The sequence below is a fragment of the Pseudoalteromonas sp. 10-33 genome, from assembly GCF_001469195.1.
Classification (GTDB): domain Bacteria; phylum Pseudomonadota; class Gammaproteobacteria; order Enterobacterales; family Alteromonadaceae; genus Pseudoalteromonas.
On record NZ_LOFI01000001.1, the window covers coordinates 115,344 to 173,014 of the forward strand.

The 57,671-nt window shown below is 37.9% G+C and carries 52 protein-coding genes and 1 tRNA gene (2 of these 53 cut by a window edge); 46 read left to right on the forward strand and 7 right to left on the reverse strand.

Annotation, left to right across the window (positions count from 1 at the left end; all coding sequences use genetic code 11):
- The 15 genes from ATS76_RS00470 to ATS76_RS19345 all read left to right on the forward strand — a co-directional run.
- Positions 1 to 771, forward strand: partial view of a response regulator gene (locus ATS76_RS00470; RefSeq protein WP_058550614.1) — the 3' portion only. It extends 408 nt beyond the left edge of the window; only the last 771 of its 1,179 coding nucleotides appear in the window; its start codon lies off the left edge, out of view; the stop codon is at positions 769 to 771.
- A gap of 57 nt (positions 772 to 828) precedes the next feature.
- The gene (locus ATS76_RS00475) at positions 829 to 1,584 is read left to right on the forward strand and encodes a class I SAM-dependent methyltransferase (protein ID WP_058551033.1); all 756 of its coding nucleotides are present in this window, start codon (positions 829 to 831) and stop codon (positions 1,582 to 1,584) included.
- Between the two features lie 102 nt (positions 1,585 to 1,686).
- Positions 1,687 to 2,412, forward strand: coding sequence for a tRNA (cytosine(32)/uridine(32)-2'-O)-methyltransferase TrmJ (trmJ, locus tag ATS76_RS00480; protein ID WP_058404652.1), 726 nt, complete (start codon positions 1,687 to 1,689; stop codon positions 2,410 to 2,412).
- Between the two features lie 232 nt (positions 2,413 to 2,644).
- Positions 2,645 to 3,136: a Fe-S cluster assembly transcriptional regulator IscR gene (gene iscR / locus ATS76_RS00485; protein WP_058550615.1), complete on the forward strand. Its 492-nt coding sequence runs from the start codon at positions 2,645 to 2,647 to the stop codon at positions 3,134 to 3,136.
- Positions 3,137 to 3,160: 24 nt separating this feature from the next.
- The gene (locus ATS76_RS00490; protein WP_006791974.1) at positions 3,161 to 4,378 is read left to right on the forward strand and encodes an IscS subfamily cysteine desulfurase; all 1,218 of its coding nucleotides are present in this window, start codon (positions 3,161 to 3,163) and stop codon (positions 4,376 to 4,378) included.
- Positions 4,379 to 4,426: 48 nt separating this feature from the next.
- On the forward strand, positions 4,427 to 4,810 hold the full coding sequence (gene iscU, locus ATS76_RS00495; RefSeq protein ID WP_008131649.1) for a Fe-S cluster assembly scaffold IscU: 384 nt from the start codon (positions 4,427 to 4,429) through the stop codon (positions 4,808 to 4,810).
- A gap of 12 nt (positions 4,811 to 4,822) precedes the next feature.
- Positions 4,823 to 5,146 carry an iron-sulfur cluster assembly protein IscA gene (gene iscA / locus ATS76_RS00500; protein WP_006791976.1) on the forward strand — a complete coding sequence of 108 codons (324 nt, stop codon included), beginning with the start codon at positions 4,823 to 4,825 and terminating at the stop codon, positions 5,144 to 5,146.
- 75 nt (positions 5,147 to 5,221) lie between these two features.
- Positions 5,222 to 5,749 carry a co-chaperone HscB gene (gene hscB, locus ATS76_RS00505; protein ID WP_058550616.1) on the forward strand — a complete coding sequence of 176 codons (528 nt, stop codon included), beginning with the start codon at positions 5,222 to 5,224 and terminating at the stop codon, positions 5,747 to 5,749.
- Between the two features lie 41 nt (positions 5,750 to 5,790).
- On the forward strand, positions 5,791 to 7,653 hold the full coding sequence (gene hscA / locus ATS76_RS00510; protein WP_058550617.1) for a Fe-S protein assembly chaperone HscA: 1,863 nt from the start codon (positions 5,791 to 5,793) through the stop codon (positions 7,651 to 7,653).
- An 11-nt stretch (positions 7,654 to 7,664) separates the two neighbouring features.
- A complete protein-coding gene (gene fdx, locus ATS76_RS00515; RefSeq protein ID WP_006791979.1) occupies positions 7,665 to 8,003 on the forward strand; it encodes an ISC system 2Fe-2S type ferredoxin in 339 nt (112 codons plus the stop codon).
- 179 nt (positions 8,004 to 8,182) lie between these two features.
- The gene (locus ATS76_RS00520; RefSeq protein ID WP_058550618.1) at positions 8,183 to 9,610 is read left to right on the forward strand and encodes an NAD-dependent succinate-semialdehyde dehydrogenase; all 1,428 of its coding nucleotides are present in this window, start codon (positions 8,183 to 8,185) and stop codon (positions 9,608 to 9,610) included.
- 471 nt (positions 9,611 to 10,081) lie between these two features.
- Positions 10,082 to 11,623: a methyl-accepting chemotaxis protein gene (locus ATS76_RS00525; protein WP_058550619.1), complete on the forward strand. Its 1,542-nt coding sequence runs from the start codon at positions 10,082 to 10,084 to the stop codon at positions 11,621 to 11,623.
- 4 nt (positions 11,624 to 11,627) lie between these two features.
- Positions 11,628 to 12,380 carry a hypothetical protein gene (locus ATS76_RS19335; RefSeq protein ID WP_058550620.1) on the forward strand — a complete coding sequence of 251 codons (753 nt, stop codon included), beginning with the start codon at positions 11,628 to 11,630 and terminating at the stop codon, positions 12,378 to 12,380.
- Positions 12,381 to 12,403: 23 nt separating this feature from the next.
- Positions 12,404 to 12,901 carry a PAS domain-containing protein gene (locus tag ATS76_RS19340; protein WP_058550621.1) on the forward strand — a complete coding sequence of 166 codons (498 nt, stop codon included), beginning with the start codon at positions 12,404 to 12,406 and terminating at the stop codon, positions 12,899 to 12,901.
- Positions 12,902 to 12,915: 14 nt separating this feature from the next.
- Entirely contained in the window at positions 12,916 to 14,190 is a 1,275-nt protein-coding gene (locus tag ATS76_RS19345; RefSeq protein ID WP_235590903.1) for a putative bifunctional diguanylate cyclase/phosphodiesterase, read from the forward strand.
- A 36-nt stretch (positions 14,191 to 14,226) separates the two neighbouring features.
- Here ATS76_RS19345 and ATS76_RS00545 read toward each other — a convergent pair whose 3' ends face one another.
- The 4 genes from ATS76_RS00545 to ATS76_RS00560 are packed head-to-tail and all read right to left on the reverse strand — an operon-like array spanning position 14,227 to position 17,370.
- Positions 14,227 to 15,399: an ATP-binding protein gene (locus tag ATS76_RS00545; protein ID WP_058550623.1), complete on the reverse strand. Its 1,173-nt coding sequence runs from the start codon at positions 15,397 to 15,399 to the stop codon at positions 14,227 to 14,229.
- Complete coding sequence (locus tag ATS76_RS00550) at positions 15,400 to 16,092, reverse strand: response regulator transcription factor (protein ID WP_058550624.1); 693 nt, start codon at positions 16,090 to 16,092, stop codon at positions 15,400 to 15,402.
- Positions 16,089 to 16,505 (reverse strand): DUF3019 domain-containing protein, encoded by a 417-nt coding sequence (locus ATS76_RS00555; protein WP_058550625.1) that lies wholly within the window; start codon positions 16,503 to 16,505, stop codon positions 16,089 to 16,091. Before ATS76_RS00555 ends, ATS76_RS00550 begins: the two co-directional genes overlap by 4 nt.
- Entirely contained in the window at positions 16,495 to 17,370 is an 876-nt protein-coding gene (locus tag ATS76_RS00560) for a MipA/OmpV family protein (protein ID WP_058550626.1), read from the reverse strand. Before ATS76_RS00560 ends, ATS76_RS00555 begins: the two co-directional genes overlap by 11 nt.
- Before the next feature lie 163 nt (positions 17,371 to 17,533).
- Here ATS76_RS00560 and ATS76_RS00565 point away from each other — a divergent pair, with 163 nt between their 5' ends.
- Positions 17,534 to 22,711, forward strand: a complete 5,178-nt coding sequence (locus tag ATS76_RS00565; protein WP_152995616.1) for a S8 family serine peptidase — start codon at positions 17,534 to 17,536, stop codon at positions 22,709 to 22,711.
- A gap of 188 nt (positions 22,712 to 22,899) precedes the next feature.
- On the opposite strand, the gene ATS76_RS00570 is transcribed toward ATS76_RS00565, so the two are convergent.
- Both ATS76_RS00570 and ATS76_RS00575 read right to left on the reverse strand, forming a co-directional pair.
- Positions 22,900 to 23,346, reverse strand: coding sequence for an REP-associated tyrosine transposase (locus tag ATS76_RS00570; protein WP_082664304.1), 447 nt, complete (start codon positions 23,344 to 23,346; stop codon positions 22,900 to 22,902).
- Positions 23,347 to 23,937: 591 nt separating this feature from the next.
- Positions 23,938 to 24,013: transfer RNA gene (locus tag ATS76_RS00575), tRNA-His, on the reverse strand.
- 274 nt (positions 24,014 to 24,287) lie between these two features.
- Here ATS76_RS00575 and ATS76_RS00580 point away from each other — a divergent pair.
- The 17 genes from ATS76_RS00580 to ATS76_RS00660 all read left to right on the forward strand — a co-directional run bounded on the left by ATS76_RS00580 (position 24,288) and on the right by ATS76_RS00660 (position 42,898).
- Entirely contained in the window at positions 24,288 to 25,106 is an 819-nt protein-coding gene (locus tag ATS76_RS00580) for a mechanosensitive ion channel family protein (protein WP_058550627.1), read from the forward strand.
- Between the two features lie 27 nt (positions 25,107 to 25,133).
- Positions 25,134 to 25,916, forward strand: a complete 783-nt coding sequence (locus ATS76_RS00585) for a DUF481 domain-containing protein (protein WP_058550628.1) — start codon at positions 25,134 to 25,136, stop codon at positions 25,914 to 25,916.
- A gap of 122 nt (positions 25,917 to 26,038) precedes the next feature.
- The gene (locus ATS76_RS00590) at positions 26,039 to 28,708 is read left to right on the forward strand and encodes an SLBB domain-containing protein (protein ID WP_058550629.1); all 2,670 of its coding nucleotides are present in this window, start codon (positions 26,039 to 26,041) and stop codon (positions 28,706 to 28,708) included.
- A 58-nt stretch (positions 28,709 to 28,766) separates the two neighbouring features.
- Positions 28,767 to 29,729, forward strand: a complete 963-nt coding sequence (locus ATS76_RS00595; protein ID WP_058550630.1) for a Wzz/FepE/Etk N-terminal domain-containing protein — start codon at positions 28,767 to 28,769, stop codon at positions 29,727 to 29,729.
- Positions 29,730 to 29,815: 86 nt separating this feature from the next.
- Positions 29,816 to 30,697 carry a glucose-1-phosphate thymidylyltransferase RfbA gene (gene rfbA, locus ATS76_RS00600; protein WP_058550631.1) on the forward strand — a complete coding sequence of 294 codons (882 nt, stop codon included), beginning with the start codon at positions 29,816 to 29,818 and terminating at the stop codon, positions 30,695 to 30,697.
- Positions 30,694 to 31,239 carry a dTDP-4-dehydrorhamnose 3,5-epimerase gene (gene rfbC / locus ATS76_RS00605; protein WP_058550632.1) on the forward strand — a complete coding sequence of 182 codons (546 nt, stop codon included), beginning with the start codon at positions 30,694 to 30,696 and terminating at the stop codon, positions 31,237 to 31,239. Before rfbA (ATS76_RS00600) ends, rfbC (ATS76_RS00605) begins: the two co-directional genes overlap by 4 nt.
- Before the next feature lie 11 nt (positions 31,240 to 31,250).
- A complete protein-coding gene (rfbB, locus tag ATS76_RS00610) occupies positions 31,251 to 32,315 on the forward strand; it encodes a dTDP-glucose 4,6-dehydratase (protein WP_058550633.1) in 1,065 nt (354 codons plus the stop codon).
- A complete protein-coding gene (locus ATS76_RS00615; RefSeq protein WP_058550634.1) occupies positions 32,312 to 33,145 on the forward strand; it encodes an NAD-dependent epimerase/dehydratase family protein in 834 nt (277 codons plus the stop codon). Before rfbB (ATS76_RS00610) ends, ATS76_RS00615 begins: the two co-directional genes overlap by 4 nt.
- Positions 33,126 to 34,103, forward strand: coding sequence for a hypothetical protein (locus ATS76_RS00620; RefSeq protein WP_058550635.1), 978 nt, complete (start codon positions 33,126 to 33,128; stop codon positions 34,101 to 34,103). The genes ATS76_RS00615 and ATS76_RS00620 overlap by 20 nt, the downstream gene beginning before the upstream one ends.
- A complete protein-coding gene (locus ATS76_RS00625) occupies positions 34,097 to 35,335 on the forward strand; it encodes a hypothetical protein (RefSeq protein WP_058550636.1) in 1,239 nt (412 codons plus the stop codon). Before ATS76_RS00620 ends, ATS76_RS00625 begins: the two co-directional genes overlap by 7 nt.
- Positions 35,332 to 35,919, forward strand: coding sequence for an acyltransferase (locus tag ATS76_RS00630; protein ID WP_058550637.1), 588 nt, complete (start codon positions 35,332 to 35,334; stop codon positions 35,917 to 35,919). The genes ATS76_RS00625 and ATS76_RS00630 overlap by 4 nt, the downstream gene beginning before the upstream one ends.
- Complete coding sequence (locus ATS76_RS00635; RefSeq protein ID WP_058550638.1) at positions 35,912 to 37,252, forward strand: hypothetical protein; 1,341 nt, start codon at positions 35,912 to 35,914, stop codon at positions 37,250 to 37,252. Before ATS76_RS00630 ends, ATS76_RS00635 begins: the two co-directional genes overlap by 8 nt.
- Positions 37,239 to 38,345 carry a glycosyltransferase gene (locus ATS76_RS00640; protein ID WP_058550639.1) on the forward strand — a complete coding sequence of 369 codons (1,107 nt, stop codon included), beginning with the start codon at positions 37,239 to 37,241 and terminating at the stop codon, positions 38,343 to 38,345. The genes ATS76_RS00635 and ATS76_RS00640 overlap by 14 nt, the downstream gene beginning before the upstream one ends.
- A gap of 7 nt (positions 38,346 to 38,352) precedes the next feature.
- Positions 38,353 to 39,357, forward strand: a complete 1,005-nt coding sequence (locus ATS76_RS00645) for an acyltransferase family protein (RefSeq protein WP_058550640.1) — start codon at positions 38,353 to 38,355, stop codon at positions 39,355 to 39,357.
- 8 nt (positions 39,358 to 39,365) lie between these two features.
- On the forward strand, positions 39,366 to 40,253 hold the full coding sequence (locus ATS76_RS00650; protein ID WP_058550641.1) for an NAD-dependent epimerase/dehydratase family protein: 888 nt from the start codon (positions 39,366 to 39,368) through the stop codon (positions 40,251 to 40,253).
- Positions 40,253 to 40,801: a sugar transferase gene (locus tag ATS76_RS00655; protein WP_058550642.1), complete on the forward strand. Its 549-nt coding sequence runs from the start codon at positions 40,253 to 40,255 to the stop codon at positions 40,799 to 40,801. Before ATS76_RS00650 ends, ATS76_RS00655 begins: the two co-directional genes overlap by 1 nt.
- A 162-nt stretch (positions 40,802 to 40,963) precedes the next feature.
- Positions 40,964 to 42,898 carry a polysaccharide biosynthesis protein gene (locus ATS76_RS00660; protein ID WP_058550643.1) on the forward strand — a complete coding sequence of 645 codons (1,935 nt, stop codon included), beginning with the start codon at positions 40,964 to 40,966 and terminating at the stop codon, positions 42,896 to 42,898.
- 259 nt (positions 42,899 to 43,157) lie between these two features.
- Here the strand turns inward: ATS76_RS00660 and ATS76_RS00665 are convergent, their stop codons facing one another.
- On the reverse strand, positions 43,158 to 44,543 hold the full coding sequence (locus ATS76_RS00665; RefSeq protein WP_058550644.1) for an MBL fold metallo-hydrolase RNA specificity domain-containing protein: 1,386 nt from the start codon (positions 44,541 to 44,543) through the stop codon (positions 43,158 to 43,160).
- Between the two features lie 294 nt (positions 44,544 to 44,837).
- On the opposite strand from ATS76_RS00665, the gene rfaH reads away from it, so the two are divergent.
- The 13 genes from rfaH to ATS76_RS00730 form a co-directional block, all read left to right on the forward strand.
- Positions 44,838 to 45,323: a transcription/translation regulatory transformer protein RfaH gene (gene rfaH, locus ATS76_RS00670; RefSeq protein ID WP_058550645.1), complete on the forward strand. Its 486-nt coding sequence runs from the start codon at positions 44,838 to 44,840 to the stop codon at positions 45,321 to 45,323.
- A 1,093-nt stretch (positions 45,324 to 46,416) separates the two neighbouring features.
- On the forward strand, positions 46,417 to 46,785 hold the full coding sequence (locus ATS76_RS00675) for a GxxExxY protein (RefSeq protein WP_058550646.1): 369 nt from the start codon (positions 46,417 to 46,419) through the stop codon (positions 46,783 to 46,785).
- 237 nt (positions 46,786 to 47,022) lie between these two features.
- On the forward strand, positions 47,023 to 48,135 hold the full coding sequence (locus tag ATS76_RS00680) for a polysaccharide export protein (RefSeq protein WP_058550647.1): 1,113 nt from the start codon (positions 47,023 to 47,025) through the stop codon (positions 48,133 to 48,135).
- An 11-nt stretch (positions 48,136 to 48,146) separates the two neighbouring features.
- Positions 48,147 to 48,581, forward strand: coding sequence for a low molecular weight protein-tyrosine-phosphatase (locus tag ATS76_RS00685; RefSeq protein ID WP_010555600.1), 435 nt, complete (start codon positions 48,147 to 48,149; stop codon positions 48,579 to 48,581).
- Between the two features lie 15 nt (positions 48,582 to 48,596).
- Positions 48,597 to 50,819, forward strand: a complete 2,223-nt coding sequence (locus tag ATS76_RS00690; RefSeq protein ID WP_058551036.1) for a polysaccharide biosynthesis tyrosine autokinase — start codon at positions 48,597 to 48,599, stop codon at positions 50,817 to 50,819.
- Positions 50,820 to 50,858: 39 nt separating this feature from the next.
- Positions 50,859 to 51,842, forward strand: a complete 984-nt coding sequence (locus ATS76_RS00695) for a sugar transferase (protein WP_442960102.1) — start codon at positions 50,859 to 50,861, stop codon at positions 51,840 to 51,842.
- Positions 51,843 to 52,595 (forward strand): glycosyltransferase family 2 protein, encoded by a 753-nt coding sequence (locus ATS76_RS00700; protein WP_058550649.1) that lies wholly within the window; start codon positions 51,843 to 51,845, stop codon positions 52,593 to 52,595.
- Positions 52,592 to 53,665: a dTDP-glucose 4,6-dehydratase gene (gene rfbB / locus ATS76_RS00705; protein WP_058550650.1), complete on the forward strand. Its 1,074-nt coding sequence runs from the start codon at positions 52,592 to 52,594 to the stop codon at positions 53,663 to 53,665. The genes ATS76_RS00700 and rfbB (ATS76_RS00705) overlap by 4 nt, the downstream gene beginning before the upstream one ends.
- Positions 53,666 to 53,676: 11 nt before the next feature.
- Entirely contained in the window at positions 53,677 to 54,540 is an 864-nt protein-coding gene (gene rfbA / locus ATS76_RS00710) for a glucose-1-phosphate thymidylyltransferase RfbA (protein WP_058550651.1), read from the forward strand.
- A 10-nt stretch (positions 54,541 to 54,550) separates the two neighbouring features.
- Positions 54,551 to 55,108 carry a dTDP-4-dehydrorhamnose 3,5-epimerase gene (gene rfbC / locus ATS76_RS00715; protein ID WP_058550652.1) on the forward strand — a complete coding sequence of 186 codons (558 nt, stop codon included), beginning with the start codon at positions 54,551 to 54,553 and terminating at the stop codon, positions 55,106 to 55,108.
- Positions 55,108 to 55,932 (forward strand): NAD-dependent epimerase/dehydratase family protein, encoded by an 825-nt coding sequence (locus tag ATS76_RS00720; protein WP_058550653.1) that lies wholly within the window; start codon positions 55,108 to 55,110, stop codon positions 55,930 to 55,932. The genes rfbC (ATS76_RS00715) and ATS76_RS00720 overlap by 1 nt, the downstream gene beginning before the upstream one ends.
- A 46-nt stretch (positions 55,933 to 55,978) precedes the next feature.
- Entirely contained in the window at positions 55,979 to 57,121 is a 1,143-nt protein-coding gene (locus ATS76_RS00725; protein ID WP_058550654.1) for an O-antigen polymerase, read from the forward strand.
- A protein-coding gene (locus ATS76_RS00730; protein WP_058550655.1) for a hypothetical protein crosses the window boundary here: on the forward strand, positions 57,111 to 57,671 show its beginning. Its footprint extends 564 nt past the window's final position; the window shows 561 of its 1,125 coding nt (coding positions 1-561); the start codon lies at positions 57,111 to 57,113; its stop codon lies off the right edge, out of view. Before ATS76_RS00725 ends, ATS76_RS00730 begins: the two co-directional genes overlap by 11 nt.

The following is a 57,671-nucleotide window of genomic DNA, read 5'->3' on the forward strand; positions in this document are numbered from 1 at the left end:
AAAACTGCCGCAATGGCGATGACCGAGTCGGGCGATATGGGGCGAATTATGCGCTATGTTGGCCAAAGTTATCATGCCAACAGTTTAGACATTTTGAGCGAGTACTTTTTGGGTTTTTTTACCCCCTTCAATTTGGATGTAGTGGTTGTATTTTGGTATCAGCATAAAAGTGAATTTTACAGCTTGAAAGGCGGCGTATGCCCACTAGAGCAGGAGTTATTGGCGCAACACAAAGACGCACAGCGGTTTGTTGATATAGGTAATAGCACTATTATCAACTACCCAAAGCTATCGCTACTGGTTAAGAATATGCCGGTCGATGACACTGAAAAGTATGGGCGTTATAAAGATTTATTCCCTCATATTTTAGAGGTCACCAATGAAAAGGTCGTTACTATGGAAAGAAACGAAAAAAACTACGAGCAAGCTGAACAAATTAGCACGGCACTGGAAGATATAATAAGCCAGTTTAACGCTCAAAATATCACGCAAAGTAATGTAGCCGATCAGTTTTTTGCACAACTAGAGGCACTAAATACAGCTATCGAGCTTCAAAGAAATAATTTAAATCCCGCCGATATTGATTTATGTATATCGCAGCTTGAACACACGATGCAGTTGTTGGTGTCTGCTAATAGCGATTTAGCATTTATAAAATATCAGTTTGAGCAGGTAACACAAAGCCGCAGTGAGTTTTTACAGAGTTTACGCCATAAAGTAGATGACATTGAGACGACAAATAACCAAGAGCCTGACATAGAGCTATTTTAGTGCGCTTAAGCCCGCTGGTTGATATACTCTGGCGGTATTTTATCGTCGGAGTGTATTGTGGTTATTCAGTGTGCCTTTAAAGAGTGTCGCCCGTATTTAAATGAATTAGAAACGCGTTTTGGTTTAGTAAATTGGCAACAAAATAGCCAAGGTTTTAGCCTGCACTATGACGATACAGGGCTGAGTTTACTTAAAACAGATGAACCTAAATTAGGCGCCATTAACGTTGATTTTGTTACCGGGGCTGCTGCTCATAGGCGAAAATTTGGTGGCGGTAAAGGCCAAGCTATTGCCAAAGCGGTTGGCCTTAATAAAGGGGCAACGCCTGTGGTACTTGATGCAACTGCAGGTTTGGGGCGTGATGGCTTTGTATTGGCATCATTAGGTTGCAAGGTTATTTTACATGAGCGTCATCCGGTTGTTGCTGCATTGCTGGCCGACGGTTTAAACAGAGCTTACAGCGACAGTGAAATAGGCCCTTGGATGAAAGACAATATGAGCCTAGTGTTTGGCTCAAGCCACACGTTACTTGCCCAATGTGAAAGCATGCCCGATGTGGTGTATTTAGATCCCATGTTTCCACACCGCGAAAAGTCAGCCTTAGTAAAAAAAGAAATGCGAGTGTTTCAAGAGTTAGTAGGCGCAGATACCGACGCCGATGATTTACTTGAATTTGCCTACCCACTTGCCAGCAAGCGAGTGGTGGTTAAGCGCCCCGATTACGCCCCGTTTTTAAATGACAAAACCCCCAGTATGCAAATTAAAACTAAAAAGAACCGTTTTGATGTGTATGTAAAAGCGGCCATGGTTTAAAGGCTCTTATTACGTATGCGATCGGCTTTAAGGATCTAGGATCTTTTTAAGCTTTTATGTTAGAATTCGCGCAATTTTTTGGCATTAGTAAGAAGCACAGCAATGATCTTAGACGATATTCGCGTTGTTTTAGTTAACACATCACACTCTGGCAATATAGGTTCGGCGGCTCGCGCCATGAAAACAATGGGTTTATCAAAACTTTATTTAGTTGACCCGGCTTGTGAAATTGACAGCCATGCCAGTGCATTATCTGCAGGTGCTAGCGATGTGTTAGGTAATGCAGTGATTGTTGAAAAGCTTGAAGATGCCATTGCTGATTGTGCATTAACTATTGGTACAAGCGCACGTTCACGCACGCTATCATGGCCGATGGTTGAGCCTCGCGAGTGTGGTGAAAAGCTGGTGGCTGAAGCCGAGAATGGCCCCGTAGCATTAGTGTTTGGTCGCGAAAACAGTGGCTTAACCAACGAAGAGCTACAGCTGTGTAATTACCATGTATGTATTCCAGCTAACCCAGAATATAGTTCATTAAACCTCGCAATGGCTGTGCAAACATTGTCTTACGAAACACGTATGGCATTTTTGAATAAGCAACCTAAGCAAGAAGCGCAAGACGACACGGTTTACCCAAACTCTAAACAAACAGAGCTGTTTTACGATCACCTTGAAGAGACCTTGTATAACACAGGCTTCATCATCAAACAGCATCCAGGCATTGTAATGACAAAGCTTCGTCGTCTATTTAACCGTGCACGCCCAGAAGAGGCAGAGATGAATATTTTGCGCGGTATTCTTACCTCTATAAATAAATCGATTCCTAAGTAAGGTATAGCAATTAGTTATATAAACGGGTGTTTAAATAACTGCCTAATACTTGACTAAATTACTCAGGTAATTACAATGGTGTCAATACTTGACCAAATAGGTCAAGTATTAAAAATTTGTTAACTACATTCACTTTAAGCGATATGTTTTTAAATCAAATTTTTATCAAGTGATAATACTTGACTAATTTACTCTGGTAATTAAAATTTGCACTCTTTGTGCAGGGGGCGTTATGAAATTAACATCAAAAGGCCGTTATGCCGTTACAGCGATGCTTGATGTTGCGCTGCACACAGGTGTTGGTCCTGTCGCCCTTGCTGATATTTCACAGCGACAAGAAATTTCTTTGTCATACCTTGAACAATTATTTGCTCGCCTGCGTAAAAATGGCTTGGTAAGTTCGGTTCGAGGTCCAGGTGGCGGCTATTTACTAGGGCGAGAAGCCGATGTTATTTCTGTTGGTGATATTATTATCGCAGTTGACGAATCGGTTGATGCAACACGTTGCCAAGGTGCCAATACTGGCTGCCAAAGCGGTATGCGCTGTTTAACCCATAATTTGTGGTCAGATTTAAGCGCACGCATAGAAGAATTTTTGAATAATATTACCCTTGCTGAATTGGTGGAAAAATCAGATGTGAAAGAAATCGCATCACGCCAAGATAACAGTATCAATAATGCAATTAAGCAGTTGGAAAACATTCAAGTAAGCTGTCAACTTTAAGGTTGACCTGCAGCGGAGAGAGAAATGAAGTTACCGATTTATTTAGATTACGCAGCAACCACGCCTGTTGATGAGCGTGTTGCTAAAGAAATGATGCAATGCCTTACAATGGACGGTAAATTTGGTAACCCTGCATCACGTTCACACCGTTTTGGTTGGCAAGCAGAAGAAGCTGTTGACCAAGCACGTACTGATATTGCTGATTTAGTAAATGCAGACCCACGTGAAATTGTTTTCACTTCGGGTGCAACTGAATCAAACAACCTTGCTATTAAAGGTGCAGCACAGTTTTACAAAAAGAAAGGTAAGCATGTAATTACTGCTAAAACTGAGCACAAAGCAGTAATAGATACGTGTCGTGAATTAGAACGTCAAGGTTTTGAAGTAACCTACATGGACGTTGAAGAAAACGGCCTTCTTGATCTGCAAAAGCTAGCAGACACAATGCGTGATGACACAGTACTTGTCAGCATCATGCACGTGAATAACGAGCTAGGTGTAATTCAAGACATCGCGACTATTGGCGAAATGTGTCGTGAACGTAAAATTATGTTCCATGTAGATGCAGCGCAAAGCGCGGGTAAAGTGCTAATTGACGTACAACAGCTTAAAGTTGATTTTATGTCGTTCTCTGCGCATAAAGCGTATGGTCCTAAAGGTGTTGGTGCGCTTTACGTTCGTCGTAAACCACGCGCTCGTTTAGAAGCGCAAATGCACGGTGGCGGTCATGAGCGTGGTATGCGTTCTGGCACACTTGCAACGCACCAGTTGGTGGGCATGGGGACTGCATTCAGAATCGCAAAAGAAGATTTTGAAAAAGATTTTGCACACATCAGCGCATTACGTAAACGCCTAATTGACGGCATTATGGCTGATATGGACGAAGTATACTTTAACGGCACACAAGACCAGTCAGTACCGGGCATTGTAAACATCAGCTTTAACTTTGTTGAAGGTGAATCGTTACTTATGGCAGTAAAAGACATTGCGGTATCGTCAGGTTCAGCCTGTACATCTGCAAGCTTAGAGCCTTCTTATGTTTTACGTGCACTTGGCCGTAACGACGAATTAGCACACAGCTCAATTCGTTTCAGTATTGGTCGTTTTACTACCGAGGAAGAGATTGATTACACCGTTGAATTAATGAAAAACTCTATCGGTCGCCTACGTGAAATGTCTCCACTTTGGGAGATGCATCAAGAAGGTATTGATTTAGATTCAGTTGAATGGGCTCACCACTAATAATTAGTGATGTAAGCACATACCCTAGCAGGTAATGAGGATAGAATTATGGCGTACAGTGATAAAGTAATCGACCACGTAGAAAACCCACGTAACGTAGGTGCTCTAGACAAAAACGATCCGTCAGTGGCAACGGGTATGGTAGGCGCACCAGCATGTGGTGACGTAATGAAATTGCAAATTAAAGTATCGTCTGAAGGCGTTATTGAAGATGCGAAATTCAAAACCTATGGTTGTGGTAGCGCAATTGCTTCTTCTTCACTTGTAACAGAGTGGGTTAAAGGTAAAACACTCGACGAAGCAGCAACAATCAAAAACACGGATATCAGTGCTGAGCTAGAGTTACCACCAGTGAAAATTCACTGTTCAATTTTAGCCGAAGATGCAATCCAAGCAGCAATTGCAGACTACAAAAGCAAACAAGCGAAGTAAGAAGAGAAACTCATGGCAGTGACATTGACAGATGCGGCAGCAAACCGCGTACAATCATTTTTAGCAAACCGCGGCAAAGGGTTAGGTCTGCGCGTTGGCATTAAAACGACGGGCTGTTCAGGTCTTGCTTATGTACTTGAGTTTGTTGACGAGTTAAACGAAGACGATGAAACGTTTGCAGCTAAAGGCGTTACTTTAATAGTTGACGCAAAAAGCTTAGTTTACATTGACGGCACAGAGCTCGACTACACTAAAGAAGGTTTAAATGAAGGGTTTAAATTTAATAACCCTAACCAAGCTGATGAGTGTGGTTGTGGCGAAAGCTTTACCGTTTAATTGCTACGTGTAATTGTATTTTGAAGCCCTGCAACTGTAGGGCTTTGTTATTTCTGAATATTACTGGTTGAAGCTATGCGTTACTTTAAATTATTTGCAGTGCCCGTTGATTATAATATTGATTTAACAACGATTAATAAAAATTACCTAGAATTACAGCGTGCTGTTCACCCCGACCGCCATGCCAATGCAAGCAGCCGTGATAAGTTAATGTCGGTGCAAAGTGCTGCTGAAATTAACGATGCCTTGCAAACACTTAAACATCCAGTTAAACGTGCTGAGTATATGTTAAGTGAGCTAGGGGTTGATATTCGCGCTGAGCAACAAACGCTGCAAGATCCTATGTTCTTAATGCAGCAAATGGAATTGCGCGAAGAGCTCGAAGAGCTTGCATCAGCAAGCGACCCTGATACGGCCATTGCTAATTTTGAAAAACAAATAAAACAACTTAACGAGCAATACAGTGCACAGCTTGCAGAGCAGTTAGCAAGTAACGACGAGCAACAGTACCAATTAGCGGCTGATAATATTCGTAAACTGAAGTTTGTTTATAAATTACGTGACGAACTAGAACGCATTGAAGACAGTTTATTTGACGATTAATTACTTGCTGTAAAGCGAGCAAAACGAGTTTAAAGAGCATTATGGCATTATTGCAAATTGCTGAGCCGGGGCAAAGCGCGGCACCACACGAACATAAACTAGCCATAGGTATTGACCTTGGCACGACTAATTCATTAGTGGCCACCGTACAAAGCGGCGAAGCGCGCACCTTAACGGATGAGTTAGGGGCTGCGATGCTACCGTCGGTTGTTCGTTACCAAGCCGGTGGTATTACTGTGGGTTCAGATGCAGCTCAAGCTGCAACACAAGACCCTGCTAATACGCTTATTTCGGTAAAGCGTTTTTTAGGTAAAACACAAGCTGAAATAGAGCAAAGCTACGGCCAACTACCGTATGAATTTTGTGAGCACGATGGTGCACTAGCAATAGAAACTGCGGCAGGTAAAATTAGTCCAATTAAAGCATCAAGCCATATTTTAGCTGCATTAAAAGCGCGAGCTGAGCAAAGTTTTGGCAACCAAGAAATTTTAGGGGCTGTAATCACAGTACCTGCGTACTTTGATGACGCTCAGCGTCAAAGTACCAAAGATGCAGCAGAACTTGCTGGCATTAACGTATTGCGCTTGTTAAACGAACCAACAGCAGCTGCTGTTGCATATGGCTTAGACTCGGGCCAAGAAGGGATCATTGCTGTTTACGATTTAGGCGGTGGTACATTTGATATTTCTGTTCTTCGTTTACACCAGGGTGTTTTTGAAGTAATGGCAACGGGCGGCGATTCAAGCTTAGGGGGTGATGATTTTGATTCACTACTGGTTGATTACTTTAAGCAGCAAACGGGTGTGTCGGCGTTATCACCTTCGGTTTTACGTTTATTTATTAATAAAGCAAAAGCCTGTAAAGAAGCGTTAAGTCAGTACGCAAAAGTAAATGTAGGGCTTGAGTTTGACGGACAAAACCACACGGTAGAAGTAACGCGCGAAACATTTGACGAAATGGCTATGCCGCTGGTTAAAAAAACGCTGCGTTCGTGTCGTCGTGCTGTAAAAGATGCTGGCATTGAAAACGAAGAAGTTTTACAAGTTATTATGGTCGGCGGTTCAACGCGTATGCCACTGGTACGTAGCCAAGTACATAGCTTTTTTGATAAAGAACCGCTCACTTCAATTGACCCAGATCGGGTTGTTGCATTGGGTGCAGCGCTTCAAGCCGATGTGCTCATTGGCAATAAGCCAGACTCAGACATGTTATTGCTAGATGTCCTGCCACTGTCGCTTGGCCTTGAAACCATGGGCGGTTTGGTTGAAAAAATTATTCCGCGTAACACCACTATTCCGGTAGCGCGCGCTCAAGAATTTACAACGTTTAAAGATGGCCAAACGGCGATGTCTTTGCATGTATTACAAGGTGAGCGTGAGCTGGTTGACGATTGTCGTTCACTTGCTAAATTTAGCTTAAAAGGTATTCCACCAATGGCAGCCGGTGCTGCACATATCAGGGTAACCTTTAAAGTTGATGCTGATGGCTTATTAAGTGTTTCAGCTATGGAAAAATCAACGGGTGTGCAAGCTGAAATTCAGGTTAAACCGTCGTTTGGTTTATCTGATGATCAGGTAGCTAACATGTTAAAAGAGTCGATGAGTAACGCAAAAGACGACATGCAAGCGCGTATGCTTAAAGAGCAACAAGTTGAAGCTCTTCGTGTTATTGAAGCACTAAATGCTTCGTTAGATGCCGATGGCGCATTACTTGACGACACACAACTTACAAATTTAAGAGCTGAAATTGCAGAGCTGGTAAAAGTGCGCGAAAATGCACAGCAACCTAGCGAAATTAAAGCGGCTATCGAAAAAGTAGATAATGCCAGTAGTGAATTTGCATCGCGCAGAATGGATGCATCAATTAAAAAAGCCCTAACGGGTCAGTCAGTAGACAACATTTAAGAGAGATTAGAATGCCACAAATTGTTTTTCTTCCACATCCTGAATTGTGTCCTGACGGCGCTGCAATTGAAGCTCCTGAGGGGCAAACTGTACTCGACGCGGCGCTTAAAAATGGCATAAGCATTCCACATGCATGTGAAAAGTCGTGTGCGTGTACTACGTGTCATTTAGTTATTCGTGAAGGGTTTGATTCACTTGACGAAAGTGACGACCTAGAAGACGACATGCTAGACAAAGCGTGGGGCTTAGAGCCTGAGTCGCGCCTTGGTTGCCAAGCAATTATTAGAGATGAGGACTTAGTGGTTGAAATACCTAAGTACAATCTCAATATCGTTAATGAAGAGCACTAGTTTTTTATTAACGACTATTATATTAAAAGCCGCTGTTTAATACAGCGGCTTTTTTGTTTGTAAATTGTAGGCGTGACGAGCAAAGCTCGTATGTTATTTTGTAGACGTAAAGAGTTAGCCTTGGCTCTATGCCACGCATTAAAAGCTAACACCTTAAAACGTAATTTTGGAGATTTATTTTGAGTAATCTAATTTTTTGTGACTCGTTTATTAATGGTGAATTTTATAAAACTAACCAACGCTTTAGCGTTGACGATCCCGCTACCGAAAAAAGTATTGTTGAAGTAAGTGATATAGACGAGCAAGGTGTAAATAGCGCAATAACAGCCGCACAGGGCGCTTTTGTAAAATTAAAAACGACTAATGCCACTGAGCGCAGTGAAACGCTCATGCGCTGGTACGAATTGGTAATAAAGCACAAGCAAATATTAGCTGAACTAATGACCAAAGAACAAGGTAAGCCGCTTAAAGAGTCGCTGGGCGAAATAGATTACGGTGCAGGGTTTATAAAATGGTTTGCAGAAGAAGCTAAGCGAAGTTATGGCGATGTGATCCCACCTACCGACAATAACCACCGTTTAACCAGTTTTAAGCAACCTATAGGCGTTGTAGCAGGCATTACACCTTGGAACTTCCCTGTTGCAATGGTGACACGTAAAGTAGCGCCTGCTTATGCTGCAGGCTGTAGTTTTATATTAAAGCCTTCTGAGCATACGCCGCTATGCGCGATTGCATTAGCATACCTAGCCGACCAAGCTGGCTTCGTTAAAGGGGCATTTAATGTACTTGTATCGCAAGACGCTAAAACAGTGGGTAAAATACTCACCGACTCACACATTGTCCGCAAGTTTACTTTTACCGGCTCTACAGGTGTTGGTAGCCAATTACTTAAGCAATGTGCCGACACGGTTAAGCGTACCTCAATGGAGTTAGGTGGCAATGCGCCGTTTATCATTTTTGATAATGCGGATCTTGATGATGCGATTGAGGGGCTTATGGCGGCTAAATTTAGAAACAGCGGCCAAGCGTGTGTTGCTGCAAACCGTATTTTTATTCAACGTAGCGTTATTGATAAAGTATTGTCGAAAATTACACCTAAGGTTACGGCACTCAAAGTAGCCAATGGCTTTGAAGAAAATGTGGATATTGGGCCGTTAATTTACCCAAAAGCTAAGCAAAAAGTGCAAGATTTAATTCAGGACGCGCTAAATAAAGGCGCTAGCTTAATTGGCGATAACAGCGATTTAGGGGGGAGTTTTCAAAAACCAGTTATTGTTAACAATGTTACGCCTGAGATGAATATTTATCACCAAGAGGTGTTTGGCCCTGTATTAAGTATTATCCCGTTTGATGATGAGGCAGAAGTACTGGCATTGTCTAATGATGTTCCCTATGGACTAGCTGCTTATTTTTATAGTCAAAATATTAAGCAAATATATCGCGTAAGTGAAGCGCTTGAATTTGGTATGGTCGGTGTTAATGAGGGGGTTATATCAAATCCTGTAGCACCGTTCGGTGGGGTAAAGCAATCAGGTCTCGGAAGAGAGGGCGGTCACCAAGGGTTAGATGAATACTTAGAAGAAAAATATGTATGTATTAAGGTGTAATGGTTAAAACTGTTCCGATGAGTTAACCGTTGAGCGTTTTAAGTTGCTTGAAACGGGTGTAAATGCTACCTTTTCAAAAAATATTTAAGTAAACAAAACGTAAAAAATTTCTATAAGTAGAAATACCCCCGTGTGTAAATGCCACCATCTGGTGGCATTTTTTTTACCTTTATATAAGGAAAGATTTTTTGCAGCTTTCCATTTTAAGGTCTAAACTATTCTTAATTAGATACTATTCTAATCATAACCCTTTTATAAGTGGAACTTTACGTAATAGCAATTCCTTTTGCTATATGTAAATTTTTGTAACTGCATGTTTTTAAATGTTTATTTTTAGTTTTAAAATAAGTGGAATGAAGTTTCAGTAGTTTCAAAACTATTAACATATAGTATAAATGTATAATTGTGTTTTATACATTTATGAATTAACATTCCGCAAATTCATACATTAAACATAATGAATCACCCACTATGAGTAGAAGAAATCAAGCAACGGTAGACCAGGAAGTTTCGTTCGGCATTGACGAAGAATTAGTTTCTACAACAGATTTACGAGGCGTTATCACTTATGCAAATGATAGCTTTTGTAAAGTTTCAGGGTACACAATTAATGAACTGACAGGGAAAAACCATAACATGGTTCGCCACCCAGAAATGCCGCCAGCGGCTTTTGGGGATATGTGGGCTAATTTAAAAAGCGATACCGCTTGGCGAGGAGCGGTAAAAAATAGATGTAAAGATGGGCGTTATTATTGGGTAGATGCATTTGTTACCCCTATTTACGAAAACGGTAAAAAAGTAGGTTATCAATCAGTTCGCCAGCAACTCCTTCCAGAATATAAAAACCGCGCAGAAAAGCTATACCAACGTTTAAATAACGGTCAATCAATTACGCCTTTAAGTGAAAAGTTAGCTGCATTTAAATTGCCATTATTTATTGGCTGTGCAGCCTTAATTGCTTGGTTAACAAGTTACATGTTCTGGTTATGTTTGCTGTTTGTTCCTTTGCCTTTTATTATTTTTTATGAAGAGTTAATTCGCTCGCAAAGTGCGCTTAAAGAAAGCAAAAAAGGCAGTGACAGTGTATCTCGGCATGTTTATTCTGGCAGCGATAGCCTTAGTTATACTGATTTTCAGGTTAAACTGCTTGAGGGTAAAGTCACTACTATTGTTGGCCGGATTATTGATGGTACCTTAAGCTTGAGCAAAGGTGCTGATTCTCTAAAAATTTGTGCTGAAGCTGCGCAGGCCGGTGTTGAAAAAGAAGCATCCGAATTGCATCAGGTATCCTCTGCGGTTGAGGAAATGGTGCATTCAATTGATGAGGTCGCTAAAAATACCTTAGTAACCAATCAGCGTGTTCAACAAGCTCACCAAGATTGTGAGTCAGCAACGCAAGCCATGTCAGGGACAATGCGAGAGGTGTCGTTACTTGCAACTGAAGTTGATAACTCAGCAAGCTCTGCGAGTGAGTTAGCAACAGAGGCTGAAAAAATTGGTGGCATAATGCAAGAGATACAAGGGATTGCCGATCAAACAAATTTACTTGCACTCAATGCCGCTATTGAGGCCGCGCGTGCTGGTGAACATGGCCGAGGCTTCTCGGTTGTTGCTGATGAGGTACGTGCACTCTCAAGCAGAACGCATACCGCTACAGAGCAAATCCAAGTATCTATATCTGAAATGCAATCTACGCTACTCAACTGGTCAAAAACAATGGAAGCGGGTAAACACGCTGCTGAAACATGTGTTAAAGAAACCCGTAATAGCCAAGATATCGTCTCAAAAGTATACGCTGCAATTACTGATATTTCTGATTTAGCAACGCAAATATCAACCGCTGCAGAAGAGCAAAGTATGGTATCGCAAGAAATTAGCCGCAATATTTCCAATATTAGTAGTGCGTCTTCAGAAAACTTAGCGCAAGCGCATTTTGTAGGTGCTGAGTCTGATGCGATTGAAAAGCACTCTAATGCATTAGCATCATTAGGGCTTTCTTTTAAAGTAGGTTAATAACGTGGGCAAGGATAGCAAACATTCCGATATAGGCGCAGCCTATGATGCACCGTATTCTCAATGCGCAAACTTAAGTGCGCAATTGAGTGCGCAATTGAGTGCGTTGCAACAAGAAATAAAAGCTGATTACTTATTTATTGCCTCAGTTGATGAGGATAAATTAGCCACTACGCAGTTAGTTTTATGCAATGCCGAGGTGGTTGAAAACTTTTCTTACAGCCTTGAAGGTTCGCCGTGTGAGCCCCTTTTAACCCAAAATGTATGTTTTGTTACCCATGATTTACAGCAAAGTTACCCTGAAAATAGGCTGTTGCAGGCAATAAATGCCAATGCCTATATTGGGGCTGCTATTTTAAATGATGATGGCTTACTAACAGGTGTATTAGTGGGCCTGTATTTTAATGCGCATCAAAATTTAGAATCTTATAAATCAACCCTGTTAAGTTTTGCTAACTATACTAGTGTTTATTTACAAAAATGTTTCTTTGAAAATAAATCAAGTTCGCAAAAGCTGCTGACTGATGCAGTTGAAAGTATGGCAAAAGTGGGGAGTTGGCAATATACAGTTTTAACTGATGAATTATATTTTTCGCCTGAGGTTTATAAAATATATGCACTTGCTGCTAATACTAAAATAAATACAACTCAAGCCATCGCCCATTATGCGGGTGAAAAAGAACAAGCGCGGATAAACCAGTTGTTTAAGCGACTACAAACACGGGGCTTCCTTATTGTGAGGACTTTGAGTTTGTAGATGCAAAAGGGCGAAAAAAGTGGGTGCGTACTAGCGGACAACCTGTTTTTGATATTAATAATGACTTAACTGCCGTTCAAGGTGCTTTTGAGGATGTTACCTTAGAGTACGAATTAAAAGCTAAAGTTGAAGATAAAAATAACCGCCTTGAAGCCATTTTAGATAATCTCAACGACGCTGTTATTACCATTAATCAAAAAGGCGTTATTGTTCATTGTAATAAAACAGCACTGACTATGTTTGGTTACGATGACAATGAAATGCTGGGTCTATCAATCAATAACTTAATGCCAGAACCCTATGCCTCAAAACATCACTCTTATATGCGAAATTATGAGCAAACAGGGGAAGCTAAAATTATTGGTGTTGGTCGGCAACTACCTGATCGTAAATGCGACGGTACTATTTTTCAAATAGAGTTATCGCTTACTAAAGCCGTAAATGACTCATCCATTGAATATATTGGTGTAGTTAGAGACATTAGTGAAAACTCAAAGCGCAAGATACCATTTATAATTTAGCTTATTCAGATCCCATCACCGGTTTAAAAAATAAACGCTGGTTTGAACGTGAATGTAGAAGTTTACTGCAAAGTGCCAGTTTAAATAGCAGTTATATTTATGCTGCGTTGCTAGATATGGATAAATTATCTCAGTTTAATTTTAAGTATGGGATTGAAGCAGGAAATGAAGCACTTATTTTAACGGCTAAAAAACTATCTAAAGCCGTTGAAGGAGAGTACAAACTGTATAAAAGTGGTGTTGATTCTTTTTTAATAATAAGCACTTACCCCAATCGCAACTTATGTGATTTAGAGCTACAACAACCGATAATTGACTCTAAAATATTAGCCTTGGCTAACTTTTCCCATAAGATCAATGATCTTGAAGTGATATTAAGTGCCTCTTTGGGCAGTACTATTATTGATGCGAGTAAAGACTCATACGACTCACTGTTCAATAAACTTGATTACTCACTAAAACAAGCCAAAAAGCTATCTCCTTTTGGCTATTATTTTGCAGATTTAGATGCATTAAAGCGTTATGAACGTACGAATAAAATCCGTTACTTGCTGATTAATGTGGATAAAAGCAATGAACTAAAACTCGCGCTTCAGCCGCAATATATTAATGAAAATACCTTTCATTCTTCAGAGGCTTTATTACGTTGGCATTCTCAAGAGCTAGGCATTATAAGCCCTGCTGAATTTATCCCTATTGCCGAAGAAAGTGTGGCCATTATTAAAATTGGCGATTGGGTGATTGATAACGTGTGTAAATTATTACATCAAGTGAGTCAGTTAGGCAAAAGCACTTGTATTGCGGTTAATATAAGCGCTAAGCAAATAGTGGCATCAGACTTTAAAGAGAAGTTATTAGCTAGCATGCAAAAATGGCAAGTGTTGCCACAGCATTTAATTATTGAATTGACGGAAACCACCCTAGTGTCAGACATAGAGCTGGTAAAAGAAACCATGGTTGAGCTGAATCAAATGGGTTTTAGGTTTTCAATTGATGATTTTGGAACGGGTTATTCAAGTTTGAGTTATTTAAAAGAGTTACCTATTTCAGAGCTTAAAATAGATAAATACTTTGTTGATGGCATTATGGATAACGAGGACAGTTCCAGTAAAACAATTGTAAACATGATCATCGACATGGCCAATGCACTTGGCGTAAATAGCGTGGCAGAAGGCGTTGAAGAAGCAGCGCAATTCAATTACTTAAAACAACGTGGTTGCGACTTGTTTCAAGGCTACTTATTTTCAAAGCCACTCCCTGTAGAGCAGTGGGTAGAAGTATTAAAGTAGTAATTTGTTGTTTTAAAGTAACCTATTAATTAGTTGTTAACTTTCCCAGTACATTGAAAATTTAGCGCCTCCTAATGACGCTGAGCGTCCAGCATCAAGTTTTGACTCATGCCAAAGAGCAATTTGATTTACAATATACAAGCCCAAACCATAGCCATTACTATTTTTTTGCTCAAATTTATTTAAAGGTTCAAAGTCCTTAGCTAGCCCTGGGCCATCATCTTCAACTATTAACTGATGGCTTTGTTCGTTTGAGTAAAGAGTGAGCCTTATTTCTTTTTTTGCATAGCGAAGTGCATTAGCGATTAAATTTTGAAATACAATTTTTAATGCTTGCTTGTCACCAAAAAGATTTTCACTTTGGCATTGGTAAGAAATAATGCATTGTGTTGTACATAGTGTAAAACCATTAATTATGTCCTTAATAAAAGGCTCTGAGGCAAAGCTAGAAAACTGCTTATCTTGTAAATAGTCAATGCGCGAAAAAGTAAGGTAACTTGTTGCTATTAGTTCTATTTCATTTAGATCGCTTTCGATCAATGTTAGATAGGGCGACTCTCGTTGTTTATTTTCTAAGTTAATAGCAAAACGCATGCGTGCAATAGGTGTTCTAACCTCATGAGATATTGTTTGTGAAAGTGATTGGTGCATGTTTATAAACTGTATAACTTGCTTTGACATCTTATGCATTGTATTTGCTAATGGTGCTATTTTTGAGGTGCTTTTTAGCTTAACAGGTAATACTTGAGGTTTTTTACCAAAGCTTATAGCTTGATATTGTAATAGATGTAAGTCTCTGAACACAGGCCAAATTAATGTGAGTACAACTAAGATTAAGCCCAGATAAAAAGCGACGACCAGTAATGTAAGAGTACCTTGTTGTGATTTTTCAATATTAACAGGACCTATTTCAAATAGTATCCCAGCTGCATTGATTCTATAGTAATATATAGAAGCTTCATTATGACGTAACGCTATGGTTTGCCCTTTTTCTAATTGTTTTTTTAGATGAATAGGTATAGCTAAGTCATTGATATTTATTGCTTTTATAGTGGCACTTCCTTCTTCAGAAGTGAGCAGTTGCTCAACTGTAATTAAATATTTACCGCTGTCAGGATGATGTCGAAGCACTAATTGAGAAAATATTAAATAAACCACAACCGACAAAGTAATCAACGATAATATTAGTTTGCTGAACGGCCAAAGCATCTATTGCTCGCTTAAAGAGAGTCTGTATCCCTCTCCATGAACAGTCACTATATCGACAGATTGTTTTGCATAAGTTTGTAATCGCTTGCGTAAGCGACTAACTTTTAAATCAATACTGCGGTCTACGCCGTTATAAAATCGTCCCAGACATATTTCAAATAAGTACTCTCTAGATAAAGTTTTTCCGCTATTAGTGGCAAATAACCAAAGTAACTCGAATTCTTTTGTTGTTAAGCAATATACTATATCGTCATAAATAATTTCATGGTTTGCTTGTTTTAGAGTCAACTTACCAACAGTGATTTTATCCGTTACTATGGGGTTGAACTTACGAAGGTTCGCTTTTATTTTTGCTAACAACAGCTCAGGTGAGATAGGCTTTGTTATGTAATCGCAAGCCCCTAGCTCAAGACCTCTTAGTTGATCGTTATTATCTATGCGTGCTGTTAAATATAACAAAGGACATGCGTAGCTGCGTGTTAATAGTTGCAATCCATGAAAACCAGACATACCTGGCAGCATTATATCGCAAATAATTAAATCCATAGGTATACCTGAACGTGGCTTTAAAGCTAACTCAATAGAGTTAAACACCTCAATATAAACGCCATTTTGACGTAAATAGGTGGCAATTAGTTCGGCCAATACTTTATCGTCTTCGATAAGTACCAAGTTTATTTGATCATTTCTCATAAAATATTCCAACCAATACCACGGCGAAAACGTTTTGGGGGCTCATGATGAAGAACTTTAAACTCTTTCCTAGCTATGATATTTTGCTCGTTATCACGAAGTTGAAAATAAATATCTTTTTTAGTGTTGGTTTTAAACTTAAATTGAATGTACTGATTTGCAGCAAAGCATTGTAAAAGTGTATTTTTATTTAAATACAAACACGTTTTTGTGGGTAACTCTGCTGGATAGCTTATACTTACCAGCTGCTGGCAGTATGGTGATTGCTTTTCTGGCACACAAATACGTGGTTGTAATTGTAACTCTAGTTTTTGTGCAATACTTTGATTAGAAAGTGTTAACGCCATAAATAATAAAGAGTAATGACATGTACTTAACATATTTAAATTACGTTTATAAAAACTAAAAGTCATAACTAAAACCGAAGAAATAACCTAAATAATCTTTTTCCACTATAAGCTGACTACGCTGAATTGCTTTAGCTAGATAATTGTACTCTGCAATAGCAACGACACTCCAACGTGTATTTAATGGAACTTTTGTAATTAAGCGTATATGCCCACTGATACGCTCATCATCTTTGTAAGTAGATTCAAAATACTGTCTATCTTGTGGGCTCAAAGCGTAATAATAATTAAGTAATTCATTACTTTTATAGGTAATGCCTATTTCATATGCAACAGCAAAATGCTCGAAGTTGAACGAATGGTTTAATTTAGCTTGAACTTCATGTCCATTATGAACATTAGAAATATCTTGGTAAGCACCAATAGAAAAATTTGTAAACCTCATTGGAACAGCAATATAAAGGCCAGCTAAATATGAAATTTTCCGGGTGATATTGTTGTAACGAGGGGTATCCTCAAAACCTATATTATCAATGGGCGCATATCCAAATATATCGCTCATTAACACATGCTTTAGGCCATCAATTTTAAAGTGGAATGCATCTTCATTCAGCTTAGATTGAATATCAATTATTAGCTTTTCTGACTCGTATAAACTATAGCCTAGCGTGGTGTTTTCGAGATAAAACTTATCACTATAATATGCAATGCTTGGAAGTATGTAGGCGTGTGTACCATCTGATTTTATTCGAGGACTCTGTTGGTAGCCATAACCTACTGCAGCAGAGATATACCACTGATCAGTTTTGACTTTTTGTAACTCAGAAAGATCTGCTAATGCTGAAAATGTAGATACAGTAAAAAAAAGCATAAATATTTTTATTATTTGTTTCAATGACAAACCTACACAAGAAAAACCTAATTTACTCACTTTATTCCTTTGCACTATTTATGTCGCGAACTAAAGCCATAATGATACAAAATGCTACATTAACATGTTGGCTATTATTCGTTCACATATGATTTAATCTTTTTACCTTGTCGACATAATAACTCGGTAAAGGTAATTGATAAATAACTATATTTCATACAGGATGTCTAACGTGAAGACTAAAATAATAACAACAGCAGTACTCTCAGCACTTTATAGTGCTGGTACGCTTAACGCAGCGGTGCCCAATATAAGTGCGCTTGATAATCTACAACATACTTTACAAAAACCAACCTTTGATCCTAAAAAAATAATTGAGCAAAGTTTAGGGAAGAGTCGCGAGGGGTACAGCGTTTTACAAAACAATGGATTAAACGTATCTATAAATTCAAAAAATAGTAAGTTCATCAAAGAGGACGGCTTGACTGGGGAGCATGTGTATATTATTCGACTTCGTTCTCCAGCACTGTCTGAGCAAACATTTTCTCAAAATACTCGTATGCGAGGGGCGGGGAGCCAAAAGCTTTTTTCAGCAGGAGAGCCCGTTAACAATGAGGTCTCTTTGGCTAAGTCGGCTATTTTACATAAACAAAGTGAAGTATTTAATGAATTAGCAGCCCATACTGGAGGTGCTAAAATACGTCATCAGTATACGACCGCATTAAATGGATTTTCTTTGAAGCTGACTCAAGAGCAAGCTGAAAGAGTAGCTACAAACCCACAAGTATTGTCAGTTCAGCGTTCAAAAACCTACCAAATGCACAGTGATGTTGGCCCACAACTAATTCAGGCTGATCGTGTTTGGAGTGGCGAAGCATCTCAAGGTATTCAGTATAAAGGTGAAGGGTTAATTATTGGTGTTGTTGACTCTGGAATAAACTCCGATCATGAGTCTTTCAAAGAGGTTGCAGCTGACGGTTATAAACATATAAATCCATTTGGTGATGGCGTTTTTGTTGGCGATTGTGAAATAAAAGAATTTGCGGATCGTTGTAACGATAAACTAATTGGTATTCGTAGTTACAGTGTAATAACTGATGCATTTACCACCGGAGAGTTAGGCGGTTTTGCCCCCGCTATTGGTGAAGATTACCATGGACACGGAAGTCATGTTGCAGCAACTGTTGCGGGTAATGTTCAATATAATGCACCACTTTCAACGCCTGATGTTAGTAATGCAAGCGATGGTAGTATTTTAAAAGAAAACTTTTTTGAACAAATCAGTGGTGTAGCACCGCGTGCTAATATTATTTCTTACCAAGTTTGCCAACCATTATCTTCGGCTGTTGGCGGTTGTCCGGGTGAAGCGTTAATTGCAGGTATTGAAGACGCAATTACAGATGGTGTTGATGTAATAAACTTTTCAATTGGCGGCCAAGATTCACACCCTTGGAGTGATGCAATTGAAATGGCTTTTTTAGGCGCACGTAAAGCCGGAATATCAGTAGCGGCAGCAGCGGGTAATTCAGGTCGTTCAGGACAATATGAAGAAATGTTTGGTGCAATTGACCATGCATCACCTTGGTTATTAAATGTTGCTGCAACCACTCATGGCCGTGAAGTTATTGTTGAAACAACAGCCATAACGCCAAGTTTTATTGACGAAACACAAGCAGGAACACTTCCAGGTTGGACCGAACTAAAAGGTGGGGCAATTAATACAGAGTCTGTTACTGGTGTTATATTACAAGCTAAAGACTATCCTGATGTAAATGGCGAGTACAGCGCGTATTGTGCCAATGAATTTGCTGAAAATACTTTCGATTTTTACCCAGATGGAAGTCCTATTTTAGATACGCAAGGACAAACAGCCAATACCATTGTAGTTTGTGCTCGTGATTCATTAAGTAACGCAAATGGTGTGGCTCGTGCATTAAAAGCATCAAATGTTGAAGCGGGTGGTGCTGATGGTTTTATTTTATATAACTACGGGTGGGACGATCCAATTAGCTACACTAGCAAATACTCCATACCTTCTGTGCATATTTCATATGGTAGTTGGCATGGTGATTACACAAATGGTTATTCAGCGTTAAAACAATGGCTAACTAATAATGGCAAGGGGCACACTTTAACCATAACGCCTACGCTAATAGAAAGTGAAATTGTTGCTGAAAATGTTGACAAATTGGCTGATTTCTCCTCACGTGGTCCAAGCCCTTCAACCCCTGAAGCACTAATTCCTGCGGTTGCAGCACCAGGAGTAAATGTTTATGCAGCTTGGGCTGATGAGCATCCTTTTGCAGAAATTAGTCAATCGGGTGACTATAACTTTTTAAGTGGTACATCAATGGCATCACCGCATGCTGCAGGAGCACTTGCGTTAATAAAGCAAGCTAACCCTGATTGGTCACCATCTGAAATTCAATCAGCTCTAGTATCTACTGCAGATGAAACAGTAAAATATAATTACTTTAATCGACCTGGTGGAGAGCTAATTGATGTATCAACTTACCGAGCTGGTACTGGCCGCATTAACGTAGCAAACGCTGTTGAAGCTGGATTGCTGTTAGATGAAACGGCTGATAACTTTGCCGCTGCCGATCCTAATAATGGTGGTGCGGTTCATAGATTAAATCTACCACAATTAGTGAACTTTAACTGTCAACCAACTTGTTCATGGCTTAGAACAGTTAAAGCAACAAAAGATGGTACATGGAAAGTACAGTCAGATGATGTTAAAAACTGGGCATTTGATGCTAAAAAGCAATATCAACAAAATGGGGTAACAATAACTACGCAACCTTCTGAGTTTTCTTTAAAAGCCGGTGAAACACAGACTATTATCGTCACCGCATCAGTGATGGATACTCAGGATCTATTTAGTAACTCTGAGGTTGAGCTTCATTCTACATTACGCTTTAATGAAGTGAATAATGTAAGCCCAGATATGCATTGGCCAATGGTATTTAAATACGATACTAATGATATGCCATCAAAGCTTGATGTTGTGGCACATCGCAATGATGATAAGCATGAGTTTCATGGTATAAAATTACCAGAAGGCGATAATGTAGGGCGAGTTTATAAACCTACAAAAGCTAAGCAAATCACATTATCTTTACCCAAAGATAAAGATAGTTACCGCCCTTGGACGACCAATGACGAAAAGGGGACATACGAACAGCGAGTAGACGAGTCAACTCACGTAGAGTGGGTTTCTGTTCCAGCAGGAAGCAAACGTCTAGTAGCAGAGGTGACAGAGTTAGTAGAGTCTGAATTAAAAGGTCATCAAGATCTTGGTAATTTAGCGGTCTTTATTGGTAAAGACTACAATGGCGACTCTGTAATTGACTTAGATGATGAAATACTTTGTGTTTCTTCACATACTTTATATGAAAACTTTTGTAATATAAATAATCCTGAAGAGGGCGATTACTGGGTTATATTCCACAATGGAAAGCGTGGCTTTAATGATGTGAATTACGATGACATTATTGAAACCTCAAAAGTGGCTATAGCTGTAGTTGAAGATGCTCCTGCAGATAATATGAGTCTAGAGGTTCCATATTCAGACGGTAAGCAAGGCACTTCTGTTGTTTTAAATTGGTCTGATTCGCAAATGCAAGAGGGTGATATTTATTACTCACTCATTGACTTTGGAACATCACAAGTTAATGCCGGTAACATCGGTAAAACAGCGTTAAAAATCGTCAGAGGCAAAGATGATGTAAGCTTGAGTGCATCACAAACAGCGGCCAAAAAAGGCGACATAGTTAAATATACATTTGATATTTTAGCTAACCAATCTGGGCAAGAGCGCGAATATGAAATTGCGACAACACTGCCTGAAGGTCTAAAAGTAGCTAATATTACCTCTAATAGAGAAAAATATACCTCTGAAATAAGCCAGGATGGTCAAAATGTAGTTATTAAAGGTATACAAGGTGACTCAAGCACTATTGAGCCTAACTATGTTATTACCACAAATGCAACCGATCAAAGTTGTGTAACGCCTAACTTTGGTAGTGAAAGTTCAGGTGGCTATGTCGATTTAGCTGCGTTTGGTATTTTACCTGTACTGGGCGGATTTGCGCCTATTGAGGAAGGTGAAGATGGTTACGTATTACCTTACAAAGATGGAATGATATACCATCAAGAAGGTATTATTTTACCTGTATCAACACTTTTCCAAGGTCAATATGACAACGTTCATTTATACAATAACGCTGAGTACTTAAATGTAGGTAAAAAGAACGCTATTGAAATACGTTCAACAGGTATGATTGCCTTTATGGCAGGCGCCCCTATATTTGGACCGTTCCACTACCCAATGCCTAATAACGGTTTACCGTACGAGCAAATTGCACCGCTTTGGCGTGCAATGGACTTTTCAACAGAATATATGATGAGTGTTCCTCTATATCAAAGTCCATTTGATCCTGAAGGCATCTCAATTGCAACAACAGCATCGGGCTGGGGTATTATTGAATTTGATAATGCACGCTCATATGGTTTTGCTGGAATGCAGCAAAATGGTGCTTACTCGTGGGAAGAGCAAGATGATCGTTTTGATTTTGAATTACTATTTAATGTAAATACACTTCATGGCGATGGTGATTACGAGTTAATTATGGCGTATGACAACATCGATTTTGGTTCGCAAAATGGTCGCGGTTCAATTGGCCTGCAAGGTTATAGAGGTCCATCGCATACTTATGGTCCTATCGAAGGCTTTTTGGGCGAACAATTTGCTTATGACGAGCTAGACACGGTGTTAAGCGATGGCCTTGTTGTTTGTTATGATTACGAAGGCCCTGAGTCATCAGCCTTTAAAATCTCACTTTGGGCTGAAGTAGAGGCTTCAGGTGTAGGTAAAGACTTAACACTATCTGCAACGAGTAAAGTGAGTGGTATTGCTGATATTGAGTTAACACATACCTTAAGTAGTCCATCAAACATTGTTGTCGGTGGTATTAATGCTCAATCAATAGGTGAAAACACTTCACTTAATAATCTTGTCATTTATTACAGTGATGAAGAAAACAGTGTGAATGCAATCACTATTAGCGGTGAGAATATAACTGCAGTTGTCGATAGTCATGAACCTGGTGCTGTAGCAACAATCACTCCTACCAAAGACTTCAATGGTGAAACTGAAATAACAGTCACTGTGAGTGATGTTGAAAATCCTTCTGATTCAAACTCAACTAGTTTTATGCTAACAGTTGTATCAGATGGCGTTGAACCCTCAACAGGTAGTGAAGCAGTTGAACCCTCAACAGGTAGTGAAGCAGTTGAAGAACCAATAGAAAGTGATAATGATTCATCGAGCGGTAGCTTTGGTGGTTTATTAGCTATGTTAGCAGGAATGCTATGGTTTAGACGCCGTATGCGTTAAAAGCCTTTGTTATTAAGTATGTTATAAATAAAACACCGACTACTGCAGTCGGTGTTTTTTTGTGGTTAAAAAATAATGAGCAGTTTTAGCCGTCAGCTGTCAGTAAAAGGTTAAGCCAAGCATGGTGTTAGTATTGAACGTAGATACAAGGCGGGGCTTTATGCCGCTGCTACACGTCGGCTGTAATATTAAACATAAACGCAATCCCAATAAGGGTAATCTGCAACATTGGCTATTAACTTTGCGCTCAAAGGATTGGCAATAATATAACGAGCGCTTGCTATAAGATCTTCTTCATTACGAATTAAATGATCGTAATATCCTTTTTGCCACAATCTATAGACCTCAAACTGATAAAAACTCGCGGCAGTTCTACCTTTAAAAAAACGAACTATATTTGAAAGCGTATTGTTCGAAAGTATTTGAAATTGCCAATGTAAGTGGTCTGGCATAATAACAAATGCGATTGATTTTATTCGTTGTTCTCGTTCTAGCTCTCGCATATGTTTTATTAAACAACGATTCATATTAAGTTTAGTGAAAAGCTTATTACGATTATGGGATACCATAGTGACAATATAGTAATGATTAGTTAAATAGACCCTCCCTTTCCTGAGTCGATAAGCCTTCTTCATAGCGAGTCCTTGCGCATAAAGAGTAAAGTGTAGCAGCGATTTTACATCGCGTCTTTTTAAGGCTCTGTGACGCGGAATAAATCCGCTGCTACAGGTGATGCTTGTAAATCTATGGTAGCAGCGACTTTATGTCGCGTCAGGGTTTTATAAAAGTATAAGTTAAAGTGAGACGCAGGATAATATTTATAGTAGCAGCGACTTTATGTCGCGTCAGGGTTTTATAAAAGTATGAGTTAAAGTGAGACGCGGGATAATATTTATAGTAGCAGCGACTTTATGTCGCGTCAGGGTTTTATAAAAGTATGAGTTAAAGTGAGACGCGGGATAATATTTATAGTAGCAGCGACTTTATGTCGCGTCAGGGGTTTATAAAAGTATGAGTTAAAGTGAGACGCGGGATAATATTTATAGTAGCAGCGACTTTACATCGCGTCAGGGTTTTATAAGTAAACGCAGAGTAAAGACACAAATAAGCTTAAGCAAACGGATAAGTCAGTATTATTTCTTTATTTAAGGTTTTTTTGGCTTAAAGCCGGGTAGATATAACTAAAAGATTAACTTTGGACATTACTGAGGGAACTTAGAAAATAGTGGGGCGATTGACGGGGCTTGAACCCGCGACAACCGGAATCACAATCCGGGGCTCTACCAACTGAGCTACAACCGCCACTACACACCTTGTTTGGTGTGGCGCGCATAATACATAAAATAATAAACTTTGTGAAGCCTTAAATTAAAAAAATTTAAATTAAAAAATAAAATCTAAAAATTCACTCTCGTACAGCGAAAGTTCAGGAACACTTGTTCAAGCTGTTCGCGAATAAAAACTATAAACAATACGCCATACATATAGTATGAATTCATTAATAAATGAGAACAAATTGTAAATTAATGTATAATACTAACCGGAAAAACACTAATCAAAAACATTTGGAGTAAACATGGATTCAGTACTTAATTGGCTTAATGATAACTCAGGCTTAATTTTACACTATAGTATTCAAGCAGTTGTTGCGCTTATTATCTTTTTAGTAGGTAGTAGGGTTTCTAAGTTTTGTTCTAACTTAACAGAAAAAGGGTTTGCAAAAAAACAGGTAGACAAAGCGGTTGGCTCTTTCGTAGCAAGCATAGTTTATACCCTTGTGTTTGCATTAACAGTGCTCATGGCGCTTTCGCAAATTGGTATTGAAACAACCTCATTTATTGCAATTTTAGGTGCGGCTGGTTTAGCTGTTGGTTTAGCGCTGCAAGGTTCATTGTCTAACTTTGCATCTGGCGTGCTTATTATTTTACTTCGCCCGTTTAAATCGGGTGATTTTGTAGAAGCTGGCGGTAAAATGGGCACAGTTAAGAAAATCGAGATTTTTTCAACTGAACTTCGCACACCAGATAATAAAGTAATCATTGTTCCTAACTCTCAAATTATGTCGGGCGCTATTACTAACTTCTCAAGAGAATCAACTCGTCGTATCGATTTAGTTATTGGTGTTGGTTACGATGCTGATTTACGCCAAGCAAAAGAAGTATTAAAATCAGTACTTGATGCAGAGACTCGTTTACTAACAGACCCTGCTTATACAGTAGCTGTTTCTGAACTAGGTGATTCAAGCGTTAACTTTGTTGTGCGTCCTTGGGTTAATGCTGCTGACTACTGGCCTACATATTTTTCATTAATGGAAAATATTAAAATTGCATTAGACGACGCAAATATTTCAATTCCATTTCCGCAAATGGATGTTCATTTACACAAGCAAGACTAATTTTTAGTATTAAATAGGTTATTTTTAATGAAATTAAAGCTTTTATCAGTGTTAGTTGCAGCATCTGCTGCGACTAACGCTTTCGCTGAAGATACAGAGCAAAAAACGTGGGAAGTTACCAGTGAGCTTGGTGCTATTGTTACCAGTGGTAACACTGAAACAACAACGCTTAAAGGTGGTATTAAAGTACAACACAATCTTGAAAGCTGGAACAACGAGTACAAGCTTGACGGTATCTACAAAGAAGATGAAGTTGACGATGCAAACGGTAACAAAGTTACTCAACGCACAAACGAAAAGTACTCAATTTCAGCCCAAGGTAACTATAAACTAAATGAAGAGCATTCTCATTTATTCATTTATGGTTCACACGTTTCAGACTACTTTGGTGCATACCGCAGTGAATCTGTAATCTCAGCGGGTTATGGCTTACGTTTGTTAAATGAAAAAACAATGTGGTTAAGCGCAGAGATTGGTCCGGGTTACAAATACTTTGAATACCCAGATGACAGCACTGAAGTAGATGAAAATGGTAATTCACTTGCCGGTGAGTTTGAAGGTGAAGTGATTGCCCTTGGTAAATTAGACTACAACTGGCAAATCTCAGACAATGCGCGTTTTACTCAGCTAGTTGCCGTTGAATACGGTGACACAAATACTAAAACACGTTCAGAAACTGCATTGCTTGCTAAAATTAATGGCTCTCTACAAATGAAAGTGGCTTTTAATGTAACCAACAACTCAGACGTTGCTGATGACAAAGAAAGCACAGACACAGAGACGTCATTCACACTAGTTTACAGTTTTTAACCAAAACCATTAAATTAGTGACACTAAAATGACAAAAGGGGCGAAAGTCCCTTTTTTATTTGCCTCAGATTAATGTATTATAGCCACCAATTTTGGTTGTAGACCTAGGGATATACCTACTCGTGAAAGTTTTTACACAATTATTAAGTGCTTTTGTTCTTTTATTTAGCATTAACGCAATGGCATTTACGCCGACCGCGTCGCAGCTAGAACAATTTAAAAAACTACCCAAATCACAGCAAGAGGCATTAGCCAAGCAGTATGGCGTAGACCTTTCTACAATCACAGGGTCAAACCAGTCAAGTAATCAAACACAAACCGAGCAGCCAACGATTGGTGAACGTTCGAAGCCACAACAAGAAGAGCTTAGCGACGACGAGCGCTTCAATCCCAAAAAAGATGAATTAAAACCATTCGGGTATTCACTGTTTGCCGGTGAACCAACCACGTTTATGCCAAACGAGAGTGCAGCAGTTCCTGATACTTATTTAGTGGGCCCTGGGGATCAGTTAAACATTAACTTTTATGGTAAAGAAAGTGAGAGCTTTGATGTAACTGTCGATCGTGAAGGCCGAATTAGCATTCCCGATTTAACACCAGTTCAAGTTGCAGGTTTAACGTTTGCAGAAGTTAAAGCGCTTATTAATGCAAAAGTAGAGCAAGAAGTTATAGGCGTAAAAGCGTTTGTATCGCTCGGGCAGTTACGCAGCATGCGTATTTTAGTATTAGGTGAGGCTTACAAACCGGGTAGCTATAGTGTTTCTTCTTTAACCACCGTATCGCATGCATTATTTGTCAGTGGTGGTGTATCTGACATTGCTTCTCTTCGTAATATTCAAGTTAAACGCGCTGGTAAAGTGGTTAGTAATTTCGACCTATACGATTTACTGATCAAAGGTGATAGTAGTAAAGATATAGTATTAAAACCTGGGGACGTTGTATTTGTACCCTCTGTTGGTTCACAAGTAACAGTTGAAGGCCTGGTAAAACGCCCAGCTATTTTTGAACTTAAACAAGGTGAAACGGCTAAACAACTTTTAAACATGGCCGGCGGATTAAAACCAGAAGCTTATGCTAAAAACGTAGTTGTTGAGCGTTTTAATAATCAGCGTAAAGAAATACTCTCTGTTGATTTTAGCAAAAGTAATATTAACTATATTCCAAAAGACGGCGACCGAATTCGTTTTAATTCGGTCAGTTCACAATACGAAAATTCAATCAGCCTAATTGGTGCAGTTGCTCGCCCGGGTAGCTATCAGTGGTATCAAGGTAAACGTATTTCAGACGTACTTAAGTCTGTGCGCGGCGATTTACTCCCTCAGGCAGATTTAAGCTACGGTTTATTAATTCGTGAAACAAATATAAATGGTGACATAGAAGCGCACCAATTTGACGTAGCGCAAGCGATTATTAAAAACGCTGACAATAACCTAGCGCTAAAAGCGAATGACAAAATCATCGTATTTAGTCGCTTTGAGAAAAAAGAAATAGAAAAAACAGCGCTTGAAAATATGGCGCTAAGCCAAGAGCAGCAAGAGCAACAACTTAAAGCTGAGCAATGGCATAAGTTTAAGCAAAAAGAGTTTGAAAAATACATTGGTATAAATCAAGAAGAAAAAACTATTACCGAAAATGGGCAAGCACTAACCATTGCTGATATTTCAAAACGTAAGGCGAATGAACAATCGCAAAACTTAAAAGCTGAAGACTATGCCTTTTTTAGTCGCCATAACTTACTTATTCCTATTATCGAAAAGTTAAAGCAGCAAGCATCAATAGCGCAAGCTATGCAATTAGTTGAAATTAATGGTAACGTCACTTACCCAGGTATTTACCCGTTGACCGTAAGCGGCGAAGTAGCCGACCTAGTAACGGCAGCAGGTGGCTTATTAGAATCTGCTTATACTAAACAAGCTGAAATAACGCGCATTGTTTTAGGTGATGCCTCTCAGGTAGAACATGTACGATTTGATCTTGAAAGTGCCCTAAAAGGTGAGTCACAAAACAATATCACCCTTCGTAGTAAAGACAGCATTAACATTTTCTCTATTCCTAACTGGCAAGAAAATGTAAAAGTAGAGCTAAAAGGCGAACTGAAATTCCCGGGTACATACACCATTCGCCGCGGCGAAACGCTCACTGATTTACTTAAACGTGCGGGCGGTTTTTCTGAGTTTGCAGAACAAAACGCAGCAATTTTTACCCGTGCTTCTATAAAAGAGCAAGAGCAACAACAACTAGCTCGCTTATCAACCGAGTTACGCCGCGATATTGCATCAAAAAGCTTCCAAAACTCAGTAAGCGGTAATTCTCTTTCATACGATGAGATGGACAAACTGCTAAATGATTTAGCCAGTGTTGAAGCGGTAGGTCGGTTAGTTATTGATTTACCCTTAATAGTAAATAACCAACAAAACTTAGTACTTCAAAATGGCGACACGTTATACGTACCAAGTAAGCGTGATTCTATCACCGTTATTGGTGAGGTTAATTACTCAACATCACACTTATATAAAGCAGGCGTAAGTGTTGATGACTATATTGATTTAAGCGGTGGTCTTAAAGAGCGTGCCAATGAAGATAGCATTTATATTATTAAAGCTAATGGCTCAGTCAAAATTCCTAGTCAAGGGGGGTGGTTTGCAGCTAATGACACAGAACAGCTAGAGCCTGGTGATACAATTGTAATACCAATGGATGCAAGCCATATGGATAAGCTAACGCTATGGAGCACTGCAACGCAGATTCTTTATCAGCTGGGTGTAGCGGTTGCTGCGATTGGCAGTCTGTAATTTAATAGTTACCTAGTATTCAATTTCAGTAACTCTAAATAAATGAGATAACTTATTAATGGAAAAAAGTGTGGATTCACAGAATACTCAACAAAGTATGTATGCTGAAGATGAAGGCGTAGATCTTAAAGGTTTTTTCTTAACTATTTGGAAGGGAAAATTAATAATTGCAATGGTAACCGTTATTTTTACGGGGTTATCTGTTGCTTTAGCTCTTAGTCTTCCTAACATTTATAAAGCTGAAGCACTCCTTTTTCCTGCGGAAAATGGAAAAGGTGATGGGGGGTTAGCTGCACTAGCAGGTCAATTTGGTGGTTTAGCCAGTATGGCTGGAATTGATTTAGGTGCAGGTTCTTCTGATAAGTCAGCATTAGCAATTGAAGTATTAAAATCTAGAAAATTTACAAGTGAGTTCATTGAGCGCCATAACATTTTACTAGACTTAATGGCTGCCGAAAGCTGGTCATATGGAGTGAACACTATAGCCTATGATGAGGATATCTATGATACCAAAACAAGCTCTTGGGTCAGAGATGTTGAATTTCCATTTAAGCCAAAGCCATCACTACAGGAGGCTTACAAAGAATTTAAAGAGATTGTTTATATAAACTCTTCAAAAGATACCGGCATGATTACAATTTCTGTTGAACATATCTCGCCTTACATTGCCCAGCAATGGGTTGTGTGGCTTGTTGAAGATATTAATAAAGAAATGAAAGAGCGAGATGTTGCTGAGGCAATTAAAAGTACTGCGTTTTTAAAGCAACAAATCGAAACCACGAAAGTTGCAGATATTAAAACAGTATTATTTCAGCTTATCGAGGAGCAAGCTAAAACAATTATGTTTGCTGAAGTTCGAGATGAGTATGTATTCAAAACAATTGACCCTGCTTTAGTTCCCGAAGAAAGAGTCAGCCCAAAAAGAGCGCTTATATGTATTGTAGGGGCATTGTTTGGCATTTTAATTGGTATTCTAATTATCTTGGGTAAAAATTATTTTAGAGAACAAGAAAGTGTTTGATAACTTAGCTCTTTTTTACAGTTCACTCAATATCATCATTTTTTAAGTTAAGCCTGAAGTTCAGGAATTACTATTATGGAAGCTATATGACTAAAGGTATTATTTTAGCGGGTGGTAGCGGGACTCGCCTTTACCCATTAACGAAAGTCGTAAGTAAACAACTTATGCCCGTCTATGACAAACCGATGGTTTATTATCCGATTGCTACTTTAATGAATGCAGGCATTAAAGATATCCTAGTCATAACAACACCAGCAGAACTAGATCGCTTCAAAGAATTGCTAGGTGATGGCAAGGATTGGGGTATAAACATAGAGTACAAGGCTCAACCATCACCAGATGGTTTAGCTCAGGCATTTTTGCTGGGTGAAGAGTTTATTGGTAGTAGCAATGTCGCATTGATCTTAGGTGATAACCTTTTCTATGGTCATGACCTTGTTAAGTCACTGCAAATAGCTGCTTCTAGAAAGTCTGGAGCAACTGTTTTTGGTTATCATGTAGCAAACCCATGTTCATATGGTGTTGTTGAGTTTGATGATAGTGGTAAAGCGATTTCTATAGAAGAAAAGCCAGAATTGCCAAAGTCAAACTATGCTGTTCCAGGTTTATATTTCTTTGATAACAAAGTTGTTGGGTACGCGAAGAATGTTGAAGCTTCACCCAGAGGTGAGCTAGAAATAACAGATGTTATTGAACAGTATTTGAACACTAACGCTTTAGATGTTGAAATTATGGGACGCGGAACGGCTTGGTTAGACACAGGTACTCATGACAGCCTGTTGCAAGCAGCACAATTTATCGAAACCATAGAAAAAAGACAGGGATTAAAAGTAAATTGTCCAGAAGAAGTCGCTTTTCGAATGGGGTACATCAATGAGCAACAGTTACAGCAATTAGCTGCGCCATTAGTCAAAAGTGGTTACGGTGAGTATTTGTTGAGCCTACTTTCAAGAAGGGTATTCTCATGAATATAATTGACACAGCTATTCCTGATGTAAAAATCTTAGAGCCTAAAGTTTTTGGTGATGAGCGAGGCTTTTTTTTAGAAACGTTTCGTGAAGACTGGTTTCGAGAGCATGTTGCAGATGTAACTTTTGTACAAGATAATCACAGTAAATCAGGACAAGGAATTTTAAGAGGTCTGCATTATCAAACGCAGCAAACACAAGGTAAGTTAGTGCGTGTTATAGCTGGTGAAGTTTATGATGTAGCCGTTGATGTACGTAAAAATAGCCCAACTTTTGGAATGCATGTAGGTGTTTTATTAAACAGTGATAATAAAAGACAGCTTTGGGTGCCAGAAGGTTTTGCACACGGTTTTTATGTGACAACTGAATCTGCTGAATTTGTTTATAAGTGCACAAATTACTACGCACCTGAATTCGAACAAAGCGTCCTTTGGAATGATCCTAGTCTTGCTATTCAATGGCCTCTGGTAAATAGTATGCAGCCATTACTATCACCTAAAGATGAAGCTGGCTTAATATTAGCAGATGCTCCTACCTTCTAATCGAGTAATTTATGAGTAAAACAATTTTTGTAACTGGCGGAGCTGGTTTTATTGGTTCTGCATTAGTTCGCTTTTTAATAAATGAAACCGAACATACGGTAGTTAACTTCGATAAGCTTACGTATGCGGGTAACTTAGAGTCATTAGCATGTGTAGAGCAAAATGAAAGATATCATTTTGTGAAAGGCGATATTTGTGATCGTGAGATAGTCAACGCTACGCTTGCCAAATTTCAACCAGACTTTATCATGCATTTGGCTGCGGAAAGCCATGTGGATCGTTCTATTGATGGACCAGGTGAATTTATTCAGACAAATGTTGTTGGAACCTATGAACTACTAGAAGCTGCTAGAACTTACTACGATTCTCAAAAAGATGAAAAGAAAGCAGTATTTCGCTTTCACCACATTTCAACAGACGAGGTATACGGCGACTTAGGGGAAACAGGTCTTTTCACTGAAGAAACGCCTTATGAGCCTAGTTCACCTTATTCTGCATCTAAGGCGGCATCGGATCATCTTGTTCGAGCATGGAACAGAACTTTTCAACTGCCAGTAGTGCTAACAAATTGCTCAAATAACTACGGCCCATATCACTTTCCTGAAAAATTGGTCCCGTTAATTATTCTTAATGCTTTAGAGGGCAAGAAGCTTCCAGTATATGGCGATGGTAAGCAAGTAAGGGATTGGTTATTTGTTGAAGACCATGCACGAGCACTTTATAAAGTTGTATCTGAAGGCAAGCTTGGCGAAACATACAATATCGGTGGCTTCAATGAAAAACAAAATATCGAAGTAGTTACAACAATTTGTAACCATCTGAATGAGCTAATTACAGAAAAGCCTGATGGTTTAGATAATTTTAAAGAGTTAATTACATTTGTACAGGACAGGCCCGGCCATGATTTAAGGTATGCAATCGACGCCTCAAAAATAAACAAAGAGCTAGGATGGGAACCACTTGAAACTTTTGAGTCAGGCATTCTAAAAACAATTAAATGGTATTTAGAAAACTCACAATGGTGTGAAAATGTTCAGTCAGGTAATTATCAACGTGAGAGGCTTGGCAGCGCATGATGTATACAGTTATTGGCGGTAAAGGGTTCATTGGTAGTGAAATTGTAAAACAGTTTAGCGAGGCTGGTGAGCAAGTATATGTGCCTGAAAAGCTAGATAAAGGTGTTTTCAATAAGCCATTGGGCACAGTGATTTATGCTGCAGGTCATGGCGACTGCGCTAATAATCCAATGAAAGTATTCGATTCAAACGTCAGTTACCTAGTAAAAATGCTAGAAGGTAGCCAATTTGATAGGTTTATTTACATTTCATCTACGCGTGTCTACATGAATCAGCAAGCAAGTTATGAAAGTGCAGATCTGACAGTTTGCGCAAAAGATAACAGAGCGCTATTTAACTTAACAAAGCTTACGGCTGAAAACCTAGTTTTAAACTCAGTAGATAAAGCAATTGTTGTGCGGCCTAGTAACGTATACGGTTTGGCAGTAAATAGCCCTCTATTTTTACCTTCAATTGTTAGAGACTCGATCGCTAATAAAGAAGTTAACATGTATATTCGCGAGGATTATCAAAAAGATTATGTTTCAGTGGTTGATGTGGCTGATGCCATTTACAAGTTAGCTAAAGCTGATATACAAAGCAATGAGATCTTCAATATTGCCTCAGGAAGAAATACTAGAGCGGATACAATTGCAAAAGTAATAACTGATAAAACAGGCTGTAAAGTAAATTGGTTTGAAAGTAACGTTAATGAAGCCTTTTCTGAAGTTGATATTAGCAAACTACAAAGTGTGGTTGATTTTAATCCTGCCAAAATCGAAGACGATCTAGAGTCAATGATTAATTCATTTACGGAATTTTACAACAAATATGAAAGTTTTACTCTTTAGTCCAGATACTTTTGGCTATTACAAAAAAATTATAAATGTGTTGGAGTCAAAAGGTCATTTAGTTGACTGGATTAACCACATTTATGTAAAGAGTAATTTTGATCGAGTAAAATCAAGGTTAATGCCAAGCCTTACAAGCAAGTTAACAGAAAAACATTTCATAAATGAAATTAACTGGCAAGGTGACTATGAATTAATTATTGTCATTAAAGGTGAAGGCCTTTCAGAGTGTTTACTTGATAAAATGAAGCAAGGCTTTAGCAAAGCTAAATTCGTGTATTACTCCTGGGATTCACTGTCTAATGTAAAAGGCGCTCAAGGAAAGTTTAAGTATTTTGATGCTATAAAGTCATTCGATAGGATTGATTGCCAGAATATTGAAAACCTTGAGTACTTACCTCTTTTTTATAGCAGAGAATACAGCAGAAAGGTAAGTAGAGTCGCAGATAATAAATATTCGGCAGCTTTTGTTGGAACATTGCACTCTAATCGCTTTAGTGATGTATCAGGGATGGCTTCTTTAGTTGAAAAGAATCTTAATAAACCTGCTTTCACATTTTTTTATTACCCTAGCAAACCTGTTTTTAAAGTTCTTCAAGTTATTAACAAAATATTTCGAAAGATACCAATCGAAGAGGTTTCTTTTGATAAGCTCAGTGTTCAAGATGTTTCTGATGTAATGTGCGATTCTGAGGTTATTATTGATTATGGTCACCCCGATCAAACAGGCTTAACAATGAGAACCATTGAGACCTTAGGAATAAACAAAAAGCTAATTACTAATAATAAACTAGTTATGGAAGAACCTTTTTATAAAACTGAAAATATTTTTGTAATTGGCCAGCAAAAAGAGCAAGAACTAGCCGAATTTTTAACTTATCCATATGTGCCAGTTAGTAATGAAGTTTATCAAAGTTACGCCATAGAAAACTGGGTTGAGCGTTTAATCCAATGCTGAAAAAACTCTTTTCTAGTGCCTTTCTATTAATGCTTAGTACTTTAATAGCGAAAGGTTTTATATTAATTCTTAATATTTTAATTGCTCGTTACACATCAAAAGATACTTATGGAACTTTTGCGTTTTTGCGAAGCACAATTAACTTATTTGAGACTACATTTAGCTCAGCGGTTAACCCTTTCGCTGTTAAAGAAAGCGCTAAAGAGAACTCTAGTAAAGTCGCAGTGCTTGCATATGGTGTATTCTATGCACTTACTGCATTGACCGTCTCAACCTCATGCTTGTTATTATGGGGAAGCAGTTCATTTATAGGTAGTTTATCTTCCTTTGACTTTTTGACGCTCCAAATAGTTTTGACAGTAGTAATATTGATTTCACTGACTCTGTTAAATGGTTATTTGATCTCTGTGCACATAGGGAAAGGCATTTATAAAGTAATTTTCTTCTCAACAGTAATTAGCATTGTTTTATCAGCCGCTGTTATTTTCTATACATATGAAGATATTACTGTAGAAATAGCCTTATTTTATATGCTTATTTATCAGTTTACTGACTTAACAGTGAAAGCGTTTAATGTATTGAGTAATCACACACATATTTTAAAAAATATTGAATACTATGTGCTTTTTCAGAAAACTAAAGGAGTATTCAATACGGTAAAGCCAGTAATTGTTGGTTCTGCAATTAATGCTTTTATCTTTTGGTTTGTAAGGTATATAACAGCTAATAGTGAGAATGGCTTTGTAGCACTCGCTGAGTTCGATGTTTCATTTCAGATGTTTATGATTTGTTCAATTCTTTTAAATATCATCTGTAATATTGTTTTACGAAATTTGACAAAGCTCCATGAGTCAGGAGGCAATGTAAAGCAACTTATCAGCTATGCTATGCAGTATATGTCGTTATCATGCTTACTATTCGTTGGTGTTGGCTATTTCCTTTATGATTATTTTTTACTTTTATATGGTGATAAATACACCACGGATTTATTTTTAGAAGTAACTTTAATCTGTTTATTTTACTCTGTTGCTTTAGCATTCAATAGAGTAATGGTTGTTATGAATAAAACATATCAACTTTTTTATGTTGCCTTAACTTCTGCGATAGTCATGGGCGCATATATTTTAACAGTAACTGCAAGTGCAGAGAGTTTAGCAATATCATTCAGTGTATATTATCTAACCTCATGTTTTGTTTATTTATATATTTTTAAATATAGGCTTATCAAATGATTGATCGTATTACGAAACTTTATCAAGACAGCGGCTTACTACTTTTCTGTGTACGAATTCCTTTGCGCTTTCTAAAAGTTCTTTTCGATATCTTAAATACTTTATTTTATAAGGCTGTATGTAAAAAAGTAGGTAAAAATGTGCGTATCGAATTTGGTGCTAGAATTGAGTCACCTAAGCTTGTAAGGATAGGTGATGGGGTATTTATTGGAAAAGGAACATTGCTTGTATCAGAGAACAACACAGGTGAATGTATTATAGAAGATAAAGTACATATATGCCGAGATTGCCATCTAGATCATACAGGTGGATTAACTATTGGAAATAATACCTTGTTATCAGAAGGTGTTGTCATTTACAGCCATAGCCATGGCTACGACCCTAAAAGCAAGCCTGTTAGTATAAAAAAGGAAATTGCAGCAAATTGCTGGTTAGGCACACGTGCAATTTTATTAGAAACCGCTGAAAGTATTGCTGAAAAAACAATCATTGCGAGTGCTGCGGTTGTATCTAAGTCTATTATAGAAAAACAATGTATATTTGGTGGTGTACCTGCAAAAAGAATAAAACAGTACAATGATTGATGCATTTATAACCTTTTATTTTATTGTTCTATTACTGTTACTTCTTTATTTAAAAAAGGGGAAGAAAGATTTTTTTCATGTTATTCCTTTTTTTATTTTGTTTTCTATGGCTGAGGTGCCGTATCTATATTTTATCGCTCATAATCCGCAAGAACTTCATCCGAAAGTTATCTATCACTTAGATGACTTTAGCTTTGCTTTTTTTCAGCATGTTCTGTACAAACTAATATTTGCAATAGTTTGCATTTTTACCATGGCTTTCTTTGAGCCTAAAGGTAAACTTTTTGGTGTATCTAGTATTGGCGTAGGTATGAAGGTTGTAAAATTTAAATACGCGAGCTATTTCTTTATTGCCCTCACTATAATAATGTTTGCTTTGTTCCTTCATAAAGTAGGCGGTTTCTTCTTTCTGATAAGTAATATGGATAATAAAACCTTGGTAGTTCAAGGTACTGCAATGTATAGGAATATTTTTTTTATATCTGCGATGCTGTCTATAGGCTACTACATAACGTACTTGTCATTGAAAAGAATTAAGCTTAAAAATTATCTTTTTCTATTTTTTATATCAGTGTTTTTCTTTGCTATGCTGGCATCTTATGGCGAAAGAAAAAACCCACTACTACTTTTAGTTTTCTTAATTCTAATGTGGAATTATAAAATTAAAAACGTAAATGTTTTTTCTGTTAAAAATTTACTCTTATTATTCTTTTTAGTTTTCTTTGCTTCTCTTGCACCTATTTTAAGGGTTGATGGGGCACTAGATTACTATATGTCAGATCCAGGCTCATTAATACCTGACGCCCTGCCGTATATGGGCGAATTATTTAAGCGATTCAGCGATATTGATATTTCACTATTCATCTTTCCATATTTTGACTCTATTAATAAGCTTTGGTTTGGTAGTACATTTATGGACTTCTTTACTGGGTTTATTCCCAGCTCATTTTATGAGACAAAACCACCGCTAGATGAAGGCGTTTATATCTATAATTTCGCTCAAGGAAATAATGTTGCAATTAACTCACCATTTAAGTACATGATCCCTGTAGGCTGGCCTCTAAGTCGTGTAACTGCAGGTTATGTACACTTTGGCCCTGTTGGAGTTATCTTGTATGCAATTTTGACAGGTATGATTTTAAAATATTTCTATCAGGTAATGATCAGCTCAAAGTTTGCACCTCTATGGGTTTCTTTTTATGCCTTCATGATGTTGACAGGGTTTGGTATTTCAAACGCTTTTATTTTTAACACATTAACCATATTCGTCTTATTAATGTTATTCACTTTGTTTATTTACTTATTTGAGGGCAAGAAAAATGTATCTCGTTAACTTTTCAAATCAGATTGCTGCAGGCCCCAAAAATATCGCTAATAATTTTATCCGCAATGCACTGCAAAGTGGTGAGAAGTTCGTATTTATTGTTCCAAACTTGCCTGAGTTTCTAACATATTCAGAGACAGAAAATTGCAAATTTGTAGTTGTTGATGTAGTACCTGGCAGTCTTAAAGCCTTATTGAATGTATTTAAAGTTAACTTTTCACTGATGAATTCATTAGCAAAAAAATATGAGCCTAAAGCAATTCTTGCTTTCGGTAATTTTTTGTTCGGTATTAAAAGTAATCATAAAAAAGTAGTCTTACTTCATCACCCATACATCGTAGATGATCGTTTATATGGTAGTTTGAGTGGAGTTGCAAAAATAGCTGAGAAAATTAAGCGTCACCTTTTTAGTAAAACAGTTAAAGCCGTAGACACAGTTGTTGTTCAAAGTAGCTATATGCAAAAGTTGCTCAATGAAAAAGTAGCAATTGATTCTGAAATTATTTTTAATCCAATTAGCGATAACTTCAAAAGAGAGAGCATTGTAAGCTTTAAAACTAAGCAGAAGTTGCCCAAAGTAAAAGAACTACTTTATGTTAGTCGCTTTTATGCACATAAAAATCATGCATTTTTATTGAAACTTGCTACAGCAATAAAAGAAAAAGCATTGCCTGTCGTTATTAATATTACGGTTGATGAATCAATACCTGAAGCTGCAGAGTTTATAGCTGCTATAAAAGAGCAACATCTACCGATCAATAACTTAGGGGAGTTACCTCAGGCAGATCTTAAACAGTATTACCAAGACTTTGCATTTGCGGCTATTTTCCCTTCAAAATCTGAAACTTTTGGTAATCCACTAATAGAGGCTATGTTTTACGATCTGCCTGTTATTGCCCCAGACCTTGATTATGCTCATTCTGTTTTAGATCAAGCTGGCGTGATTTATAAAGAAGATGATGTGCATGACTGCTTAAAAGAAATTAGTAAGCTATTTGATGTTGAAACGTATAACAATATTCGCTTAGCTTCACATGCTAGGGCGCAATTATTTCCTGATTCAGCTTTATGGTTTGAAACTTACATGGCCCTTTTGAGGTAGCACATAAATGAAGTATGTTTATAAAAGTAATAATCTAGACTTTTTAAGGTTGGTACTGGCCACGGCGGTAGTGTTTTTGCATTTAGCTTTTTTAGCTAAAACACCACTAACGGAATCAGTTAGTGAGTCATTACATTGGCTATCTGGTAATGCGGTGTCTACATTCTTTATCGTTAGTGGCTTTCTGATTTATATGAGCTACGACAGAAAAAAAACCGTAATTAATTATTTTTGGGGGCGTTTACTTCGTCTTTATCCTGCTTACATTTTGCTAATTTTGTTTTCTAGCTGTTTATATCTTTTTGTCGGAGACGGGAGTTCGGTTGGAAGCTATGCATCTGAAATTAAGTACTTCGTAGCAAATGGGTTTTTTTTGAATTTCTTAGCACCTACTATTGATGGTGTATTTTCAACGAATCCAGAGCCCTTTATTAATGGCTCATTATGGACTTTAAAAATAGAAGTTATGTTTTACTGCATGGTACCTATCTTCTACATGCTCTTAGAACGCAAATATAGTTGTTTATACATGTTAGCAATCTATGTATTGTCATTTATTTATAAAGATTTTATCTTATTTCATAAAGATACAATCCCAATGGCAGAAACACTGGCATCTCAGCTGCCAGGACAAATGATGTACTTTATTGCAGGTATATTTTGCTTTAAATACTTTGATATTTTAAAAAGACAATTTTCAGCATTATTAATTACATCAGTTATTTTGATATGGTTAAATTTTTATTACTTACAACCATTTGTAATTGCTGTTTTCATTACATTGGTATTTATTTCACTGCCTAATATACTTTCATTTAAAAAGTTGGGCGATATTTCATATGGTGTATATATTTTTCATTTCCCGATCATTCAGTTATTTATAGCAAACGGTTTTGAGTTTAATACGGTTTCATCTTACTTTGTACTATTTACGACTATTTTTGTTGTCTCTACAGTTTCGTGGAAACTAGTTGAAGCACCAAGCTTAAGACTTAAGAATAGATTCTTTTAGGAGTTAATATGGGAGTCTTAATTACGGGTGGAAATGGCTTTATTGGTAAAAAACTTGTTGATTATCTATCAAAAGATTTTTCGATATCGATAACACAAAGAGCTGACGAAACTATTCCTCAAGCCGCAGTGAAATCTGTAGTAACAGGTGACTTATCTGAGTTTTTAGAGTGGGATAGTGCGGTTAATGGATGCTCTCAAGTTGTCCATTTAGCATCGTTCGCCCATAAACATACACCAACTATTCAAGAGCTTGAGCAAACAAATATTAGAGCCTTAAAAGACTTATTAGTAGCATGTAAAAATAATAATATAAAAAAGTTTATTTACTTTAGTACGGCGTATGTCCATGGTAAATGTGCTGACGTAGATGTTAATGAAAACTCTTCGTTAATTAAAGGGGTACCACAACTTCAAACGAGGATCATCGCAGAAAATTTAGTAAAAACTTTTTGTTCCGATTCAGGTATTGATTACATTATAATTCGCCCTACACTTATTTTAAGCTATGATGCACCAGGAAATATAGGAACCTTAGCTAGATTAGTCTCTAAAGTTCACTCTTTTCCTTTCAAAGCAATAAAAAACCAGCGTTCATACTTATCAGTAGATAAACTACTTAGTTTCATCAAGTTTTGCTTAATGAACGACAGAGCTAATGGTGAAATCTATCTATTAGCTGATGAAAAAGCTCTATCACTCCAGCAAGTATTGAATTTTCTTGCAGGTAAAGAAAAAGTAAATATTAAGCACTTTTACTTTCCTGAAGTTTTGCTTCGTTTGGGGTTAAGAGTTCTAGGCCAAAAAGAACGTGAAAATGTCTTGCTTGATAACTTTGTTGTAGACTCATCGAAAGCAGATAAACTTTTAACAGAAATAGATTTGGATAGATATTAATGTTACGTATTTTAGATTTTCTTTTCGCATTATTTGGATTGGTATTTGCTTTTCCATTTTTTATTATACTTTTTATCATTGGCTTATTTGATACTGGCTCGCCGCTTTTTATGCAAGAGCGTGTTGGTCGTAATAAAAAACCGTTTACTTTAGTTAAATTTAGAACAATGACAGTAGATACAGCATCGGTTGCAAGCCATTTAGCAAGCAGTGCATCTATCACTCGTTTTGGCGGTTTTTTACGTAAAACTAAATTAGATGAGCTACCGCAGCTTTGGAATGTACTTAAAGGTGAGATGAGCTTAGTTGGGCCACGCCCAGGACTATTTAATCAGCAAGAGCTTACCCAAGCACGTGAGGCTAAAAATATATACAATGTGCGTCCTGGCATTACTGGCTTAGCACAAGTAAGCGAAATAGATATGTCTACTCCAGAGCTGTTAGCTGAAACCGATGCAAAAATGATAACCACGCTAAATCTTAAAAATTACTTTACATACATACTGCAAACAGTAACAGGGAGTGGCAGTGGCGATAGAGTAAAATAACCAAATTACATACACAAATTTACAAAAAATAACCAAATACATAAAGGCTATATTATCTTTTATATATAGTCTTTAACTATTAAGTGCAATAGCTGTTCATCTTGTAGTAAAATTGTAATCAATAGAATAGTAGTATCACTGCTAGATTCAGGGAAATGTATTGTGTTTTTAAAATTTTTAGTTAACTTACCTCGCCCACAGAAAAGAGTGGTATCACTTGTTATAGATAGCATTTTTATTATTGTTGCTTTTTGGCTTGCTTTTTTACTTAGGCTTGATAGTACCGCTGTTTTAAAAAATACACACACATGGGGGCTTTTGGCAATATTACTTCCGTTGAGCTTATTGAGCTTTGTCAAACTAGGTCTTTACCGAGCTGTTCTGCGCTACATGAATACGCAAGCGGTATGGGCTATCGTTGCTGGTGTTGTGCTTTCTACTGTATTTTTAACTGTATTATCCTTTTTTTTAAGTGCCCCTGTTCCGCGCACTGTGCCGTTTATATATGCTAGTTTTTGTATTTTATTTGTAGGTGGGTCAAGGTTAACAGCGCGGGCTATTGTCGGGCAAATCACTATGCGTCGCAAAGAAGGTGTAATTATATATGGAGCAGGCTCTGCAGGCCGTCAATTAGCTATAGCACTGGCTAGCGGACCAGAGTATTCACCTGTTGCGTTTATAGATGATGACCCTAAAAAACACTTATCATTAATACAAGGTGCTTGCGTGTATTCACCTACACAAATAGCCGAAGTTGCCGAGCAAAAATCGGTTAACAAAATTTTGCTCGCTCTGCCTAGTACCTCCCGAAGTCGTAGAAAAGAGGTCCTTAACTCGATCGAAAAGTACAAGTTACAAGTCATGACCATTCCGGGGATGGCTGATATAGTGTCGGGCACTACAAGCGTTGATGCAATTAAGGATGTAGAAATTGATGACCTACTTGGAAGAGAGTCAGTTAAACCAAGACAAGATTTAATGTCATCAAACATTAGCAACAAAGCAGTTATGGTTACTGGTGCAGGTGGTTCAATAGGGTCAGAGCTATGCAGACAAATAATAAAAAATAATCCAACAAAAATTGTGTTGTTTGAGCTTTCAGAGTTTGCTTTATACGCTATAGAAAAAGAACTTTCAGAATATTGCGCTGCCAACAACCTAAATATTGAAGTGTTACCTATATTAGGTTCTATTCAAAACAAAAAATTAGTTGAATCAACATTTTCAACATTTAGTATTCAAACTGTTTACCATGCCGCAGCTTATAAGCATGTTCCATTGGTAGAGCATAATGTTGTTGAAGGCGTTCGAAATAATATATACGGGACTTATAACGTTGCAACCGCGGCTATTTTTACCAATGTAGAAACATTTGTTTTAGTGTCTACCGATAAGGCTGTTCGCCCAACAAATATAATGGGAACAACCAAGCGTATGGCCGAACTGGTGCTGCAAGGCCTTTCAGAGGTGCAAAATACAACACGCTTTACCATGGTTAGATTTGGTAATGTTTTAGGTTCATCGGGTTCGGTTGTGCCGCTTTTCAGAAAACAAATAAAAGCAGGTGGCCCAATAACATTAACCCATCAAGACATAACACGTTACTTTATGACCATACCAGAGGCCGCTCAACTTGTTATTCAAGCGGGCGCTATGGGGGTAGGTGGCGACGTGTTTGTGCTTGATATGGGAGAACCTGTAAAAATTAAAGACTTAGCAACAAAAATGGTCCACTTGTCTGGGTTAGAAGTTAAACATGAAAAACGACCAAATGGCGATATAGAAATTAAATGTACTGGCTTGCGCCCAGGTGAAAAGTTATACGAAGAGCTGTTGATTGGCGATAACGTTACTGGTACTGAACACCCTAGAATACTCAGTGCTCACGAAATAAAAATGCCATGGGCTGAATTGGATACCTTTTTAGCTAACCTAAAAATTGCATGTGACGAGTCTGACCACCCTCAAATTCGTAAGCTACTTTTACAAGCGCCCACAGCTTTTTCTCCTACGGATGGTATTTGCGATCTTAATTGGAAAGAAAAACAAACAAGCCAATCAAATGTAACCGTTTTGCCTAATATAAGCAGTTCTTGAGTCGCTTTTATAACAAACGATTGTTGGTGTTTTAAATCTTAACCATCCGCGTGAGCACGCTTCACGCCTACAGAGGGATCCAAAACCACTAATAGTAAAGTTTAACACCACGTAGGCGCCTTGCTTGCTGGCGCATTAAAAGCATAGCTTTTAAATTTAACTATCCGCATGAGCACGCTTTAAGCCTACAAAGGGTCCAAAACCACTAATATTAAGGTTAAACACCACGTAGGCGCCTTGCTTGCTGGCGCGTTAAAAGCTAACTCCCTATCTCAATTTTAACGCTTTCCCCTAACACCTCTTCATACTTACTGGCCAATGCAGCTTTTGCATCATCATCACCATGCACAATTTTTATATGGCTTGGCTTTTTACGCATGCCCGTTACAAACTTAATTAATCCGTTTTGATCCGCATGCGCACTGTAGCCGCTAATGGTGTGTACTTTGGCATTAATGGTGACGCGTGTATTGTTTATAAAAACGTAACCATTACGTGGGCCGTATTGTTGAATGTCGCGGCCTAACGTGCCTCGCCCTTGGTAGCCTACAAATAAAACATCGGTGGTTGCATCAGTTAAAAATCGCTCTAGGTAATTAACTATTCGCCCACCGGTACACATACCGCTGGCGGCTAAAATAATGGCAGGCGTTTGGTGCGTACTTAAGTAATTAATAATGGCCATATGCTCTTTGTGCGTATCAACCGTGGTTAGGTTTTTAAAATCAAGTGGGTGCCGGCCTTTGGCTACTTTTTGCTTTGCTTCGTTATCCCATAAATGCTTAAACTTTTTATATTGAGCAGTAAAGTTTGCCGCCATGGGGGAGTCGAGTATTACGTGTATATTTCGCCATTTTGAATGCTTGCCAGAGCTATGTATAAGTTGTTCTAATTCGTAAAGTAGCTCTTGGGTTCGGCCAATACTAAACGCAGGCACCAACACCACTCCATTATCGGCAACCGCCCGCTCTATTACTTTTTTAAGTGTTTGGGTGCGCTCTTTTCGGCCTTGATGGTTTTTATCGCCATAGGTCGATTCAATCACTAAAGTGTCAGCTTTATAAGGTGCTTTGGGAGAGGGAAGTAAGGGCGTGTAGGGTGCGCCTAAGTCACCCGAAAATACAACGCGATGAGTACCATTTGGTTTAGTATTTTGTTTATGAGTTTTAATATCAATTTCAACATAGGCCGAGCCTAAAATGTGCCCTGCTCGCTGAAATCGGGCTTTAGCCTTTTGCAGCCCGTTGCATGGCAAATCAAACCACGTTTTAAAGTCTACAGGTACAATACGGCGCTTTAGTAGGTTTAAGCAGGCACTTATAATTTTGGGGTCGCGTGTTACACCCACTTTTAGTGCGTCTTCTATTACTAGTGGCAACAAGCTTGCTGAAGCCTGAGAGGTAAATATGGGACCTTTAAAACCCGCTGCAAATAAATAAGGAATTCGGCCTACATGATCAATATGGCAATGCGTAACAATGAGCGCAGTAACGTGGCTAATATCAAACTCTATTGATAAATCGTCTTTAGAGTCTTCGCCTTGAAATAACCCGCAATCAATAAGCACACTTGATTGATCACCAATTAAAAGCTCATGGCATGAGCCTGTAACACCGTTTACCGCGCCGTGGTGAAGTATATCCATATACATTTACTCGAAAAAATTTGTTAGTTACCTAAGGTAGATAACATTTATGTAATTAGCAAAATATAAAATCAATGTATTGTTCGAATAAAAAGTGAACAATGTCAATATGGTAGTTATAAATTTCAACATCGGTTAAGTAATTGTTACGTAAACAATAACAATGTATTAGGGTTATGTAAGTAACCAATAACTTATCAAGCATATTTACATAGGCATTATAGGCTGGCTATAATGACGTTCGATTTAGTTTAATCTTGTGTTTATTGCAATTTAGTAGGTAGTAAGGTTGCCATGGAAAGTTGGTATTTAGTTATGTGTAAGCCGCGCCAAGAAGAGCGGGCAAAAGCCAACTTGAATAATCAAGGAATAGAAGCTTTTTACCCCATATTAACCACTGAAAAGCTGGTTAAAGGTCGTCGTACCGTCAAACAAGTCCCTTTATTTCCAAATTACTTATTTGTTTGCCTAAATCCAAAAAATGGGCCTTTTGCCGCTGTAAAAAATACTCGCGGTATAGGTAGCTTTGTAACATATGGGGCTAATTATCAGGTTGTACCGCTAGCAATAATTGAGCATTTAAATAATCAAAAGTCGCATACTGTTGAATCGCAATTACCTAAACAAGGCGATGTGGTAAGTGTGAATAATAATTCGTTTAAAAATATAGACGCAATATACAAAGAGCCCGACGGTGACCTGCGCAGCATTTTGTTAATTAACTTGCTCAATAAGCAGGTAGAAATGAGCGTAGATAATACATATATTGAATTTAGTTAAAGGTTTTGCAGGCACCTAGCTCACTGGCTCGGTAATTATTAAAAAATATATAAATCATCAGTAAGTAGGAACTGCAACCTAGGGGCGGAAGCGTGCCCGAAGGGCTAGACAAGCAAATAGTTTTGCTTTCAAGCTGGAGCGAGAGGAGCTATGCGACGAACTGGAACGTGCCCGAAGGGCTAGTCGAGCTAAAACACTATTATTACCACAGAGAAGACAAAGAGAATTACAGTAGAAGTGATTTTAAGACCAACTCATTGTATTTCGCTCTCCTCTGTGTAGCGCGCAGCGCCTCGGTGTTCTCGGTGGTCAAAATTGTCTTGCGGTTATATTTTTAACCTAAACGATAAAGTGGATAAAACACGATTATCACCACAGAGAAGACAATGAGAAGTACAGGGTAAGATACTAAAAATAGTATGTTCCCTGAGTGAAGCGCGCAGCGCCTCGGTGTTCTCGGTGGTCAAAATTGTTTCGCGGTTAAATTCTTAACCTAAATGATAAAATGAATAAAACACGATTATCACCACAGAGAAGACAATGAGAAGTACAGGAGAAGATACTAAAAAATAGTATGTTTCCTCAGTGTAGCGCGCAGCGCCTCGGTGTTCTCGGTGGTCAAAATTGTCTTGCGGTTATATTTTTAACCTAAACGATAAAGTGGATAAAACACGATTATCACCACAGAGAAGACAATGAGAAGTACAGGAGAAGATACTAAAAAATAGTATGTTTCCTCAGTGTAGCGCGCAGCGCCTCGGTGTTCTCGGTGGTCAAAATTGTCTTGCGGTTATATTTTTAACCTAAACGATAAAGTGGATAAAACACGATTATCACCACAGAGAAGACAATGAGAAGTACAGGGTAAGATACTAAAAATAGTATGTTTCCTCTGTGTAGCGCGCAGCGCCTCGGTGTTAGTTAATAATGTTTAAAATTATGTCCACTCAGGTGTAGAATTTGCTCACGCGAAAGGGTGTGAATATAACCAAGTAAGCTAAACGCGCTAGAAAACACATAGGTAGCATATAAAATATGTGTAACTAAAATAATTAGTCTATATTCCAAGATGACAAATTTGCAAAGGATCGCCATGGAAGACTTACTAACTCAAAAAGTAATTGGTTGCGCTATTGAAGTACATAAAAACCTTGGGCCAGGCTTATTAGAATCAACCTACGAAAGCTGCCTAATATATGAACTACAGCAAACAGGTTTATCAATAAAAAGCCAAATAAAATTACCAATCAACTACAAAAACACAACTATTGATGCAGGGTATAGGCTCGATATATTAATTCCAAATAAATTAATAATAGAAATAAAAACAGTTGATAAACTATTGCCAATACATACAGCACAACTAATAACATACTTAAAGTTAAGCGGCATAAAAACAGGATTACTCATAAACTTTAACCAAGTAAAACTCATTGAAGGTATAAAGCGAATAAGCGTTTAATATAAAAGTGCAAAATAACACACTAAAATATCACAAAATAAACCAGCCCTGTTTGCTACCTTTATTTTATAAAACATTGAGTAAGCTTAAATACTTATTTAAAAGAAAGCAGCAATTCAAAAGCGCGTTTCGGCTTGCGCGAAAAGCCCTCACATGCTTTAATTACCGCACAAAAATACAAGTACTCACCAAGGTCGGTGAGGAACAAAATATTTAAAATAATTTTGGGATTCTACAATGGCGTTAAGCTGTAAATCACTCATCACCTCACTCGCATTACTATCAGTTACCGGTTGCACCATAGTGCCAGGCAGCCATTTTGAAGGCTTAGACTCTGGCGAGCAAACACAAAACCTTGAGCAAGATCTCGAAAAAGTAAATATTCAAATTATCGACTCGTCGTTAATTAAACAACAAAAACAAGCACGTGCATCTGCCAAACCAATATCGAACACCGCGGGCGTAAACGTAAGTAATTACGAATACAAACTAGGTGTAGGTGACGTACTAACCATAGGCGTATGGGATCATCCCGAGCTAACAATACCCGCAGCAGTGCAACGTACCGCAGAATTTGACGGCTTTCGCGTACAAAAAGACGGCACCATTACCTATGCTTACGCCCCAGATATTCCTGCCGCAGGGCGTACCATTAGTGAAGTACGCGAAGACCTAGTTAAACGCCTAAGCCGCGTAATAGAAGACCCACAAGTAGACATAAAAGTCGTGGGTTTTAGAAGCCAAAAAGCCTACGTAACCGGTGAGGTAAACAAACCAGGCGTATACCCAGTTACCGAAATACCACTCACCCTAATTGACGCGTTAAACCAAGCGGGTGGATTAACAGAAGCCGCCGATTGGCGCACAGTAACGTTTACCCGTGGTAACAAAACAGAAACCATACAACTCGACAGCTTTTATTCACATGGTGATATTTCGCAAAACCGTTTACTTCAACACGGCGACATAATTCATGTAACGCGTAACGACGCACAAAAAGTATTTGTACTGGGCGACGTAAAACGTGCAGGGTCTATAGTATTAAACCGATATGGCTTAAACCTAGCCGAAGCACTAAGCGACACCGGTGGTCTAAACGAAACCACAGCCGACGCCAATGGCGTGTTTGTACTGCGTAAAAGCAACGTAGAGCAAACAGGTGTTATTGCAAACGTATACCAGCTGCACGCTAAAAATATTACTGCAATGGTATTAGCCGAGCAGTTTGAACTGCAACCGCACGACATTGTATATGTAACATCGGCACCATTAGCCCGTTGGAACCGCGTAATAAGCTTATTACTACCGTCGGTATCAACGGTTGATAACCTAAACGACATTAATAACTAAGGCGCAAAACAATGTTCGATTCTGTATTAGTTGTATGTGCCGGTAATATTTGCCGCAGCCCTACTGGCGAATATGTATTAAAGCAAAAGCTTAAAGGTAAAAATATTAAAGTGTCGTCAGCTGGGTTAACCGCACTTGAGGGTAAACCTGCCGATGCAAAAGCAAAACAAATAGCCCAAGCACACGGTGTAAACATGGACGAGCACCAAGGCAGGCAGTTGTCGTCTGCGCTAGTTGCGCAAAATAGTGTAATACTGGTTATGGAAGAACGCCATTTAAACGATGTACACGCACGCTACCCAGAGGCACGCGGTAAAACATTTTTACTAGGTAAGTGGATTAACAACGCCGAAATACCCGACCCCTACCGCCAAAGCACCGAAGCATTTGAACACGTTTACACATTAATCGATAGCGCATGCAGCGCTTGGCAAAAGTATTTATAAGGAATGGCTAATTTAATGAATACCCAGCCTGAAAGTAAAAATAAAAACACCGCACAACCTACGCAAGAAATCGATTTAATGGCACTACTAGGCGCATTACTCGACCGCAAATACTTTATAGCAGGCATAACGGCACTGTTTATGTTTATAGGTGTGGTTTATGCGGTATTAAGCACGCCAGTTTACCAAGCTACCGCCATGATACAAGTGGAAGACGGCAGTGCATCAGTCCCCGGATTTGACGATATGGCAGGCATGTTCGAAAGTACATCGGCCGCAGTTACCGAAATAGAGCTACTTAAATCGCGCAGTATAATAGGTGAGGCAGTAGACACACTCAAGCTTGATGTTATAGCAGAACCAAAACTATTCCCGTTTATTGGTAACCGCGCGTACCGTAAGTTTACTCCAATGGATGAGGGCGATTTAGCCGAACCAAGTTTTGGTGCAAGCAGTTATGCATGGGGCGGTGAAAGCGTAAATGTTTTTAGGTTTGACGTACCACGCACAGCGGTAAACCAAGAGTTTGTAATTGTAGCGCAAGCCAACAAAGGAGTTGCTCTGCTAAATGGTGATGGAGACCAAATACTAGCTGGTAAAGTAGGTGAAGAGCTTACTAACGGTAAATTTAACCTAACAATTCGCGAGCTTAATGCACGCCCAGGTACCGAGTTTATAATTACCCGTAAAGACCGATTAAATACAATACTTGATTTACAAGCAGCCATTGGTGCAAGCGAAAAAGGTAAAGACTCAGGCATAATTAATTTAAGCCTACAAAGCACTAAACCAAGCTACGCCGAAAAAGTGCTAGATAAAGTAGCCGCTATATATGTGCGCCGTAATGTAGAGCGCAACAGCGCAGAGGCACAAAAGTCGCTAGAGTTTTTAGAAGTACAATTACCTGAAATTAAAAAACAGCTAGAATACGCCGAGCAACGCTTTAACGACTACCAAATAAAACGCCAGTCAATAAATATAACGCTTGAGACCCAAGGCGTGCTTGAGCAAGTAGTAAAGCTTGAAACAAAACTACAAGAGCTAAACCTAAAACGCCTAGAGCTGGGCCGTAAGTTTAAAAAAGACCACCCAGCATACCAAGGTATTATTGAGCAAATACAAGCAGTAAAAAGCCAAAAAAACGAACTTATTGGCGAAGTAGGTAACCTGCCGGAAACCCAACAAGAGCTACTACGTTTAAAGCGCGATGTTGAGGTAAGCAACCAAATTTATACGTTGTTATTAAGTAAAACCCAAGAGCTTGACATAGTACGTGCTGGTACCGTAGGTAACGTACGTGTTATAGACTACGCCGAGGTAAATACCAGTAAACCAGTTAAGCCTAAAAAAGCATTAATAGTGGTAATGGCAACCATGCTAGGTGGCATGCTTGCAGTGGCTATTGTACTTATACAAAAGGCCATGCATAAAGGGGTTGAAGACCCAAGCGAGATTGAAGGCCTTGGCATACCTGTATACGCAAGTGTACCCCACTCAGACTACCAAGATAAACTAACCGGTTTTACGGGGCGCAATAATAAAGCAGGTAAAGCAAAAAGCTTACTCGCGCTCGATAACCCAGCCGACCTTTCAATTGAGGCGCTACGTAGCCTACGCACCAGCTTACACTTTGCGATGATGGAAGCTAAAAACAACATTATTGCTATATCGGGCCCAAGCCCGGGTGTAGGTAAATCGTTTATATCGGTTAACTTAGCGGCAGTATTAGCACAAAGCGGTAAAAAAGTGCTTATTATTGATGCCGATATGCGTAAAGGCTACTTACAAACCCAGTTTGGCTTAAAATGGGACGATGGCCTAAGTGATTACCTGTCGGGCCGTTTAAAATTAACGCAAGTCACTAAGCCTACCAAGGTTGAAGGCTTAAATGTAATTACCCGCGGGCAAATACCACCAAACCCTTCAGAGCTGCTAATGCACAGCAACTTTAGCAAGTTGGTTGAAGAAGTAAGCAACGCTTACGACATAGTAATTATAGATACACCACCAATACTGGCAGTAACCGACCCGGCTATAGTGAGTGCGCATACAGGCACTACATTGCTAGTTGCACGCTTTGGGCAAAACCACTTGCGCGAAATAGACCTAACCCGTAATCGTTTTGAACAAAATGGCATAGACGTAAAAGGGCTTGTATTTAACGGTGTTGTTAAAAAAGCGAGTAATGCTTACGGCTACTATGGTTATTACAACTATGAATATAAATCAGATAAATAGAAAGAGCAGTACATGAACCTGAAAGTAGGTACACCCGATATGAATGAAGAGCCTGTAAGTAATAATCAAGAACAGCTGAAATCGATATTCATAACTGAAAGCTTTAAATCAAAATCAGAAGCACTAAAGCAAAGTGTAATTTATGTATTTTGCCCAGAGGAGTGTGCCAGTAATATAGGTGAAATTATTGATGATTATTCATTCGACATAATAATTAACGACTACAGTATTACTGACTTCACTAAAAAAGTAGTATGCCACTATCAAAGTGCGCATTTGAGTAAACAACAACGCAAGTTTTTAGTTAATGCCACTGAGTGTGGTGCATGGGTTGAACCTTTAGTAAGTTATTTAGACGACAGGCTAAAATACACAGAAGTGCGTTTACTACATAGTAGTTATTTTTTGCATCAAAAAGCGTTTTCTATTTTGTCAAATAAACGTACGCAAGTGGCAAAGCGTTGTGTAGATATGGTGAGTGCTATTTTACTCCTTATAATCACCATTCCATTTTCAATATTTGCTGCTTTGTTAATTAAATTAGAAAGCCCTGGGCCCATACTATTTAAGCAAAAGCGTACCGGTCAATATAACAAACAGTTTGAAGTTTATAAATTTAGATCTATGCGAAATGATGCAGAAAAAAACGGGGCTCAATGGGCTTCAAAAAACGATGCACGCGTTACAAAAGTAGGTAAATTTATTCGTAAAACACGCATAGATGAAATTCCTCAGCTTATAAATGTTATACAAGGCACTATGTCGATAGTAGGCCCAAGGCCAGAGCGTGAAGTATTTATAAAAGACCTAGAAAAAGAAATACCCTACTACCGTTTTAGGCACGCTGTTAAACCAGGTGTAACGGGGTTAGCACAAGTGAGCTACCCATATGGCGCATCGGTAGAAGATGCTATATGGAAGCACAAGTATGACATTCATTACATAAAGCATCATTCAGCTTTACTAGACATCAAAATTTTATTAATGACAGTACGAACAGTTATATTTGGTATGGGCCGTTAAATGAGTGTTGAACAGCCATTAGTGTCTATAATAATGCCTGCTTACAATGCGGAGCTTCATATAGCCGAGTCTATAGAGTCTGTTATTAGCCAAACTTACAGTAATTGGGAGTTGTTGATAACTGACGATCGCTCTACCGATAATACTCAGCAAATAATTAATGAATACGCTATTAAAGATCAGCGAATAAGACAGTTCATAAATGAGCAAAATGGTGGTGCGGGTGTTGCCCGAAATAACTCTATAAAGCAAGCTAATGGGCGTTTTATTGCATTTTTAGATGCAGATGACTTATGGTTACCAGAAAAGCTCACGAAACAAATTAGCTTTATGCTTACAAATAATTATGCATTCACATTTACGGCCTATCAAAAGCTAGAGCAGGGCGAACTTAGGGGTACTATCAAGCCCCCCACATTTACAAATTATAATAAGTTACTAAGTAGCAATGTTATAGGTTGCTTAACCGCGGTGTACGACACAAATGTTTTAGGGAAACACTATATGCCTGTAATTCGTAAAAGGCAGGATATGGGACTATGGCTTAGCTTATTAAAGCAAGTACCTAAGTCATATAGTCTACCTGACGTTTTAGCTTTATATAGAGTTGACTCTGGAATGACACAAAATAAATTTAAAATATTGAAATGGCAGTGGTTATTTTATCGCAATGTTTTGGAATTAAATATTTTTAGAGCCACTTATCATTTTTTTATTTATTCAGTTAAAGGTTTTTTAAAACACTCCACATGAAAATATTAGTTACAGGCGGTGCAGGTTTTATTGGTTCAGCTGTTGTTCGCCATATAATAAATAATACAACAGATTCAGTTATTAACATCGACAAATTAACTTATGCAGGTAACTTAGAATCACTCAAAAGTGTTGAAAATAATGAGCGTTACTCTTTCGAGCAGGTTGATATTTGCAACCGCGAAGAGCTTGATAGTGTTTTTAAAATGCATAAACCAGACGCAGTAATGCATTTAGCTGCTGAAAGTCATGTTGACCGCTCAATCACAGGCCCTGCCGAATTTATACAAACTAATATTGTAGGCACTTACAATCTATTAGAAGCGGCTCGTGAATACTGGAATACATTAAATAGCGATGATAAAAAATCGTTTAGGTTTCATCATATTTCAACTGATGAAGTCTATGGTGATCTCCCACACCCAGATGAGCAAGATGGTAAGCTTCCATTATTTACTGAAGAAACGTCTTACGCACCAAGCAGCCCTTACTCGGCAAGTAAAGCTTCGAGTGATCATTTAGTAAGAGCATGGCTGCGCACGTATGGCTTTCCAACTATTATCACTAATTGTTCAAATAATTATGGGCCTTACCACTTTCCAGAAAAATTAATACCTTTAGTTATACTAAATGCGCTAGAAGGTAAGGATTTACCTATTTATGGTAAAGGCGATCAAATACGTGATTGGTTATTCGTGGAAGATCATGCTCGTGCTTTATATAAAGTAGTAACTGAAGGTGTTGTTGGTGAAACTTACAATATAGGGGGCCACAACGAAAAGCAAAATTTAGAAGTGGTGCAAACTATTTGTGAAATCTTAGACACCTTAGTACCAAAAACGGCTAAGTATGCAGAGCAAATTACATATGTAAAAGATCGCCCCGGACACGATAGGCGCTATGCCATAGATTCAACAAAAATGAGTGAAGAGCTTAACTGGACGCCAGTTGAAACATTTGAAACGGGTTTGCGTAAAACAATAAAATGGTATCTAGCAAATCAACAATGGTGTAAAAATGTTCAGGATGGGTCGTATCAACGAGAACGTCTAGGCGAAATTAACTTTTAACGGAGAGTAGTATGAAAGGAATTATTTTAGCTGGTGGTTCAGGCACACGTTTGCACCCAATTACAAAGGGTGTATCGAAGCAATTACTACCTATTTATGATAAACCAATGGTTTATTACCCGCTTTCAGTTTTAATGCTAGCAGGTATAAGAGAAGTACTAATTATTACAACACCGGAAGAGCAAGAAGGCTTTACTCGTTTACTTGGTGACGGTGTTCAATTTGGCATTAGTATCACCTATGCAATACAACCTAATCCTGACGGGCTAGCGCAAGCATTTATTATAGGTGAGGAGTTCATAGGCTCAGATGATGTGTGCTTGGCGTTGGGTGACAATATATTTTTTGGTCAAGCATTTGGTAAGCAGTTAAAGCACGCGGCTGAAAATTTAACCGGTGCAAGTGTGTTTGGTTATCAAGTTATGGACCCTGAGCGTTTTGGTGTTGTTGAGTTCGATGAAAACTTTAAAGCTCTTTCAATAGAAGAAAAGCCAACAGCGCCTAAGTCGAATTGGGCAGTAACAGGCCTTTATTTTTATAATAACGCAGTGGTTGAAATAGCCAAAAATGTGAAACCGTCTTCACGTGGCGAACTCGAAATTACATGTATAAATCAAGCGTATTTAGATCAAGGTAAGCTTAATGTTGAGCAACTAGGTCGTGGATTTGCTTGGTTAGACACTGGCACTCATGATTCATTGCTTGAGGCATCGCAGTTTGTACAAACAGTAGAAAAGCGTCAGGGCTTTAAAATTGCGTGTTTAGAAGAAATTGCGTTACACCAAGGTTGGTTAAGTAAGCAGCAAGTGCAAGAAATTGGCTGTAGCCTAAGTAAAACCGGATACGGTCAATACTTATTAAACATTACAAAATAGTTTAAAAAATATGAATGTTATTAAAACTAAAATAAAAGACTTACTTATTATCGAACCCAAAGTATTTGGTGATGAACGAGGTTTCTTCTACGAAACGTTTCAAGCAGAGCGCTATAAGGCAGCTGGAGTTAATGCTGATTTTGTTCAAGATAATCGCTCTCGTTCATCAAGAGGAGTGTTAAGAGGGCTTCATTTTCAAAAAACAAAGCCACAAGGCAAGCTCGTCTCGGTTACTGAGGGTGAAGTATTTGATGTGGCCGTAGATTTACGCCCAGAGTCGAATACATTTGGCCAGTATGAAGCGGTATTATTGACAGGTGAAAATAAACTGCAATTCTTCGTGCCTCCCGGTTTTGCGCATGGTTTTTGTGTATTAAGTGAAACAGCAGACTTTCAGTATAAGTGTACAGATTACTACGACCCAAGTGATGAAGGCGGCTTGCTTTGGAATGACGATAATTTGGCTATACAATGGCCGATTGAGGCACCCTTGTTATCAGATAAAGATAAAATACAACCGACTTTTAATAAAATAAAATACCAGTTGATTAATGGGTGGGAAGGTTAATGGCGCTTTATACTGTATTTGGTGGTCGAGGCTTTATAGGTTCAGAAATTGTTAAGCAGTTGAATAGCTCAGGCCATGATGTTTTTGTGCCAATAAGAAATGACGAGCGCATTTTTAAGGAAGATCTTGGCTTTGTAATTTATTGTGCTGGGTATGGTGATTGTAGTAAACCTTTTGATGTGTTAGAAGCAAATGTAAGTTTACTATCACGGATATTGAAAAATTCAAAATTTGAAAGCTTAGTATATGTATCATCAACTAGGGTATATATGAATAACGATATATCTAGTGAGCAAGCAGATTTAAAAGTTTGTATGGATGATAATCGACGCCTTTTTAATTTATCAAAATTACTGGCCGAGGAGTTATGTTTTAAAAGTGAGCGTAATGTTTGTGTAGTGAGACCAAGTAATGTCTACGGTTTAGCTATAAATAGCCCGCTTTTTTTACCAGCTATTACCCGTAATGCAATAAAAAATAAAAAAATAGATATGTATATCTCACAAAATTATTGTAAAGATTACATATCCGTTACTAATGTTGCTGAAGCTTGTATAGAGTTGGTATCAAGAAAGTTTAATCGTCATGAAATAATTAATATTGCTTCTGGTTACAATATTAATGCGAAGCAGATTGCAGATGTACTTCAAAACTATACAAACTGTAAAGTGATATGGCACGAAATTGACTTTCCAAGTGAGTCTTTTCCAATTACTGATATATCTTCAATCAAAAACTATATACAAGACTATAAACCTAATAACCTTTTAGATGATTTAAAAGATTTGATACTGGATTTTAAATCAATAGGTAATTTTCAATAGTAGTATATTGGCACCTAGAAGGAAGTATTAAGTTTACGGAGTAAAAATGTTTAACGTCTTACCACTTGTTGTAATTATTTTGTTTTTTTGGTCTTTATTTTCAGGTGATGCTAGTTTACTAAATGTTCCACTTTTCCCTTTTCTGCTTCTTTTATTGGTTACAGTAATTGCTTTTTTGAGAATAGAAGTAATGAAGCAAAAAGCTATAATCTATTGTTATTTTATCATTTTGATACTTTGTTTTTTTGTAAGTGCATTTACTAACTACTCAACGTTTTATAACTTTTGGGTTTTAAAATCTTTTTTGAGTTATTTTTCTATTATTCTGATATTTAAAATTTTCTATTTAAATAGAGAATCATATAAATTTAATAAGAGTATCGCTTTATTATCTATCAGTTTGTTAGCATTTTTTCTTTTGGGTACTTTCTTTGGGGGGGGGGAAAGGGGGTCATTTGTTTTCGGCCCGAATATCTTATATAGAGTATTTACTATTTTAGCACTTGTTTCATTGTTGTTTTTTTATTTTATTCAAACAGAAAAGTATAAAAAAGTATATTTATTAGCGCTGTTTTCATTAGTATTATTTGCTGTTTTTCTAACAGGATCACGTGGAGGGCTACCTGCGCTATTTGTTTTTTTTGTAAGTTTAATCCATGCCTACTGCTACCGTTTAAGATTTTCTAAGTTATTATTAGTTTCCTTTTTAATCTTGTTATGTTTTATTTTTTATTCTTCCTTTTACAGTGCTGAGGTTATGTTGACTAGCCGGTTTTTAAACTTTGATTTTGAAGGGAATCAGTCCTTGGCATTAAGGTTAGCCCCCTGGGATAGTTTTATTAATAATCCAAGTGCTTGGGTTATAACCTTAGGCAAATCTTATGACGAATTTATGCTGGAGTTCGGAACTGCTACATTTCCATATCCTCATAATATTTTTTTAGAGCTTATATATTTTAATGGTTTTATAGGAGCTGTACTTTCTACATTTCTTATAGTTTCTTTTATAAAATCATTTTTTGAAATCATTTATGATGGTTTTGGATTGAAGTCAATTTTGTTTTATATTACTTTTATAATTTTTATAGGTTGTATGTTTTCCGGTAATCTACAGGATAACTTCATACTTATATCTCTAATGATGGCCCTGCATATGATTGATAACAGTAGGATTAATTGTGCTGATTAACTCAATTAGTAAATTTATGTTTAATTTCACTCCAATGATTTTGAGCCTACTTATAATGCAGGTTTTCATTTTGCCTGATTTATTCTTAACCTCTAAATCCGAATATTTATTTTTCAATTTTCTATTATACTCCGCATTATTGTATATACATATATTTAATACTGCCTGCTTTAATGAACAAGCTATATCATATTCAGGTAATGGGCAAAAAATCGATATTTTAAGCTTCTTTGTTTTTTTCTTAATCTATTTTTTTATTTGTGTCCTTTATTCTGTTCTCCAAGATTCTTCATTCTCAATATTTATTTTTTTAATCCTTCTTTACCCTGTGGATTTTTGTGTTAATGCTCTTAGACTCGTTGAAAAAGATAAAGCGATTGGCATGCTTTTAACTATTCAAGCAGTTTCTTTTTATATTCTATATACAACTAGTGCAATTAATGTGTTTGACTCATATACTGTAGCTAACTTAATTACGTTTATTGTCTTTTTATTTATTGTTGATTATAAAAAATTTAACGCTAGTTCCTTCGTATTTAGTCTTAAAAGG

Coding starts and splice junctions, on each gene's coding strand:
- ATS76_RS00645 (WP_058550640.1), top strand. CDS start 38,353: ATGAAGTATGTTTATAAAAGTAATAATCTAGACTTTTTAAGGTTGGTA.
- ATS76_RS00615 (WP_058550634.1), top strand. CDS start 32,312: ATGATGTATACAGTTATTGGCGGTAAAGGGTTCATTGGTAGTGAAATT.
- rfaH (WP_058550645.1), top strand. CDS start 44,838: ATGGAAAGTTGGTATTTAGTTATGTGTAAGCCGCGCCAAGAAGAGCGG.
- rfbB (WP_058550650.1), top strand. CDS start 52,592: ATGAAAATATTAGTTACAGGCGGTGCAGGTTTTATTGGTTCAGCTGTT.
- ATS76_RS00725 (WP_058550654.1), top strand. CDS start 55,979: ATGTTTAACGTCTTACCACTTGTTGTAATTATTTTGTTTTTTTGGTCT.
- ATS76_RS00690 (WP_058551036.1), top strand. CDS start 48,597: ATGAATACCCAGCCTGAAAGTAAAAATAAAAACACCGCACAACCTACG.
- fdx (WP_006791979.1), top strand. CDS start 7,665: ATGCCACAAATTGTTTTTCTTCCACATCCTGAATTGTGTCCTGACGGC.
- ATS76_RS00650 (WP_058550641.1), top strand. CDS start 39,366: ATGGGAGTCTTAATTACGGGTGGAAATGGCTTTATTGGTAAAAAACTT.
- hscA (WP_058550617.1), top strand. CDS start 5,791: ATGGCATTATTGCAAATTGCTGAGCCGGGGCAAAGCGCGGCACCACAC.
- trmJ (WP_058404652.1), top strand. CDS start 1,687: ATGATCTTAGACGATATTCGCGTTGTTTTAGTTAACACATCACACTCT.
- ATS76_RS00525 (WP_058550619.1), top strand. CDS start 10,082: ATGAGTAGAAGAAATCAAGCAACGGTAGACCAGGAAGTTTCGTTCGGC.
- ATS76_RS00720 (WP_058550653.1), top strand. CDS start 55,108: ATGGCGCTTTATACTGTATTTGGTGGTCGAGGCTTTATAGGTTCAGAA.
- iscA (WP_006791976.1), top strand. CDS start 4,823: ATGGCAGTGACATTGACAGATGCGGCAGCAAACCGCGTACAATCATTT.
- ATS76_RS00620 (WP_058550635.1), top strand. CDS start 33,126: ATGAAAGTTTTACTCTTTAGTCCAGATACTTTTGGCTATTACAAAAAA.
- ATS76_RS00580 (WP_058550627.1), top strand. CDS start 24,288: ATGGATTCAGTACTTAATTGGCTTAATGATAACTCAGGCTTAATTTTA.
- ATS76_RS00625 (WP_058550636.1), top strand. CDS start 34,097: ATGCTGAAAAAACTCTTTTCTAGTGCCTTTCTATTAATGCTTAGTACT.
- rfbC (WP_058550652.1), top strand. CDS start 54,551: ATGAATGTTATTAAAACTAAAATAAAAGACTTACTTATTATCGAACCC.
- ATS76_RS00570 (WP_082664304.1), bottom strand. CDS start 23,346: ATGAAGAAGGCTTATCGACTCAGGAAAGGGAGGGTCTATTTAACTAAT.
- ATS76_RS00490 (WP_006791974.1), top strand. CDS start 3,161: ATGAAGTTACCGATTTATTTAGATTACGCAGCAACCACGCCTGTTGAT.
- iscR (WP_058550615.1), top strand. CDS start 2,645: ATGAAATTAACATCAAAAGGCCGTTATGCCGTTACAGCGATGCTTGAT.
- ATS76_RS00665 (WP_058550644.1), bottom strand. CDS start 44,543: ATGGATATACTTCACCACGGCGCGGTAAACGGTGTTACAGGCTCATGC.
- ATS76_RS00550 (WP_058550624.1), bottom strand. CDS start 16,092: ATGAGAAATGATCAAATAAACTTGGTACTTATCGAAGACGATAAAGTA.
- ATS76_RS00630 (WP_058550637.1), top strand. CDS start 35,332: ATGATTGATCGTATTACGAAACTTTATCAAGACAGCGGCTTACTACTT.
- ATS76_RS00555 (WP_058550625.1), bottom strand. CDS start 16,505: ATGACTTTTAGTTTTTATAAACGTAATTTAAATATGTTAAGTACATGT.
- ATS76_RS00585 (WP_058550628.1), top strand. CDS start 25,134: ATGAAATTAAAGCTTTTATCAGTGTTAGTTGCAGCATCTGCTGCGACT.
- rfbA (WP_058550651.1), top strand. CDS start 53,677: ATGAAAGGAATTATTTTAGCTGGTGGTTCAGGCACACGTTTGCACCCA.
- ATS76_RS00685 (WP_010555600.1), top strand. CDS start 48,147: ATGTTCGATTCTGTATTAGTTGTATGTGCCGGTAATATTTGCCGCAGC.
- ATS76_RS00695 (WP_442960102.1), top strand. CDS start 50,859: ATGAATGAAGAGCCTGTAAGTAATAATCAAGAACAGCTGAAATCGATA.
- ATS76_RS00595 (WP_058550630.1), top strand. CDS start 28,767: ATGGAAAAAAGTGTGGATTCACAGAATACTCAACAAAGTATGTATGCT.
- ATS76_RS00565 (WP_152995616.1), top strand. CDS start 17,534: ATGTCTAACGTGAAGACTAAAATAATAACAACAGCAGTACTCTCAGCA.
- ATS76_RS00700 (WP_058550649.1), top strand. CDS start 51,843: ATGAGTGTTGAACAGCCATTAGTGTCTATAATAATGCCTGCTTACAAT.
- iscU (WP_008131649.1), top strand. CDS start 4,427: ATGGCGTACAGTGATAAAGTAATCGACCACGTAGAAAACCCACGTAAC.
- ATS76_RS00655 (WP_058550642.1), top strand. CDS start 40,253: ATGTTACGTATTTTAGATTTTCTTTTCGCATTATTTGGATTGGTATTT.
- ATS76_RS00545 (WP_058550623.1), bottom strand. CDS start 15,399: ATGCTTTGGCCGTTCAGCAAACTAATATTATCGTTGATTACTTTGTCG.
- rfbC (WP_058550632.1), top strand. CDS start 30,694: ATGAATATAATTGACACAGCTATTCCTGATGTAAAAATCTTAGAGCCT.
- hscB (WP_058550616.1), top strand. CDS start 5,222: ATGCGTTACTTTAAATTATTTGCAGTGCCCGTTGATTATAATATTGAT.
- ATS76_RS00680 (WP_058550647.1), top strand. CDS start 47,023: ATGGCGTTAAGCTGTAAATCACTCATCACCTCACTCGCATTACTATCA.
- ATS76_RS00640 (WP_058550639.1), top strand. CDS start 37,239: ATGTATCTCGTTAACTTTTCAAATCAGATTGCTGCAGGCCCCAAAAAT.
- ATS76_RS00675 (WP_058550646.1), top strand. CDS start 46,417: ATGGAAGACTTACTAACTCAAAAAGTAATTGGTTGCGCTATTGAAGTA.
- ATS76_RS00635 (WP_058550638.1), top strand. CDS start 35,912: ATGATTGATGCATTTATAACCTTTTATTTTATTGTTCTATTACTGTTA.
- rfbB (WP_058550633.1), top strand. CDS start 31,251: ATGAGTAAAACAATTTTTGTAACTGGCGGAGCTGGTTTTATTGGTTCT.
- rfbA (WP_058550631.1), top strand. CDS start 29,816: ATGACTAAAGGTATTATTTTAGCGGGTGGTAGCGGGACTCGCCTTTAC.